This window comes from Azorhizobium oxalatiphilum (genome assembly GCF_014635325.1).
Lineage (GTDB): Bacteria > Pseudomonadota > Alphaproteobacteria > Rhizobiales > Xanthobacteraceae > Azorhizobium > Azorhizobium oxalatiphilum.
Genome location: NZ_BMCT01000005.1, coordinates 286,041 through 341,535 on the forward strand (window position 1 = coordinate 286,041; position 55,495 = coordinate 341,535).

The window sequence follows — 55,495 nt, forward strand, 5'->3', positions numbered from 1 at the left end:
GGTAGGGGTTCGCCGCGCCGTCGGCGAGGCGGAACTCGAACCGGCCCGCGTCCGGAATGCGGATCATGTGGGTGCGGTTGTTGCCGGTGTAGGTCACGGTGTTCGGGGCCCAGGTAGCGCCGGAGACGGTGCGCGGGGCGTTGATGCGCTTGTAGGAGTTCACCGTGGGATTGGTGAGGGCGCACAGCGCGTCCGCATTGTGGATCAGGCCGCCGATGAAGTGGTAGCCGAGCTGGGAGACGCCCAGATCGCCCTTCGGATCGGCGAAGGCGTTGCCGTTCTTGCCCCACATGGACACATGCACGTGGCAGCCCGAGCCAGTGAGGTTGATGAAGGGCTTCGGCATGAAGGTGGCGCGCATGCCGTGCTTCTCGGCCAGCGTCTTCACCATGTATTTGAAGAACACGTGCCGGTCGGCAGTGATGAGGGCATTGCCGTAGTTCCAGTTCATCTCGAACTGGCCGTTGGCGTCCTCATGGTCGTTCTGGTAGGCGCCCCAGCCCAGCGACAGCATGCTGTCGCAGATCTCCTTGATGACCGCATACTGGCGCATCAAAGCCGACTGGTCGTAGCAGGGCTTCACCGCCGTGTCGGCACCATCGAAGATGGCCGAGCCGTCGGGATTGGTGAGGAAGTATTCGCACTCCACGCCGCTCTTCATCTCGTAGCCGAGGGCGGCCGCCTTCGCGAGCTGCTCCTTCAGCACCTGACGGGGCGCCTGCGCCACCGGCTTGCCGCCCATGACGAGGTCGGAGGCGAGCCAGGCCACTTCCGGGTTCCAGGGCAGTTGGATCAGCGAGGACGGATCCGGCACCGCGAACAGGTCCGGGTCGGCCGGCGACATGTCGAGCCACGTGGCGAAGCCGGCGAAGCCCGCGCCGTTCTTCTGCATCTCGGCAATGCCGGCGGTGGGCACCAGCTTGGCACGCAGGCCGCCGAACAGGTCCACGTAGGAGATCAGGAAATACTTGATGCCGCGCTCCTGCGCGACCGCCTCAAGGTCAATGGCGGCGGCGGTGCTGGCCGCCTCCTTCTTGGGCAACCGGGCCATGTATATGTTCCCTCATTATGGATCTGGAAGAGGTCTTGAAGTTTTCAGACACGCCGCCCCGGCGAAGGGGCGGCGTGGTTGGGTTGAGCGATCAGTAGCCGCCCTTGCCCGGAATCCACTCGGTGCCTGCAAGCGGCACGCCAGCCATGGCGGACGCCTCGATGGTGAGGGCCACGAGGTCCTCCGGCTCGAGATTGTGCAGGTGGCTCTTGCCGCAGGCGCGGGCGATGGTCTGCGCCTCCAGCGTCATCACCGCCAGATAGTTGGCGAGCCGGCGGCCGGCCTTCACCGGGTCGAGCCGCGCGGAGAGGAGGGGATCCTGCGTGGTGATACCCGCCGGATCCTTGCCCTCGTGCCAGTCGTCATAGGCACCGGCGGTGGTGCCGAGCTTCTGATATTCTTCCTCGTAGGACGGATCGTTGTCGCCCAGCGCCACGAGGGCGGCGGTGCCGATGGCCACCGCGTCGGCACCGAGTGCAAGCGCCTTCGCCACGTCGGCGCCGCTGCGGATGCCGCCGGAGACGATGAGCTGCACCTTGCGATGCATGCCCAGATCCTTCAGCGCCTGCACGGCGGGGCGGATGGCGGCGAGGATGGGCAGGCCCACGTGCTCGATGAACACGTCCTGCGTCGCCGCCGTGCCGCCCTGCATGCCGTCCAGCACCACCACGTCCGCGCCGGACTTCACGGCCAGCGAGATGTCGTAATAGGGGCGGGAGGCGCCGACCTTCACATAGATGGGCTTTTCCCAGTCGGTCAGCTCGCGCAGCTCCTCGATCTTGATCTCAAGATCATCGGGGCCGGTCCAGTCGGGATGGCGGCAGGCCGAGCGCTGGTCGATGCCGGCGGGCAGTGTGCGCATGCCGGCCACGCGCTCGGTGATCTTCTGGCCGAGCAGCATGCCGCCGCCGCCGGGCTTGGCGCCCTGGCCGATCACCACCTCGATGGCGTCCGCCTTGCGCAGATCGTCCGGGTTCATGCCGTAGCGCGAGGGCAGATACTGATAGACCAGCGTCTTGGAGGAGCCGCGCTCCTCCGGCGTCATGCCGCCGTCGCCGGTGGTCGTGGAGGTGCCCATGGCCGAGGCGCCGCGGCCCAGCGCGTCCTTGGCGTTGGCGGAGAGTGAGCCGAAGCTCATTCCGGCGATCGTCACCGGGGTCTTCAGGTGGATGGGCTTCTTGGCGAAGCGTGTGCCGAGCACCACGTCGGTGCCGCACTTCTCGCGATAGCCTTCCAGCGGGTAGCGCGAGATGGAGGCGCCGAGGAACAGCAGGTCGTCGAAGTGGGGCAGCTTGCGCTTGGTGCCGGCGCCACGGATGTCGTAGATGCCGGTCGCGGCGGCGCGGCGGATCTCCGACAGCGTGTGCGGATCAAACGTGTTGGAGAAGCGGGGCAGGGTGCGGGGCACGTTGTTGTGCGCGGACATGATGCTGTCAGTCCTCAGTACGCATCGACATTGTCGATGTGGAAGTTGTAGAGGCGACGGGCCGAGCCGTAGCGCTTGAACTCGGAGATATCGATGCTGCCTTCAAGGCCGGCGGCCTTGAGCTTCTCGGCGAGATGCGCCTTGTGCTCGTCCCGCATCTCCTTCTCGATGCAGTCGGCGCCGAGGCTCTTCACCGTGCCGCGCACGAAGAGCTTGGCCTCATAGAGGCTGTCGCCCAAAGCATCGCCCGCATCGCCGAACACGATCAGGCTGCCGGCCTGACCCATGAAGGCGCTCATGTGGCCGATGGAGCCCTTCACGATGATGTCGACGCCCTTCATGGAGATGCCGCAGCGGGCACCCGCATTGCCGTCGATCAGCAGCATGCCGCCGTGCGCGGTGGCGCCGGCCGCCTGGCTGGCGTCGCCCTTCACATGCACGAAGCCGCTCATCATGTTCTCGGCGACGCCGACACCGGCATTGCCCTCGATGATGACGCGGGCCTGCTGGTTCATGCCGGCGCAGTAATAGCCCACGTGCCCGGCGATGGTGACGTCCAGCGGGGCGTTGATGCCGCACGCGACGGCATGGCGGCCGTTGGGATTGGCCACCAGCCAGCGGCGGGCGTTGGTCTCGACACCGGCCTTGTGCAGGGCGCCGTTCAGCTCGCGCAGCGGGTTGGCGCCGAGGTCGAAGGTCTCGTCCGGCGCGGCCTTGAGATTGGTTTGGGCGTTCATGCTGCGCGGTCCCAGAAATAGACGGTGGCGGGTTCGGGCTCGAACACCTTGGCATTCTCGATGCCGGGCAGATCGACGAGGGCGCGGTATTCGGAACCGAACGCCACATACTGGTCGGTCTCGGCCATCACGGCGGGCTTGCAGGCGATGGGATCGCGCAGCACGCCGAAGCCGCTCTCGGTGCCCACCACGAAGGTGAAGAAGCCGTCGAGATCATCGAGGCCGGCCTTCAGGGCCTCGCCGAGCGAGGCGCCCTGCTGCATGCGCCACGTCAGATAGGCGGCAGCCACTTCGCTGTCGTTCTGGGTGGCGAAGGTCAGGCCCTCGCGGGTGAGATTGCGGCGCAGGTCGTTATGGTTCGACAGCGAGCCATTGTGCACCAAGCACTGGTCCACGCCGGTGGAGAAGGGGTGGGCGCCGGCGGTGGTCACAGCGCTCTCGGTGGCCATGCGGGTGTGGCCGATGCCGTGGGTGCCGCTCATCTTGGCGAGGTCGAAGCGCGCCGCCACATTCTTCGGCAGGCCCACTTCCTTGAAGATCTCCATGCGGCTGCCGGCGCCGACGACGGCGACGTCCGGATACTGCGCGGCGAGCGCCGCGCGGACATCCGCTTCCTTGGCGGCGGGCACTTCGATCACGGCGTGGGTGGAGCGCACCGAAAGGGCGGGCTTGCCGCCGGCAGTGGTGGAGAGGCCGTCGGCCAGAGCTGCGAAATCATAGCCTTCGACGGCGCGCAGCGAGAGCTTCACATGATCGGCCTTGCCGTTGCCATAGACCGCGAAGCCCGCGCTGTCCGGGCCGCGGTCGGTCATGACGCACAGCATGGAAGCCAACATCTGCCCGAGCTGGGGCTCCAGCTTGGGGTCCTTCAAGAAGATTCCGACAATGCCGCACATGGCACACCTCCCACGCCCCGAAGGGCCATGGGCAAGTGCTACGACGCCGCAGGAGGGTCGTCAATCAGGAGAATAAAATTTTCTCTCTAGGAAAATTCTCATTCAGCTGTTGGTGCGCGGATAGACGATGATGGAGAGGTAGGTCATCGGCCGCTGGATCAGTGTTTCCGGCCCATGGGCGGCGGCGCTGTCGAACATCAGGGAATCGCCCGGCCGCAGGTGGTAGGAGCGGTCGCCGTGGCGATAGACCACCTCGCCGGAGAGCATGTAGATGAACTCCACCCCGCCATGGCGGAAGCCGGTGTAGGGCACGGCTTCCTCGGTGAGGGTGATGAGATAGGGTTCCACCGCCACATCGCCGCCGAGCCCGTGGCCCAGCAGCTCATACTGATGGCCCACCTTGGTGCCGCGCCGCTCGATGACCACGCCCTGGCCGGCGCGCACATAGGAGCAGTCGCGCCGCTCCTCGAAGGCTGAGAACAGGGCGGTGATCGGCACGTTCAGCGCCCGCGCCACCGCCTGCAGGGTGCTGAGGGACGGGGAGATCTGCCCGTTCTCGATCTTGGAGAGCATGCCCACCGAGATGCCTGCGGCGCTGGCGAGGTCCGAGACCGTCAGGTCCAGCTCGCGCCGCACGGCGCGGACCTGGATGCCGAGGGCCTGTTCAAGGCTGGTGGCTCCGGCCTCGGGCGCGCCCGAGCCGGTGGTCAGGGATGCAGCCTCGCCCTCTTCGGTCGCCTTGATCTTCCGCTCCGCCACGCTGTCCCCCTCCAGAGCCTGGCCACTGAATCAGCCTCCATCATTGTGATGGAGCACGTTCCGCGACGGGCGCCCTCGTCCGGCGCAAGAAGACACCTATGCGTGCAGGAGTGCAAACGGCGGCACGGGCGGGCAGATCCGCAAGACGCTCTTGCGTCATCGGGGCATGCTTTACGCTATGCTCTCCAAGTCTTGCGGTGTCGCATTTGTGTAGTCATCCAGTGCCTATTCTGTGTCGGAATGGGGCAATGGATGCCGATTCGGTGCGATCCACGCGAAAGCTTCGGAGCGCAAAGTGATCGTGGCGCGGGTACGGTCTGGAACCGATAATCCCGATCCGCGTTCAGCCTCTGCCTGAAGGAGCAACGCGGATGTACATGGACCATGGCGAAGTCGCCGACTCTTTTGCTTCCACGCCTCTGGCGTCCGCACCCGTGGGGTTCATCGAAGCCGGGGACGATGGGCATGAGATCGCCTATTTCGCCAAGGCGGCCGGTATCTCCCGCGAACAGGCCCGGCTTCTGATCCGCCAGCACGGCCCCCACCGCTCCACCCTCATGGCCGCCGCGCGCCGCCTGAAGCGCGGCTGAGACAGCGCGCCGGGCGTAGGGGAGGGGGCCTCCGGCAGGGCTCTATCCACAGGCTGTGCCTTGTCGGTTTGCCCCCTATGGACAGGCCGGATCGGACCTTCTATACAGCCGATCCCATCTGGTCACTGACCGGATGCGGCGCCCGGGTAGCTCAGTTGGTAGAGCATGCGACTGAAAATCGCAGTGTCGGCGGTTCGACTCCGTCCCCGGGCACCATTCGCTTTCTAAGCGACTGAAATCCCACATTTTCTGGATTTTTGCCCCACACCTTCGGCAAGGTGAGGGCGTGCTTCGTGCCGTTTTCCCTCTGCCGGTGATCTCGCCTCTGTTTCAGGAGCGATCCCGCTCCGCCGGCCCATGGCAGGGCGTGTCATTCTTCGCCTCAAGACAGAACGGTGCCTCGACGGCGTTTCCCGCAATTCGGTTTTAAGCTACCGTTCTTGCGCCGTCTGATAGCGAAGTGGGGATTATCATGACCGAAGGAACCGAGCCGAAGGACGCCGTAGCGCCGGCCGCCGAGTCGCCCGAGACCCCGGCGAAGGCCGAGACCGCGCAGCCGCTCTCCGAAGAGCAGCTCGACAAGGTCGCCGGTGGCCTGCTCATGCCTTACGAGCCGAAGCCCGAGCAATTCTGATCCCGCGTTCGCCAACGTGCGGGCCGTGAGGCCCGCGCCGTCCTCCGCCGTCCTCCGCCGTCCCGCCCCTGACTTGCGCCCACCGGATGGCGGGCTCATATCCGGCGGCAGGATACGGCAGCAGCGAAAGGTCGGCACATGAACGCCATTTCTCCGGGCAATGTCGCGGTGGTTACGGGAGCTGCCGGCGGCATCGGCCTTGCGGCCGCGAAGAAGTTCGCCGCCGCCGGCATGCAGGTCTGCCTTGTTGATCGCTCGGACAGTGTGCGGGTGGCCGCAGGCAGTCTTGGCGGCAAGGCGGCGCCCTTCATCGTCGATGTTGCCGACCGATCGGCCATGGAGCGGCTGGCGGAAGAAATCCGTGCACGCTTCGGTGCTGTGTCGGTGCTCATGAACAATGCCGCCATCGGCGATGGCGGCGATGTGCTGGCAAGCCCGGAGAATTGGGAGCGCCTGCTGGGCGTGAACCTGTTCGGTGTGCTGCACGGCGTGCAGGCCTTCCTGCCGGCCATGGTGGCGGGCGACAGGCCGGGTATCGTCATCAACACCGGCTCCAAGCAGGGCATCACCCAGCCGCCCGGTGACACCGCCTATAACGTCAGCAAGTCGGCCGTGAAGGCGCTGACCGAGGGCCTTGCACATACCCTGCGCCAGCAGGTCGGCGAGCGCATCACCGCGCACCTGCTCATTCCCGGCTACACCTTCACCGGCCTCACCAAGGCCGCCGAGAAGCCGGCCGGCGCCTGGACGGCCGAGCAGGTGGTGGACTTCATGTTCGAGCGCATGGCGGAGGGCGACTTCTACATCCTCTGCCCCGACAACGATGTGACCCGTGAGATGGACGAGAAGCGCATGGCCTGGGCCATGGGCGACGTGATCGGGAACCGCCCCGCACTCTCGCGCTGGCATCCGGACTGGCAGGATGCGTTCGCCGATTACATGAAGAGCTGAGTACCCGCGCGGGCAGGCCATCGGCCCGCCCGCGTCACCGCGCCCGCCACCACGTCTCCGGCAGCGTGCCATAGAGCGAGGGGCGCGCCGGATGGGCGATGCGGATCCAGCGTGCCAGCCACTGGCCCGGCGCGTGGAACAGTGGCACCCCGTAGGCGCCGGAGATGAGCGCCCGGTCAAGAGCGCGCGCGGCGGCGGTCACGTCGTCCTCGCTGCGCGCGGCCATCAGTGCGGCGATGGCCGCATCCACGGCAGGTGACTTGGCGCCCATATAGTTGCGGGTGCCCGGCATGTCGGCGGCGGCGGAGCCGAAATAGAAGGCCTGCTCATTGCCCGGCGAGAGGGACTGCGTCCAGGTGAAGGGCACCATGTCGAAGTCATAGGCATTGCGCCGGGCATCGAACTGCACCGCGTCCACCACCCGCACATCCACCCGCATGCCCGCCCGCTGCATCTGCGAGGCGAAGCCCAGTGCGAGGCGTTCCTGCTCGCGGCTCGTCACCATGATCTCGAAGCCGAACGTCTCGTCCGAGCCGACGCGGCGCAGCTTGCCGTCCTTCAGCTGCCAGCCCGCCTGCGCGAACAAGGCGAGGGCTGCCTTCAGCTGCTTGCGGTCGCGGCCGGAGCCGTCTGCGGCGGGCGGCCGGTAGGTGCCGTCCATCACGTCCGGCCGCAGCTCCCCGTGATGCGGACCCAGCAAGGCGAGTTCCGCGGCATTGGCCTTGCGGCCGAGGCTGGAGAGGTCGGAGCCGTCGAAGAAGCCGGCCGTGCGATTGTAGAGATTGTAGTAGAAGTTGCGGTCCAGCCATTCGAAGTCGAACAGCTCGATGATCGCCCGGCGCACCCGCACGTCCGCGAACACCGGCCGGCGGGTGTTGAACACCAGCGCATAATGCGGCTTCGGCAGACCGTTGGGGATGCTCTCCTTCACCACCTGCCCGTTGCGCACGGCGGGAAAGTCGTAGCCGGTCTGCCAGCGGCCGGGATCGGTCTCGAAGCGGGCATCGATGAGGCCGCGCCGGAAGGCCTCGAATTCGGTGTTGGCATCGCGGAAGTAGGTGAAGCGCAGCTCGTCGAAATTGAACAGGCCGCGCGTCACCGGCAGGTCTTTCGCCCAATAGTCGGGGTTGCGCTTCAGCGTCACCGCGCTGCCCGCCTCCACCTGCGCCACCGTGTAGGGGCCGGAGCCGACAGGGGGCGTCAGGCTGGTCTGGTCGAAGGTGGCGGCGTCCACGGCGTGGCGGGGCAGCACCGGCATCAGGCCCATGATGAGCGGCAGCTCGCGATCCGGTTCCGTGAAGGTGAAGCGCACACGGCTGCCGTCCGCCGTCGCGCTGGCCACCTTGCCGTAATAGAGGCGCATGTTCGGCCGCCCCTTGTCGCGCAGCAGGCCGAAGGAGAAGAGCACGTCGTCCGCCGTCACCGGCGTGCCGTCGGAGAAGCGCGCGCGCGGGTCGATCTCGAACTCCACGAAGCTGCGTTCGTCGTCGGTTTTCACCGTGCGCGCGAGAAGGCCGTAGAGCGTGAAGGGCTCGTCATAGCTGCGCACCAGCAGGCTCTCGAACACATAGGCGCGCACGAAGGGCGTGGCCGAACCGCGCACCACGAAGGGGTTGAGGCTGTCGAACGTGCCCAGTGCCGACAGCGACAGGCGGCCGCCCTTCGGCGCATCGGGGTTCACATAGTCGAAATGGGTGAAGTCCGCCGCCATGTCGGGCGTGCCCTGCATGGCGAGCGCGTGCTGTTGAGCAGAGGCGGGGACCACTGCGCCAGAGGCCAATGCCACCAGCAGCGCCAACAGCCGTAGAACAGGCTGGAGGGCTTCCAAATATTGCCGGGGGCGCGGCGGCAATAACGACGCTGCGGCACGGGCGGAATTGGCATTGCGGGGTCGATCAGTTTCTGCCATTCACCCGCCTGCACCTTTTCTGCCACGCTGTCTCGGCTAGGCCGCATTCTTGGGCAAGGTAGCACGTCAGGCACCACATGCGTGCCGGGCGCGTTGCAGCGGCCTCGGTCTTGCCTCAATTGACACCGAACAGAGCGGCGTTACGAGGTGAAATCGCGCGCCTCTGCGTTGAGTCGCGCGCCTGGGATCAGGCATTCACGGGGAAGATTTGGGAATGACAACAGCCACCACTCTGCGTCGCGCGAGCGCGCTTGCCGTTGCCGCGATCACGCTCGGTGTCGCTGGCGGAGCCTGGGCACAGAATGCGGCTCCGGCCAAGCCCGCGCCGGCCAAGCCGGCTCAGGCGCAGCCCGCTCCCGCACAGCCGCAGGCGCAGCAGGCCGGTCCTCAGTCCGTCGCCGTGCCGGGCATCAACACGCCCTGGACCAAGGTGTGCGGCACCGATCAGGCCTCGAAAAAAGAAATCTGCATGACCACGCAGGATTTCACGGCTGAAACCGGCCAGCCGCTGGCCTCCGCCGCGATCCGCGAGATGAAGGACGATCCGAACAAGAAGTTCATCGTCTCCGTCCCCGTTGGCATGCTGCTGCAGCCCGGCACCCGCGTCGTCATCGACAAGGAACAGCCGATGTCGCTGAAGTACGAAATCTGCTTCCCCAACGGCTGCTTCGCCAGCCTGGACGTGAATGCGGACTTCGTGAACAAGCTCAAGAAGTCGCAGAACATCACCATCCAGGCGCTGCAGATGGGCGGTCGCACGCTCAACTTCGTGATCCCGGGCAAGGACTTCGCCAAGGCCTATGACGGCCCGCCGTCCGACCCGAACGTGGTCGCCGCCGAGCGCCAGAAGCTGGCCGAAGAGCTGCAGAAGCGCGCCCAGAAGATGATGGAAGAGCGCGCTGCCGCTCAGGGCAACGGTCAGGCCGCTCCGGCTGCTGGCGCTGCGCCCGCCGCTCCGGCTGCGCCCGCCAAGCCCTGATCCTTCCGTATCAGGTTCGAACACGGAAACGGCCCGCCTCCCGGCGGGCCGTTTTCGTTTGGGCGGGCCGGAGAGACAGCGGGCAACCCGGCGGCTCTTCCGCCGGGGCACACCATCCGGCTCCTTAGCCGCTGTAACGACAAAAGGGGCGATCTTGCCGATCGCCCCTTTTGTATTGTGTTGGGTGCTGGAAGAGCCGGGCGGCTGAAGCCGATCAGTTCAGCAGGTCGCGCCGCACGCGCCAGCCGCCGGTTCCGTCCTCGGCCAGCGCTTCGGCAACGCGCGGATGGCGCACCGGCTCGTTGGACGTGTCGAGCTCCAGATTCTGCTCCGACACATAGGCCACATACTCATTGTCCGCATTCTCGGCCAGCAGGTGGTAGAACGGCTGGTCCTTGCGCGGACGGATCTCCTCGGGGATGGACTGGTACCATTCCTCGGTATTGTCGAAGACCGGGTCCACATCGAACACCACGCCCCGGAACGGGAAGTGGCGATGGCGCACCACTTCCCCGATGCGGAACTTGGCAAGGCGGGTGCGGTTCTCGGTTTCGTGGTGGGATTCGTGCGCGGCCGCCAGCGCCACGGGCAGGGACCGACGCGCCGCCCGGGCCTTGGTGCCCGACCGATCCGTCTGCGCCTGTTCCTTCACCGTCCGCGCCATCCGCTCAATCCCTCGTCATTCTCAACCGTCACTGCTTCGCCCGTCACATATCGCAATGTGACCGTTTTCACCACCTATTTACCATGATGGTGCCTGCGCGGGCCGTGCGGGATTCACAGCCCATAGACGGCGGCGAGATCCTTGTCCTTGTCGGCCACGATACGCGCGAGGTCCACAATCACCTTGGCCTGCTTCCAGGTGGCGTCGTCCTGCATCTTGCCGTCGATCATCACCGCGCCCGCACCATCGGGCATGGCATCCAGAATCTTTACCGCGAAGGCGACTTCACCGGGATCGGGGCTGAACACGCGCTTGGCGATGTCGATCTGGCTGGGGTGGAGCGACCAGGCCCCGACGCAGCCCTGCAGGAAGGCGTTGCGGAACTGGCTCTCGCAGGCGGCGCCATCGGAGAAGTCGCCGAACGGGCCGTAGAAGGGCTTGATGCCGCTGGCGGCGCAGGCATCCACCATCTTGCCGACCGTGTAGTGCCAGAGATCCTGCTGGTAGCCCACGCGCGGCGCATCGCCATCGGGGTCGGCCAGCACCTTGTAGTCGGGATGCCCGCCGCCGACGCGGGTGGTCTTCATGGCACGGGAGGCGGCGAGATCCGCGGGGCCGAGGCTCATGCCGTGCATGCGCGGAGAGGCGGCGGCGATCGCCTCCACATTCTTCACGCCCTCGGCGGTCTCTAGGATGGCGTGGATGAGAATGGGCTTGGAGACGCTGTGCTTCGCTTCCAGCTGGGCCAGCAACTGGTCGAGATAATGGATGTCCCACGGCCCATCCACCTTGGGCAGCATGATCACGTCCAGCTTGTCACCCACCGCGCCCACGATCTCGCGGATGTCGTCCAGTGCCCACGGGCTGTTGAGGGCATTGATGCGGGTCCACAGACCCGTGGTGCCGAAGTTCACCGCCTTGGCCAGCTCGATGAAGCCGCTGCGCGCCGCCTCCTTGGCGTCGATGGGGATGGCGTCCTCCAGATTGCCGAGGACCACGTCCACCTGGCCTGCGAGGTCCGGCACCTTGGCGCGGATCTTCTCCAGATGCGGCGGCACGAAATGAATCATGCGCTCCAGCCGCACGGGCAGTTCGCGGTAGGGCGCAGGCGCGCCGATGGCGAGCGGCTTGAAGAAGTTGCGCGGCAGCTTCATGTGGTGTCCTCCCCTTGTTGTGATCGCAGCATGGACAGGCGGCGCGTGCCCGGCAAGCGTCGGGTTGCCACGCAACGCGATGTTTCGCAGCGCGGTGTCCGCCTTGACCCGGTGGCCGCAGGGCGTAGCGTGCCGGCCTCGGACAGGGAGATCGAGTTTTGCTTTCAAGACGGGACGTGCTGGCGGGGCTGGTGGCGGCGGGAGCGGGGGCTGCAGGGATGCGGGCCGCATCCGCGCAGACCGGACGGGCGCCGGAGAAGCCGACCGAATTCCTGCTCGGCTACGGCAGCCTGATCGATACCGCATCGCGCGAGGGCACGGCCGGCACCAAGCTCGATGCGGTGCCGGTGCGTGTGTCCGCGGCGTTTGGCTATCGGCGGGTCTGGAATGTGCGGGGGCGGGGCTGGACGGCGCTCGGTCTCGCGAAGGGCGAGGATCTGCGCCCTGCCGCGCCCATCAACTGCGTGCTGTTCCCCGTGGATGCGGACACGCTGCCGCGCTTCGACCGGCGCGAGTCCGGCTATGACCGGGTGGCGGTACCGAACGCCATGGTCGAGTCGCTTTCCTGGCTGCGCCTGCCGGAGCAGGGGACCCTCTGGATCTATGTGCCCAAGGCCGGCGAGAAGGCCCCCGAGCCCGATGCCGCCCATCCCATCGTGCAGTCCTATGTGGACCTCGTGCTGGGCGGGGCGCTCGGCTATGGCGAGGCGTTCGCACGCGAGGTGATCGAGACCACCTTCGGCTGGAGCGCCTTCTGGCTGGATGACCGGGTGACGGCACGCCGCCCGTGGGTCGCCAACCCCGCAGCCGGAGCCATCGACCGCCTGCTGGCGCGCACGCCGCAGTCGGAGGCGGCCTTCCGGGAGCGGCTCTATAGCGAGGAGTACGCCGTCCGACGCCTGATGCGACCCGGGGACGGACTAGCACCCGCGCCAAAGCCGGAAACGGCCCGGCCCTGATCTCTACCGCAGTGCACACTGCATAGCTTGCCGGCGCGTTCTGCGTCGGCAGTGTCTTGCGGCGGCGCAGCGAACGTCGTTGTTTCTGCGGCGACATGACGGACCTGTTCGGCCTCGCCTTTCCCTTCTTTGGCCTGATCTTCCTCGGCTTCGCGTGCGGGCACTTCGTGCGGCTGCCGGAAGAGGGGCTCGCCTGGCTGTCCTTCTTCATCATCTACGTGGCGCTGCCGGCGCTATTCTATCGCATCGTCTCGCAGACGCCGTTCCACGAACTGGCCAACGCGCGCTTCATCCTCGCGGCGGTGACATCCACCGCCATCACGGCGGCGCTGGCGCTGGCGGTGTCGCTGTGGCTGCGGCGGGGGAATGCGGCAGAGGCGGGTGTCGCCACCACCGTCGGTGCCTATGCCAATGTGGGCTATATGGCACCGGGGCTGGCGCTGGCGGCCATCGGGCCTGATGCGGCGACGCCGGTGGCCATCGTCTTCACCTGCGATGCCCTGCTGTTCTTCACCCTGGTGCCGATGCTGGTGGCCATCCAGAGGCGCGAGGGGCATTTCGGCACCGTGCTGCTCACGGTGCTGAAGCGGGTTCTCACCCATCCATTCAACATCGCCACCTTCCTCGGCGTGCTGTCGGCGGCCTTCGACGTGCATCCGCCCGCCGCCCTCGACCGCATGCTGGATTTCCTGCGCAATGCCGCCGCCCCCTGCGCCCTGTTCACGCTGGGCGTCACGGTGGCCCTGCGGCCGCTCAAGCGGGTGCCGGTCGAACTGCCGCCGCTGCTGGCGCTGAAGCTGCTTGTGCAGCCCATGATCGCGCTGACCGTCTACGGCGCCTTCGGCCCGTTCGCTGATCGCTGGGTGGAGACGGTGGTGCTGATGGCGGCCCTGCCGCCGGCGCTGAACTGCTTCATCCTCGCCAAGCAGTACGGCACCTATGTGGAGGAAGCCTCGGCCGGCGTGCTGGTGGGCACTGTGCTGTCCGTGGCCACCGTTACGGGCCTGCTCTACCTCATCCAGCAGCACATGCTGCCGCTGCATCTCTTCCACTGACGCAGAGCGGCACCCGCTCGGGAGAGAGGGCGCCGATGCCAGCGTCTCTCAGCCGGCATTTCGTGCCGGGACCAGCAGGTCCGCAAGGCCGACCCGGTGCAGCATCTCCGCGCGCAGTCGATCCGTGACCGCGAAGCCGATATTGGCGCCGTCCTCGCTGGGATCGATGTGCACACGGAACGGCCGCTTGCCGAAGGGCGCATCCAGCACCGTCACGATGGCATCGGCCACCTTTGAGACATCTGCGTCCGGCGGCACGATCTCGGCGAAGGCCTTCTGCACTTCGTCACCGAAGCCGGCATAGGGGCCGGCCTCATAGGCCGCCGCCACCGACGCATCCGCCGGATGGCCGGCATGGGCGAAATGGTTGGTACCCGAGGTGAAGGCGCCGGGCACGATGATCGAGGTCTCGATGCCGAAGCGCGACAGCTCGCGGGCATACTGGATGGCGATGGCGTCCATGGCCGCCTTGGCGCCGAAATAGGGCGCGAGATAGGGCGGTGTGCCGCCGGTGACGCTGCTCGACGACACCCACACCAGCAGGCCCGAGCGCGCCGTACGCATGTGCGGGAGAACGGCGCGGTTCACGCGCTGGGTGCTCAGCACGTTGACGTCGTAGAGCTGCGCATATTGTTCCGGCGTGAAGGCTTCCGCCGGGCCGAACACCATGTGCCCGGCATTGTGTACGAGCACGTCGATGCGCCCGCTCTGCGCGATCACATCGGCCACCGCACTGTCCACGGAGGGCTGGGACTGCACGTCCAGTTCCACAGTGCGCAGGTCGATGCCGGTCTCTTGGGTCAGCTTGGCCATGGCCTCCGCATTGGCGGCGTTGCGCCCGGCGATGTCGCGCATGGAGGCGTAGACGGTGTGGCCGGCGCGGGCGAGAGCCTCAGCGGTGAGGCGGCCGAAACCGCTGGATGCGCCGGTGACGAGAACGATCTGTTTCATGATGTGTCTCCTGAAAATCGGAATGAAAAATTGGCGCGCACTCAGATGGTGCCGCCATTGGCGCGCAGCACCTGCCCGTTGATCCAGCCGCCGTCCGGGCCGGCGAGGAAGGAGACGGTGTTGGCGACGTCCTCGGGCGTTCCGAGGCGTTCCAGCGGCGCGAGCTTGGCGAACTGGTCCACCAGCGCCTGCGACTTGCCTTCGAAGAACAGCGCGGTGGCGGTGGGGCCGGGGGCGACCGCATTGACGGTGATGCTGCGACCGCGCAGCTCCTTCGCCAGGACATGGGTGAGGGCTTCCACGCCGGCCTTGGTGGCGGCGTAGATGGCATAGGTGGGCTGGTAGAGGCCGACCACGCTGGAGGACAGGTTGATGATGCGCCCACCCGTGCGCAGCCGCCGGGAAGCCTCGCGCAGGGTGTTCATGACGCCCTTGAGGTTGATGGCGATCTGGCTGTCGATGAGGGCGTCGTCCGCCTCGGCGAGGGCGGCGAGCTTCATGATGCCGGCATTGTTCACCAGCACGTCGATGCCGCCGAAAGCCGCTTCAGCCGCGTCGAACATGCGCCGGACCGCGTCCGCGTCGCTGACGTCCGCCTGCGCGGTGAGCGCCCGGCCGCCGGCCTGCTCGATCTTCGCTGCCAGCGCCTCGGCCTCCGCGGCCTTGCCGGCATAATTGATGACCACCGTGAAGCCGTCGGCGGCAAGGCGTTCGGCGATGGCTGCGCCGATGCCGCGCGAGGCGCCGGTAACAAGGGCAACCCTGGGGGGTGGGGTATTGGTCATGGGAAGTCTCCGTGCTGCGGAGCCGCATTGGCGCGACGTCCATGAGCAGCAGGATGGTTATTCCCCTGTCCCGATCTTTTATAATCACCCACTATCCGGCTTCACTATCCGGATTGAACGAACAGTTAGATGGATCGCTTCGACGCCATGCGGGTGTTTTCCCGCGTTGTGGAACGCCGCAGCTTCACGGCGGCGGCCTCCGATCTCGGCCTGCCGCGCTCGACCGTCACCGATGCGGTGAAGCAGGTGGAGGCGCGTCTCGGGGTGCGGCTGCTCCAGCGCACCACGCGCCATGTGAGCCCGACGCTGGACGGCGAGGCCTATTACCAGCGCTGCCTTGCCATTCTCGCGGACGTGGAGGATGCGGAGGGGGCATTTGCCGGTGCCAAGCCCAAGGGCTTGCTGCGGGTGGACGTGCACGGCACGCTGGCCCGGCATTTCCTGATGCCGGGGCTGCCGGCCTTCCTCGCGACCTATCCCGACATCGCCTTTTTCATGGGCGAGGCCGATCGCTTCGTGGACCCTGTGCGCGAGGGGTTCGACTGCGTGCTGCGGGTTGGCGTCCCGCAGCTGAGCGACATGATCGCCCGTCGCGTGGCGCTGCTGGACGAGGTCACGCTTGCGGCGCCCTCCTATCTTGAGGCCCACGGCGTTCCGGAGCATCCCGATGAACTGCTGGACGGGCATCGGATGGTGGGCTTCCTCTCCACCGCCACGGGAAGCCTGCTGCCGCTGGAATTCACCATCGGGGACATGGTGCGGGAGATCATCCTGCCGGTCACGGTTTCGCTAAACGCGGCGGAAAGCCTGCTCGCGGCAGCGAAGCTGGGATTCGGGCTCATGCAGATGCCGCGCTACCATGCCGAGGCGGCGCTTGGAGCAGGCGAACTGGTGGAAGTGCTGGCGGATTTTCCACCGACACCGACACCCGTTTCTCTGCTCTATCCCCGCAGCCGCCAGCTCTCGCCGCGCGTGCGGGTGTTCATCGACTGGCTGGTCCGGGAGTTCGCCCGCGCCAGCCGCGCCTGAGGTTCAGGCCGCCCGGTTGCCGAGGCCGAGCTTCATCACAGTCCGCCGCAGGGGTGTGATGCGGTCCAGCAGATAGAGGCCGAAGCCGCGCACGCCCTGCACCGGCACGAGGTCGGAGAGCAACGAGCGGTTGAGCAGGTCCACCGCCGTCATGCGGCCATGGATGTCCTTGTCGCGGGCGCTGGCATATCGCTTCAGCATGGCCTCGCCGCCGATCTCGCCGCCGGCCTCGTTGGCCAGATCGATCAGGGTCGCCGCGTCGCGCAGGCCGAGGTTGAGGCCCTGCGCGCCGATGGGCGGCATGATGTGGGCGGCCTCCGCCATGAGTGCCACGCGGGGGGCGGTGATGCTGCGGGCGGTCTCGGCCACCAGCGGGAAGGCGGCGCGGCCTTCCTCCACCTCGAACGAGCCGAGGACCGACTGCGCCCGGCGCTCCATGGCCCCGGCGAGCGCGGCCGGCTCCAGTCCGAGCAGGCGCACGGCCTCCCGGTCATCCACCACGCAGACGATGCTGGAGCGGTCGCCGCGCAGCGGCACCAGCGTGAAGGGGCCGGTTTCGGTGTGGAACTCGATGGACGTGTCCCAGTGGGGCTGGGTGTGGCGCACGATGGCGGTGACGGCCACCTGCGGATACTCGCGCCGCTTCATGCCGATGCCACAGGCCTCGCGGACCCGCGACTGGCGGCCATCGGCGGCCACGACGAGCCTGGTGGCGACGCTGTTGCCATCGTCGAGCGCGAGGTGGGCCAGCGTGCCTTCCACCTTCAGGTCGGTGAGCGAGGCTTTCACGAGGGTGAGGTTGGGCGCTTCCGCTGCGGCATCCGCCAGCGTGCGCCGCAGCGGGTCGTTCTCGATATTGTAGCCGAAGGCCTCAAGCCCGATCTCGCTGGACTTGAAGGTGACTTCCGGGGCGCGGATCAGCCGGCGGGTGCCGTCGATGATGCGCATGTCGCGCAGCGGCGCGGTGTGGGGCAGCAGGCGCTCCCACACGCCGAAGCGCTCCAGAATCGGGATCGAGGTGCCGAGCAGTGCGGTCGTGCGATGATCGACGCCGCGCTCGGGGCCGGTGACGAGCACCGTCTGCCAGCCCGCCTTCGCGAATCCGATGGCTGCCGCAAGGCCAGCGGGGCCCGCGCCGACAACAGCGACTTCCGCCTCGATGATCTGCGACATGCTCAGTCTCCGTCCTCTTGCGGCGCCGGCGGCACTGGGGACCACCTTCCGACGTCGCGCATTCTAGCGCCTCGGCGAACGGCAGTCGCCGCGCGCATCGTCCCTATGACACAACGCCTCAGCATCGTGGCAAACGAATGTGGGGAATTAGGCATTCGCTTGTGCAAAGCAGCATGCGGCGTGGCTTGCCGCTCGCGCCTCAAGACCTATGATCCCAACCGCTTTTGCTGAGGGAGGGCGCGATGGTTGCGGCGGTTCGGGTGCATAAGGTGGGTGGGCCCGACGTTCTCACCCTGGAGCAGGTGGATCTGCCGCCCCCCGGTCCCGGCGAGGTGCGCCTGCGCCACACCGCCATCGGCCTCAATTTCGTGGACACCTATTTCCGTTCCGGCCTCTACAAGGCGCCGGCCCTTCCCTTCGTCCCCGGCAGCGAGGGCGCAGGCGAGGTGGAAGCGGTGGGTCCGCATGTGGAGGGCTTCCACGTGGGCGACCGGGTGGCCTACGCCACCGCCATGGGCGCCTATGCGGAAGCGCGAAACATCCCCGCCAGCGCCCTCATTCACCTGCCTGATGCCATCGACGACCGCACCGCCGCCGCCATGATGCTGAAGGGCATGACGGCGCAATATCTGGTCAAGCACACCCATCCGGTGAAGCCCGGTGACGTGGTGCTGATCCAGGCCGCCGCCGGCGGGGTGGGCCTCATCCTCGCCCAGTGGGCCAATGCGCTGGGGGCCACCGTTATCGGCACCGTGGGCTCCAAGGCCAAGGCGGAACTGGCGCTGGCCAGCGGAACCGATCACGCCATCCTCTATCGCGAGGAGGATTTCGTGCATCGGGTGAAGGAGATCACCAACGGCAAGATGTGCGACGTGGTCTATGACGGCGTGGGGCAGGCGACCTATCCCAAGTCGCTGGACTGCCTGAAGCCGTTCGGCCTGTGGGTGAGCTTCGGCAATGCCTCCGGCGCCATCCGCGACTTCGATTTGCTCACCCTCTCGCAGAAGGGCTCGCTCTACGCCACCCGGCCGACGCTCGGCACCCATGTGGCCACGCGTGCCGCGCTGGTGGCCACCGCCAACGATCTGTTCGAGGCGGTGCTGACCGGGGCGGTCAAGGTGCCTGTGCACCAGACCTATGCCCTGAAGGACGTACAGAAGGCCCATCGCGATCTGGAAAGCCGCGCCACCACGGGCTCGACGCTGCTGCTGCCCTGATGCGCGGAGGAGGGCACGGGTTCCGGCATTGCCGGAGCCTTAACCAGATCGGCAGCGACGGCGCAAAATTGTGCGGCGCAGCTTGCGTCGCGGCCCGCGCTTCATGATATGCACCATGGAATATATTGACACGGCGGCCCTCCCGGCACGTCCGTGCAGCGACGGACCGTTCCGGCCATGATGCGCCAATACGAGCTCGTCGATCGCGTTCGACGGTACAACCCCCAGACCGACGAAGCGCTTCTCGACCGCGCTTATGTCTACGCCATGAAGGCGCACGGCACGCAGGTGCGCGCCTCGGGTGATCCGTACTTCTCGCACCCGCTCGAAGTGGCCGCGATCCTCACCGATCTGAAGCTGGACGACGCCACCATCGTGGCGGCGCTGCTGCACGACACCATCGAGGACACCGACGCCACCAAGGCCGAGATCGAGCGCCTGTTCGGCGCACAGATCGCGCAGCTGGTGGAGGGGCTCACCAAGATCAAGAAGCTGGACCTCGTGTCCAAGCAGGCCAAACAGGCAGAGAATCTCCGCAAGCTGCTGCTCGCCATCGCCGATGATGTGCGCGTGTTGCTGGTGAAGCTGGCCGACCGCCTGCACAACATGCGCACGCTCCAGTACGTGCCGACGGAGAAGCGGGACCGGGTCGCGCAGGAGACGCTGGACATCTATGCGCCGCTCGCCGCGCGCATGGGTATGCAGGAGATGCGCGAGGAGCTGGAAGACCTCGCCTTCCGCCAGCTCATGCCGGAAGCCTACCAGTCCATCACCGAGCGCGTGGAGGAACTGCGCGAGCGCAACGGGCCGCTGGTACAGGAGATCGAGCAGGAGCTGGAGGCGGAACTCCAGCGCCGCGACATGCAGGCCGAAGTGAAGGGACGCGAGAAGCGGCCGCATTCCATCTGGGGCAAGATGGAGCGCAAGGCCATTTCGTTCGAGCAGCTCTCGGACCTCTACGGCTTCCGCATCATCGTGGAGAGCGTGGAAGATTGTTATCGCGCGCTCGGCCTCGTCCACACCAAGTGGGCCATCGTGCCGGGGCGTTTCAAGGACTACATCTCCACCCCGAAGCCCAACGACTACCGCTCGCTGCACACCACGGTGATCGGCCCGCGCCGGCAGCGCGTGGAACTGCAGATCCGCACCCACGACATGGACGAGATCGCCGAATACGGCATCGCGGCCCACGCGCTCTACAAGGACGATTCAGGCGCCCCCGGCGTGATGCTCTCCAACGAGAGCCGCGCCTACGCCTGGCTGCGCAAGACCATCGAGAACCTGGCGCAGGGCCTCTCCCCGGAAGAGTTTCTGGAGCACACCAAGCTCGAGCTGTTCCACGATCAGGTGTTCTGCTTCACCCCAAAGGGCCGCCTCATCGCGCTGCCCCGCAAGGCGACGCCCATCGATTTTGCCTATGCGGTGCACACCGACGTCGGCAACACGGCGGTGGGCTGCAAGATCAACGGCAACATCGCTCCCCTCGTCTCCGAGCTGAAGAATGGCGACGAGGTGGAGATCATCACCTCCAAGGCCCAGACCCCGCCCGGCGCGTGGGAGACCATCGCCGTCACCGGCAAGGCGCGCGCCGCCGTGCGCCGCGCCACCCGCGCGGCGGTGCGGGCGCAATATGCCGGCCTTGGCCGCAAGATCTCCGAGCGCGCCTTCTCGCGGGCGGGAAAACCCTTCTCCGACGAGGCGGTGGCCAAGGGCATGTCGCGCCTTGCCCGCACGGCGGTGGAGGATGTGTTCGCGGCGGTGGGGCGAGGCGAGATCAAGACCGACGATCTCATCCGCGCCGTCCATCCCGACTGGACGGCCCAGCGCCCCGAAGAGCGCGTGGCGGGCAGCCGCGCCCATGGCGAGGGCTGGTTCGAGCTGAAGAAGGGCCACAACCTCAAGTTCAAGATCCCGGAAGGCGCCGAGGAGGCGGAGACGCTCGCCGCGATCCCGATCCGGGGCAACAATGCCAACCTGCCGGTGCGCTTCGCGCCCGATGGCGGCGCGGTGCCTGGAGATCGCATCGTCGGCATTCTGGCGCCGGGGGAGGGGATCACCATCTATCCCATCCAGTCCAGCGCGTTGCAGGATTTCGAAGATACGCCGGAACGCTGGCTCGACGTGCGCTGGGACGTGGATGAGCTGTCCGATGGCCGTTTCCCGGCCCGCATCCGCGTGACCGCGCTGAACGAGCCGGGCACGCTCGGGCAGGTGGCGAGCGTCATCGGCGAGCGCAACGGCAACATTCAGGGGCTGGAGATGCGCTCGCGCTCGCCGGACTTCACCGAGCTTCTGATCGATCTCGAAGTGTTCGACCTGCGCCATCTGAATGGCATCCTGACCGACCTGCGCGGCCGGCCCGTGGTATCCAGCGCCGAGCGCGTGAACGGCTGAGTCCACTGGCAACACGCTGCGCCGAAGGAGAGTGATGAGATGAGTTCCGCCGCCCCCATCCGCCTCGGCCTGAACATTGACCACGTGGCCACCGTGCGGAACGCGCGCGGCGGGGCCTTGCCCGATCCGGTGCGGGCGGCCTTGCTCGCCGCCTCCTGCGGGGTGGACGGCATCACCGCCCATCTGCGCGAGGACCGTCGCCACATCCGCGATGCCGATATCGCCCGCATCCGTGCCGAGGTGGCGCTGCCGCTGAATTTCGAGATGGCCGCCACCGACGAGATGGTGGAGATCGCCCTGCGCACCAAGCCCCACGCCTGCTGCCTCGTGCCGGAGCGCCGCGAAGAGCGCACCACCGAGGGCGGGCTGGACGCGGCGGGCCTGGCCGCGGACCTCAAGCCGAAGATCGCGGCGCTGAATGCCGCCGGCATCCGCGTTTCGCTGTTCATCGCCGCCGATCCGGTGCAGATCGCGGCGGCCCGCGCGCTGAATGCGGCGGTGATCGAGCTGCACACCGGCAGCTGGTGCGAGGCGGTGGCCGCGGGCCACGTGGCGGAAGCGGAGGCCGAGTTCGCGCGCCTTGCCGCCGGTGCCCGTGAGGCGGCGGCGCTGGGGCTGGAGGTCCATGCCGGCCACGGCCTCGATTACGAGACCGCCGAGACGATCGCCGCCTTGCCGGAGATCGCAGAACTGAACATCGGGCATTTCATGATCGGCGAGGCCATCTTCGAGGGCCTGCCGGGGGTCGTGCAGCTGATGCGCGAAGCCATGGAGCGGGGGCGTTCTCAGGGAGGACTTGCCGCATGATTCTCGGCATCGGTTCGGATTTCTCCGACGCACGGCGCATCGAAAAGTCGCTGGAGCGCTTCGGCCCCCGTTTCGTGGAACGCGTGTTCACGCCGCTTGAGCGGGCCAAGGCCGAGCGCCGGGCGCGCCCATGGGAGACCTATGCCAAGCGATTCGCCGCCAAGGAAGCCTGCGCCAAGGCACTGGGCACCGGCATCGCGCGCGGCGTGTTCTGGCGCGACATCGGCGTGGTCAATCTTCCGTCCGGCCAGCCCACGATCAAGCTCACCGGCGGCGCAGCGGCGCGGCTGGCCGAGATGGTGCCCGAGGGCTACGAGCCACGCATCAACCTGTCGCTGACCGACGAGGGGCCGCTGTCCGCCGCCTATGTGATCATCAGCGCGGAGCCCATCGGCACGCCGGGTTGACGCAACGTAGGGTTTGCGGGTTGCCGATTTGCACGCGATGTCGTGATGCAAAGGCCGGGCACGGCCCCTGTGCGGCGGGCTGTGCGCGTTGCCGCAGGCCTTTGAAACGTCTATAGCAGCACCACCCGCACCGTGAGTCCTGATGCCGTAGCGAGAAGGGTTTTCGGACCTGTTTTCGGCACAGTTTTCTGCACACTGCGCGGACCTTGTTGCACCGGACACTCTATGACCGCGACCAGTGACTCCAAAAAGGACGGCGGATTTCTCGAAACCGTCCGCGTTATCGTCCATGCGCTGCTGATCGCATTGGTGATCCGTACGCTGCTGTTCCAGCCCTTCAACATTCCTTCGGGATCCATGAAGGACACGCTGCTGATCGGCGATTATCTGTTCGTGTCGAAATACAGCTACGGTTATTCGCGCTTCTCGATTCCGTTCTCGCCGCCGCTGTTCCAGGGCCGCATCTGGAGCAAGGAACCCACGCGCGGCGACGTGGTGGTGTTCAAGCTGCCGAAGGACAACGAGACCGACTACATCAAGCGTGTGGTCGGCCTGCCCGGCGACAGCATCCAGATGATCGACGGCGTGCTGAACATCAACGGCGTGCCGGTGAAGCGCGAGCGCCTGACCGACGTGGTCGAGGATGACGGCTCTGGCCGCAAGGTTCCGATCAAGCGCTGGCGCGAGACCCTGCCGAACGGCGTCTCCTACGAGACGCTCGATATCGTGGACAACGGTTTCTACGACAACACGCAGGTCTATCAGGTGCCGGTTGGCCATTATTTCATGATGGGCGACAACCGCGACAATTCCGCCGACAGCCGCGTGCTCAGCCAGGTGGGCTATGTGCCGTTCGACAATCTGGTCGGCAAGGCGCAGATGATCTTCTTCTCCATCGATGAACATGCATCCCCGTGGCAGGTCTGGACCTGGCCCTGGACGGTGCGGTGGTCGCGCATCTTCAGCATGGTGCGATGAGCGAGCCCGCCCCAGATCTCAAGCAGCTTGAAGCCCGCATCGGGCATGTCTTCGCCGATTCCGAACTGCTGGTACTCGCGCTGACCCATATCAGCGTGGTGAAGGGGAGCGCGCCGCGCGTGCGCTCCTACCAGCGTCTGGAATTCCTCGGCGACCACGTGCTCGGCAGCGTGGTTTCGCATATGCTGTACTCAACCTTCCCGCAGGCGGAGGAGGGCGAGCTTTCCCGCCGCCTCGCCGAGCTGGTGCGCGAGGAAGCCTGCGCCGAGGTGGCGCAGGACATGGGCCTTGGCCCCCATCTGAGGCTTGGGCCGGGCGAGACCCAGTCCGGCGCCCGCCAGCGCCGGGCGATCCTCGCCGACGTGGCCGAGGCGGTGGTGGCGGCGGTCTATCTGGACGGCGGCTATCCGGCCGCCACCGCCCTTGTGGAACGCTTCTGGCGCTCCCGGCTGGAGGCGCCCCGGCGTCCGCTGCGGGATCCGAAGACGGTGCTGCAGGAATGGGCGCAGGGACGCGGCCTTCCGCCCCCCGCCTATCGGGACATCGGCCGCTCGGGCCCGGATCACGCGCCAAGCTTCCGCGTGGCGGTGGACCTGCCGGGCCTGAAATCCGCCGAGGCCGACGGCGGATCCAAGCAGACGGCGCAGAAGGCGGCCGCAGCAGCTTTTCTCGCCCGCGAGGGCGTGGTGACGGAGAATTCTGAATGAGCGAATTGGTTGCGGCGGAAGCGGAGGGCATGGAGCCGACGCGGTGCGGCTTCGTGGCCCTGCTGGGCGCCCCCAATGCCGGCAAGTCCACGCTCACGAACCAGTTGGTCGGCACCAAGGTCTCCATCGTCTCGCACAAGGTGCAGACCACCCGCGCGGTGGTGAAGGGCATTGCGCTTGATGGCGCGGCCCAGATCATCCTCGTGGATACCCCCGGCATCTTCGCGCCCAAGCGGCGGCTCGAGCGGGCGATGGTCAACACCGCCTGGACGTCGGCTTCCGACGCCGACGTGGTGGCTCTGCTGGTGGATGCCAATCGTGGCATCGACGAGAACGTGGAATCCATCCTCAAGCCGCTGGCCGAGGTGAAGCGGCCGCGCGCCCTGATCCTCAACAAGATCGACCTGATCCGCCGCGACACCCTGCTGGCGCTGGCCCAGACGCTGACCGAGCGGCTGCCGTTCGAAGAGGTCTTCATGGTTTCGGCCATGAATGGCGATGGCGTGGATGCGGTGCGCAAATGGTTCGCGGGCAAGGTGCCGTTCAGCCCGTGGCTCTATCCGGAAGACCAGATCTCGGACGCCCCCATGCGCATGCTGGCGGCTGAGATCACCCGCGAAAAGCTGTTCCTGCGCCTGCATGATGAGCTGCCCTACCGCTCCACGGTCGAGACCGAGAGCTGGAAGGAGCTGAAGGACAAGTCCGTCCGCATCGAACAGACCATCTTCGTGGAGCGCGAGAGCCAGCGGAAGATCGTGCTGGGCAAGGGCGGGGCGGCCATCAAGGCCATCTCCACCGAGGCCCGCGCCGAGATCGCCGAGGTCATCGAGCAGAAGGTGCACCTGTTCCTGTTCGTGAAGGTGCGCGAGAACTGGGCGGATGATCCGGAGCGCTATCGCGAGATGGGGCTCGAATTCCCGCACGGGGACTGACACCACCGTGGAATGGACCGACGAAGGCATCGTTCTCGGCGCCCGGCGCCATGGGGAGAGCGGTGCCGTCGTCGATCTGATGACGCGCACGCGCGGGCGGCATGCCGGTCTCGTGCGCGGTGGCGGGACGAGCCGCCTTGCGGCTCTGCTCCAGCCGGGCAACACGCTGCATGCGGTGTGGCGGGCGCGGCTGGAGAGCCAGCTCGGCCTGATGAGCGTGGAGCCGCTGACCCTGCGCTCCGATGCGCTGATGCGCACGGCCCATGGCAGTTTCGGCGTGACCTATCTGGCGGCGCTCATGCGCCTGCTGCCGGAGCGCGATCCCCATCCCGGCCTGTTCGCCACCCTCAATGCCATTCTCGACGCCTTCGAGACGCCGGAGGGGGCGGGCGAGCTTCTGGCCCGGTTCGAGGTGGCTCTGCTGGGAGAATTGGGATTCGGACTGGATCTGACCCGCTGCGCCGCCACCGGCGGCAACAACGATCTGGCCTATGTGTCCCCGAAGAGCGGGCGGGCGGTCTCGCGCAGTGCGGGCGATCCCTATGCGGACAAGCTGTTCGTGCTGCCGACCTTCCTGATCGGCGGAATCCTGCCGCCGAGCCTCGGCGATCTGGAGGCGGGGCTCAGGATCAGCGGCTATTTTCTGGAAAGCCGTGTCATGGCGCCGCGCGGGCTCCAGATGCCTGAAGCCCGCGCGGGATTTCTGAGTGCCGTCAGGCGGGCGATGGCCGCCACTGCGGTGCCCGGTCAGTAATAGCCGGGGCCGCCGCGATAATAGCCGCCGCCGAAGCGGGGCGGGGGCGGGCCGTAGCCACGGTCATAACGGGGGCCGCCGCCGTAATAGCGCGGGCCACCCCGGTGGCCGACCCACACGCGCTCGCACTTGTTGACCATCACGCGGTGGCCATAGGCCCAGCGCGGAACGGGGCGGCAGATACGGCGCCAGGCCACATTTTCGACCGGAAGCTGCACGCTTTCGCCAGAATTATTAATGCTCCCACCAGCATTCGACAGGGAGCCTGCCGACGCACCCGTCGAAACGGCCGACAATCCAAGAATTGCTGCGCCACAAACCGAAAGAAGAATGCGGTTCATGATGGCTTCTCCTTTGAACGACTTCGTGCATCACTGCACTGACGTAACTGTGAGAAGTCGGAATGTCGCTATTATGTTCCAAGGGGTAACGCCGTGTGAATTTATGTTAGTAAAAATGGTGTCCGGATACGCCTGAGCTAAATGGGTGTTCATATACCTAAACAACAGCGACGCTTTCGTTCATCCATCGGACAAGCCCAAGGCCGAGCGGCGTCAAAGCTGTGCTGCGTGCCGTGCCGCTTGTCTGGCGCCAGCGGGCGCGCTACTCGGGGGCCATGGCCACAAAGACTCTTCCACCCGGCGGCGGCGCGATCGAGCCGGTTGATCTGAAGGCGGCGCTCGAGGAGCGCTACCTCGCCTATGCCCTGTCCACCATCATGCACCGGGCGCTGCCCGATGCGCGGGACGGGCTGAAGCCCGTGCACCGCCGCATCCTGCACGCCATGCGGCAGCTCAAGCTCGATCCGGGGCAGGGGTTCAAGAAGTGCGCGCGCGTCGTGGGCGACGTGATCGGTAAGTATCACCCCCACGGCGACCAGTCGGTTTATGACGCGCTGGTGCGCCTCGCGCAGGAATTCGCCCAGCGCTACCCGCTGGTGGACGGGCAGGGCAACTTCGGCAACGTGGACGGCGATAACGCGGCGGCTATGCGTTACACCGAAGCGCGCATGACCGAGACCGCCCGCCTGCTGCTGGACGGCCTTGAAGACGACGCGGTGGACTTCCGTCCCACCTATGACGGCTCGGAAGAAGAGCCGGTGGTGCTGCCGGCGGCCTTCCCGAACCTGCTGGCCAACGGCTCGCAGGGCATCGCGGTGGGCATGGCCACCTCCATCCCGCCGCACAATGCCTCCGAACTGCTGGATGCGGCGCTCTATCTGATCGACAAGCCGAACGCCCCGGCCTCCGATCTGCTCCAGTTTGTGCCCGGCCCCGATTTCCCCACCGGCGGCATTCTGGTGGAAGACCCCATCGGCACGGCGGAAGCCTATGCCACCGGGCGCGGCGCCTTCCGGGTGCGGGCGCGCTGGGAGCGCGAGGACACCGGACGCGGCACCTATGTGGTCGTCGTCACCGAGATCCCCTATGGCGTGCCCAAATCGCGCCTCGTGGAGAAGATCGCGGAACTGCTCACCGACAAGAAGCTGCCGCTTCTCGCCGACGTGCGCGACGAGAGCGCCGAGGACATCCGCCTCGTGCTGGAGCCGCGCAACGGCAAGGTGGATCCGGACGTGCTCATGGAGAGCCTGTTCAAGCTCACCGAGCTCGAATCGCGCGTCTCGCTCAACATGAACGTGCTGGTGCGCGGGCAGGTGCCGAAGGTGCTGTCGCTGGCCGACGCCTTGCGCGAGTGGCTGGACCATCGCCGCGACGTGCTGCTGCGCCGCTCCCGCCACCGGCTGGGCGAGATCGCCCACCGGCTCGAGGTGCTCGGCGGCTATCTCGTCGCGTACCTGAACCTCGACGAGGTGATCCGCATCATCCGCGAGGAGGACGAGCCCAAGGCCGAGTTGATGCGGACCTTCGAGCTGACCGACCTTCAGGCCGAGTCGATCCTCAACATGCGCCTGCGGTCCTTGCGGCGCCTGGAGGAGATGGAGCTGCGCAAGGAGCACGACAAGCTGAGCAAGGAGCAGGACCAGCTCAACAAGCTGGTGGCCTCCGAGAGCGCCCAGTGGAAGGCCATCGGCAAGGAAATCCGCGAGACCCAGAAGCTCTACGGCCCCGACACCGCCATCGGCCGCCGCCGCACCAGCTTCGCGGTGCCGCCGGAAGTGCATGAGAGCGCCTTCACCGAGGCGCTGGTGGAGCGCGAGCCCGTCACCATCGTGGTGTCCGCCAAGGGCTGGATCCGCGCGCTGAAGGGCCATGTGGCCGATGTCACCGGCGTGCAGTTCAAGGGCGACGACACGCTCGCCCATGCCTTCTTCGCCGAGACCACCTCCAAGGTGATGGTGTTCGCCTCCAACGGCCGCTTCTTCACGCTGGAGGCCTCCAAGCTGCCTGGCGGGCGCGGCCATGGCGAGCCCATGCGCCTCATGTTCGAGCTGGAGCAGGAGGCGGAGATCGTCTCCGTCTTCGCCCACCAGCCGGGCCGCAAGATGATCGTCGCCTCCAAGGAGGGACGCGGCTTCGTGGTGGCCGAGGATGACTGCATCGCCAACACCCGCAAGGGCAAGCAGGTGCTGGGCGTCGATCTGCCGGATGTGGCCGTGCTGGCGACGCCTGCGGATGGCGACACCGTTGCGGTGATCGGCGACAACCGCAAGCTGCTGCTGTTCCCGCTCAATCAGGTGCCGGAGATGACCCGCGGCCGCGGCGTGCGCCTCCAGCGCTACAAGGAGGGCGGGCTGTCCGACCTGAAGGTGTTCGTCCGCGACGAGGGCCTGACCTGGGAGGATTCCTCCGGCCGCACCTGGACCGTCACCGAACTGCTGGACTGGCAGGGCGAGCGGGCCTCTTCCGGCCGCCTGCCGCCCAAGGGTTTCCCGCGCAACAACAAGTTCGCCTGACGCCATGGCGGCACCCGGCGATGTGAACCCGCCGGATGCCGCGCGCGGCCTCGCCGCCCGCCTCCGGGCGCTGGTGCGGGCGCGCGAAGTCGGCCTTGTCGGTCTGGCAGTTGTCGTCGGCGTGCTTGCCGGCATCGGCGTCACCGCCATCAGCCGGGGTGCCGAGCTGCTGCACCACCTGCTCTATGGCGCGCCGCGCATCAGCTCGCTGCCCGCCGTGCCCACCCATCTGCTGCTGTGGCCGGCGGTGGGCGGGCTCATCATGGGCGGCGTCATTCTCGCCCTGAAGCGCTGGCGTCCGCATTCCATCGTCGATCCCATCGAGGCCAATGCGCTGCATGGCGGGCGCATGTCCCTCACCGACAGCGTCATCCTGTCCGCCCAGACCATGCTGGCCAACGGCTTCGGCGCTTCCGTGGGCATGGAGGCGGGCTATACGCAGACAGGCTCCGGCATTGCCTCCAAGCTCGGCCAGTGGCTGCGCCTGCGGCGCATGGACATGCGGGTGCTGGTGGGTTGCGGCGCTGCGGGCGGCATCGCGGCGGCTTTCCAGGCGCCGCTCACCGGGGCCTTCTACGGCTTCGAGCTGATCATTGGCGTCTATGCCATCCCCGCCGCCGCGCCGGTCATGGCCTCGGCGCTGGTGGCCTATCTCACCGCCAGCCAACTGGGCGCCATCTCCACTCCCATTACGGTTCCGCCCACGGGCGCGCTGGATCCTTCGTCCTATCTGCCCTTCCTGCTGCTGGGGCTGATCGCCGGTGTCGTATCCATCGGCATCATGCGCCTCGTCACGCTGGTGGAGCAGGGCTTTGTGAAGAGCGGCCTGCCCGCATGGCTGCGGCCGGCAGTGGGTGGGCTCGGGGTCGGGGTGCTGGCCTATTTCTCGCCGCAGGTGTTGTCCAGCGGGGAGGGGGCGCTTCACATCAACATCGGCACCGGTGTCACCAGCGTGGTGCTGCTGGTGCTGGTGCTGAAGGTCTGCGCCTCGGCCCTGTCGCTGGGCTCGGGCTTCCGGGGCGGCCTGTTCTTCTCCTCGCTGTTCATGGGGTCCATGCTTGGCAAGCTCTATGCCGGGGGGGTGGAATGGCTGGTGCCGGGGCTCGGGCTCGATCCGGTCATCGCCGCCGTGGTGGGCATGGGCGCGCTGGCGGTGGGCGTGGTGGGTGGCCCCTTCACCATGACCTTCCTGACGCTGGAGATCACCGGCGACCTGCACATCGCCGGCATCGTGCTGACCGCCTCCATTGCCTGTTCGCTGCTGGTGCGCGAGACCTTCGGCTATTCCTTCTCCACCTGGCGCATGCATCTGCGCGGCGAGACCATCCGCAGCGCGCTCGACATCGGCTGGCTGCGCGCGCTCACCGTGGAGCGGATGATGCGGCCCGACGTGGCCGTTTTCGGCGCGGACGCCGACCTCATAGCCTTCCGCGCCGCCTTCCCGCTGGGCGCGGCCAAGACCGTGGTGCTGCATGACGCGGAGGGGCGCTATGCGGGCCTCGTCACCGTGGCGGAAGCCTATTATGGCGACCTGCCGCCCGAGACGCGCATGGGCACGCTGGCGCACCTGACGGGCGAGGTGCTGCTGCCGGACATGAATGTGAAGGAGGCCGCCGCCGCTTTCCACCGCACCCAGAGCGAGACGCTGGCGGTGGTGGACAATCCCGTGTCGCGCCACGTGGTGGGGCTGCTGGGGGAGGCCTTCGTCCTCAGGCGCTACGCCGAGGAGCTGGACAAGGCCCGCCGCGACGTGGCGGGGGATCGCTAGAGCGTTTCAGAGACAGGTGCGGCCCGGAGGCCGCACCCGATTGGCGTCAGTGGTGGACGAGCTTGGCTTTGCGGCCGGCGCCGTTGCGGGACGCGGCTTCCATCCAGGTGCCGAATCCGAGGCCGATCACCGCCCAGAACACCGCCTGAATGCCCAGCGTGGCGACGCGGAACTGCCACAGCAGATCGGCGGGGAAGCCCTCGGGCACTTCGTTGAAGGTGGGCAAAGCGAGGCTGAGCACGGTCAGCACCACCAGATAGGCGATGGTCGCCAGAAGCGCGCCGTTCCAGGCGCCGTGACGGGCGGCAAGGCCGCGCGCCAGCACCACCGCGCCGGTCATGGCGACCACGGACGCCGCGATCATCATGAAGAACAGCGCGGTGCGCATGCCGATGGTGGAGCCGTCGCCCACCGCCGGCGGATTGGCCGGATACTTGAGGCCCGGCACCAGCACGAGGGCGATGAAGGCAGCGAGTCCGAGCAGCGCCGCCGTGGCGCGCGGCGAGAGCGCGCCGACCCGGCCGTTCACGAAGGCGAAGACGAGGGCGAACAGTCCGCCCATGGCCGCGCCATAGACCACGAGCGCCACCAGCAGGCCGGGGCCGGACTGCGTGGAGCGGCTGAACAGCTCTTCCTCGCCGTCGCCATGGCTGTGGCCGCCGGCGGCCTCCGGCGCAGGCGTGGCAGCGTGGCTGTGAGGTGCCGCATCGGCGGCGTGCGTATGGGGCGCGGCGTCGGCGCCGTGCGCGTGCGGTGCCGGAGCTGCGGCTTCCGGTGCGTGGCTATGACCGCCGAACTGGCCCTCGAGGCCGATGGCGCGCTCGACCGCCGGCTCGCCGAATACGCGCGCGAAGCCGAACGCAAGCAAGCCCGCGAGGATGCCGACCAGCATCCCGCGCAGCAGAATGGACCCAACCATGATGGTATTCCCCTGAAAACCAGAAATGTTGGAGGCGGATTCACGGCCCAGATTTTCAATCTGCACCGATCCGGCTCCCGAGCACGCTCAGGCCGGGACGAGGCCCGGCGGCATCAGGCTCAGTGCACGTCTGAGACTGATTCACCGATCGGGTTTTTCAACCGGACCGGATCAGGCTCAGTGGCAGGGGAAGCCGAGCAGGTGGCGGCCGTCATGCACGAACTCGTGCACGGCCGAGCCGGAGAACAGAGCGGTCGCGCCCTGTTCGGCGCCGACGAAATAGAGCGCCAGCAGCAGGATGAGGCCGCCGAACGCCGCCCAGGGGAGGATCTCGCTCACCGGAATGGGGCGGACCGCGCCGAGCACGGGGGCGTTGGGGGACAGGGTGAGCGTATCTTGGGCCATCAAATCTCTCCGGGGATGTCGCGTCCCATCGCGAGCGTCGTGTCGTGCTGCACGGATGCAGTGATTGGCTGCACGGGTGCAGTATTTTGTCGCTGCACCGGGTGCAGGTTCATCGCGGGTCAGGTCTGGCTTCGGCGGACGCATGAGGATGCGGGCCGATCACAGTGGCGCGACCGCGCCGGACTCTCACCGGCTTCCAACGCGCAATGAAGGCTCGACTATTGTGTGCTGCGGCAACGACTGTCAAGGAACCGGGCCGGCATTCGCGACCGGCGGGCGAAGGAGCAGTGAACAAGATGCGGCGGCTGACCCTGATCTGTCACGGTGCAACCCTTGCTACGCGCACGGCTGCCTTTCCAGCCGAGGAGGCGTTGGAAACCGCCGCTGTAACGCGGGCGCAGGCGATGGCGGGCAAGGTGCAGCGGGCCGATCTCAGGCTGGCGAGCCCGGCGCTCCGGGCGCGCGAAACGGCGTTGGCGCTGGGCCAGTCGGTGCAGGTGGACGAGGGGCTGGCCGACTGGGACTGCGGCGACTGGCGCGGGCGCAGCTTCGCCGAGCTGCATGAGCGCGAGCCGGAGGCGCTGGCCGCATGGCGGCATGATCCCGCCGCCGCCCCCCACGGCGGGGAAACGCTCCACGCGCTGCTCGCGCGGGTGGCGGACTGGCTCGGCAACATGACGGAGGCGCCCGATCGGGTGCTCGCCATCACCCATTCCGCGGTGATCCGCGCGGCGGTGGTGGCGGTGCTGGAAGCGCCGGTCGAAGCCTTCTGGCGCATCGATGTGGCGCCGCTCAGCGTCACCGAACTGCGTGGCGACGGCCGACGCTGGACCCTGCGGGCGCTCGGCGCCACGCCGCTGGCGGACGAGACGGACTGAAAACGGCGCTCAGCCGTGGGGTAGTCCGGTGATGAGTTCGCGGATGCCCAGCCACATGATCTGCATGCCGATGCACAGCAGGATGAAGGCGAACAGGCGCATCACCACGTTGGTGCCGTTGCGGCCCAGCAGGCGCTCGATGTCACCGGCATAACGATAGGCGAAATAGACGCTCAGCGAGACGGCCGCGAGGCCGCAGATGGTGCCGATGAGCTCGATCATCAGCACGGTGGAGTTGAACGCGTGCTCGAACGAGCTTTGGGAGCCGAGCGCCACGGCGGTGGCGATGGAGCCGGGCCCCACCGTGAGCGGCATGGTGAGCGGATAGAAGGCCTGCGCCTCCACGCTGTGGATGTCCACGTCGCTTACCGCCTCGGCGGAGGGGCTTTCGGCGCTGGCATCGCCCTGATGCAGGATGCTCCAGCCGACATATGTCACCACCAGGCCGCCCGCCACCCGCAGCACCGGCAGGCTGATGCCGAAGAAGGTGAGGATGCGGGTTCCCGCCAGCATGGAGACGATCAGGATGATGAAGCCGTTGATCGCCACCTTCCGGGCCAGCTTGGCGCGGATGAGAGGCGAGCAGACGCGCGTCATCTGCACGAAGATCGGCGCGCCGCCGAGCGGGTTGACCACGGGGAACAGTGCCGCGAACACCGCCACGAAGATGTTGATGAACTGACTCACCCGCCCAGCCCCTCGATGCCGGCGGATGTTCCGCCGGTCCAGCGCCATTGCTGCAAGGCCCAATATCGCAAGGCCGGGCGGATTGCCAAGGCGGGTGACGCGGCTGCCCGCAACGAAGGCGCGCGAAACGGACAGGCGTGAGGGGCGGAACGAGCGTCGTTCAGTCGGTCTCCACCCGCTCCCAGCCGTGCGGGGAGAGGCGCTCCTGCGGGGTGAAGCGGCGCTTGTAGTCCATCTTGCGGGAGCCGTTCACCCAATAGCCGAGATAGACATAGGGAAGTCCCATCTCCTTCGCCTTGGCGATGTGGTCCAGGATCAGGAAAGTACCCAACGAGCGCTCCTGCACGTTGGGATTGTAAAAAGAGTAGACCATGGACAGCCCGTCGCCGAGCACGTCGGTGAGGGCGACGGCGATCAGGTCGCCGGTGCCGCGCCCATTGATGCGGGTGTCGGGACCGCGCTTGCGATACTCCACCAGCCGGGTCTGGACGTGGGTGTCCTCCACCATCATGGCGTAGTCGAGCACGCTCATGTCGGCCATGCCGCCGGAGCCGTGACGGGCGGTGACGTAGGAGCGGAACAGGCCGTATTGTTCGGAGGTGGGGCTCGGCTGGCGCAGGGTGCCGATCAGGTCCTCATTGTCCTTGAGCGTGCGGCGGAAACTGCGCGTGGGCTCGAACTCGTCCACGATGATGCGCACCGAGATGCAGGCCCGGCAGCCCTCGCAGGCGGGACGATAGGCGATGGACTGGCTGCGACGGAAGCCACCTTGCGTCAGCACGTCGTTGAGCGTCGCCGCGCGCTCACCCACCAGATGGGTGAACACCTTCCGCTCCTCCTTGCCCGGCAGGTAGGGGCAGGGGGAGGGGGCAGTCAGATAGAATTGCGGCGTGTCACGCGAATGTTCGGTCACGGCTCTCAAGCCTCGGGTGGGTCAGCATCGCACCCTGAGAAAGAGTCGGTCAAAGGTTTATCGTGCCGGATTGCAACCAAATCAGCGGTAAGGGCGGAGCGAAGCGGCCCGCGCCTCGGTATTGATGACCACGGTTCCCAGCAGGAAATCATGCGCCAGACGCCGCCGGGCGTTGAACAGGCCGACCAGCAGGACGAACGGCGTGAAGATGCTCACCGACAGCCAGAAGCACACCGCATGCACTGCGCCGAGCACCGAATAGGCCGGCGCGCCGTACCAGGTGCGCATCTGGATATCCATCAGCCGCATGCCCAAGGTCGCCGAGGACGGGCTGCCCAGCGTCAGCGCGTTGTAGCAGATGGCCCAGATGATGAAGGCCGGGCTCAGCAGCGGGAACAGCATCCAGCCCAGACTCAGCGTCACGATGCCGAACAGGAAGATGAAGATGGCCAGCAGCACGATGGGGCCGGTGATCATCACCGCATCGATCATGAAGGCCACGAGCCGACGGGACAGCACGCCCCGGAAATATTCCGGATGGGCCACCGGATCATAGGAATGGGGCCGATAGCCCGCATAAGGCGCGGACTGGCCGTTTCCCGGTGACGTGTAGCTCATGGTGGTCCTCCTGCCTTCGACACGTGGTGTGCGCCGGGGCTGCGCGCAAGACGCGAGGTGACGAAGGGGAAATCTACCACTCCGCTCCACCGGCGCCGAGCCGCTGCACCTGAAACCCTTCGGCCGTCAGCGCGGCTTCGATCTCCTGCGCGTGGGTCTGGTCGCGGGTCTCCATGGTGAGGTCGAGGCGCGTGCCCTTGGCTGGCACGTCGAGGAAGGTGCGGCGGTGATGCACCTCCAGAATGTTGGCGCCCATCCGGCCGAGCAGGGTGGTGATGCGCCCCAGCGTGCCGGGCCGGTCCACCAGCGTCAGGCGGAAGGACACCACGCGTTGATCCCGCTCCAGCTCGCGCATGAGGATGGCGGCGAGCACGCGCGGGTCGATGCTGCCGCCGGAGAGCACCAGCCCCACCTTGCGGCCCCGGAAACGCTCCGGTTCCGTGAGCAGGGCTGCGAGCCCGGCGGCGCCGGCCCCTTCGGCCAGCGTCTTCTGCAGGGTGAGCAGTGCATTCACCGCCCGCTCCAGCGCGGATTCCTCCACCAGCATCACGTCGGAGACGAGGGCGCGGATGATGGGCAGAGTGAGGGCGCCGGTGTCGCGCACGGCAATGCCCTCGGCCAGTGTCGGCCCGCCGCTTGGGCGGGCCGTGCCCGTGAGCGCCGACCAGACCGCCGGATAGAGCGCCGCCTCCACGCCGATCACTTGCGTCTCCGGCGAACGGGCCTTGAACGCGAGCGCCATGCCGGAGATGAGCCCACCGCCGCCCACCGGCACCAGCACGCAGTCCAGCAGCGGGGCATCCTCGATCATCTCCAGCGCGAGGCTGCCCTGTCCGGCGATGACGAACGGATCGTCATAGGGATGCACGAACACCCGGCGCTCGGCCCCGGCGATCTCCCGCGCCTTCAGCCCAGCCTCGGCGACGCCCTCGCCATGCAGCAGCACGTGGGCGCCATAGGCTTCGGTGGCCAGCACCTTCACCTGCGGTGTGGTCTCCGGCATGACGATGGTGGTGGAGATGCCGAGCCGCGTGCCGTGATAGGCCAGCGCCTGCGCATGATTGCCGGCGGACATGGCGATGACGCCGCGCCGTGCCTCGTCCGGCGTCAGCTGCACCAGCCGCGCCACCGCCCCGCGCTCCTTGAAGCTGGCGGTGGTCTGCACATTCTCATACTTCACATAGACGTCGGCACCCGTGAGCTGCGAGAGGCGCGGCGCCCGCAGCACCGGCGTGCGCACCACGGCGGCGGACACCAGCGGGCGGGCCGCCTCCACATCGGCGAAGGTCACGGGAAGGCGGGACGCATCGAGGGTGGCAGATGGCCGGTCCATTGCGTGCGATCCCTCAGGCGTAAAAGACATCAGACCTCCCGCCGCCGCGGGCCGGTGAGGCCATTGGGGCGCAGCAGCAAGGCGAGGCCCAACAGGGCATACATCACCACATCGCGGTAAGCGATGTCGAAGGCCGAGGACCAGAGCCCTTCCAGCAGCCCGATGGCGAGGCCGCCCAGCGCCGCGCCCATCACCGAGCCGACACCGCCGAGGATGGCGGCGGCGAGGCTCTTCAGGGTGAGCGGCAGGCCGAAGGCGGCATCCACGCTGCCGAACACCAGCACCAGCATGGCCCCGCTCAAGCCGGCCAGCGCGCCGGATATGAGGCAGGTCTGGCTGATGAGCCGTTCCGGCGCGATGCCGCACAGCGCCGCCATGCGTGGATCGTCCGCCATAGCGCGCCAGTTGCGCCCGAAGGCGCTTGCGCGCATGGCCATGACGACAAAGCCCACCGCACCGCCTGTGGCGGTGATCGCCACCAGGGCGGCGGGGGTGATGGTGGCCGCGAAGGCGGGCGAGCCGGCAAGCGGGATGGAGGCGTGGAGCAGAGGCGGCAGCCAGCCGGCGGTGACGCTCCGTTGCAGGGTGAGGGCCTCGCGCAGTGCGAGCGCGAGGCCGATACTGGCGATCAGCACGCCCTGGCCGCCATTCTGCCGGTCCCGGAAGCGCCGGAGCATGAAGTGCCCGATCAGCAGCGCCCACGCCGCCGAGGTGGCCATGGCGGCCAGCACGCCGATGACCAGATGCCAGAGCGCGAGCGGGCCGAACAGCTCGGCCGCGCCGGTCATCACCAGCATGGCCGCCCCTCCCGTGACCGCCACCTCGCCGATGGCGAGCACGATGCGGCCGGTGAGCCCGTGGAGAAGCGTGAAAGCCGTGGCGAGCGCCGCATACAGCGCCATGGGCGCCAGCGCATTCAGCCCCTGCTGGAGCCCATAGGCAGCTTCCGGCCCGAGCAGGAAGAAGGGCGCGGACGGCACGCTGAGCGGGCTGGCCTCCGTGTCCAGCCACCAGCGCTTGAGGATCATCAGCCGCACCGGGCTCAGCTCGCCATCGGCGGTGCGCAGGCCGGTCAGCTCCAGCCGCTCCGGCCCGTTGGCGGCGGCGAAGCGGCAGGTGATGGAGGCGGTGAAGGGATGGGCGCGGCCAGGTTCGCGCGCCTGATAGGACAGGCGCACGCCGATGGCCTTGCCGCGCGCGGGGGCTGCCGCGCTGCGGACGATGGCGGTGCCGTCGGGATGAAGGGCCGGTGCGGCGCGCGCACAGATGTCGGCCTGGTCCGCATCCACCACCCGCCCGCACCCCGCCAGACAGAGCAGGGCGGCGAGGAGCAGGCCGATACGGCGCCCGGTCACGCCCCTGCGGAGAGGCGCTCGGCCACGCGCGGCGCGAAATAGGTGAGGATGCCGTCGGCGCCAGCACGCTTGAAGGCCATCAGTCCTTCCTCCACCACGCGGCTGCCGTCGAGCCAGCCATTGCGGATGGCGCCCTCGATCATCGCATACTCACCGGACACCTGATAGGCATAGGTGGGCAGGCCGAAGGCTTCCTTCAGGCGATAGACCACGTCCAGATAGGGCAGGCCGGGCTTCACCATCAGCATGTCCGCGCCTTCCTCCACGTCGAGAGCGGCCTCGCGGATGGCCTCGGCGCCGTTGGCCGGGTCCATCTGATAGGTGCGCTTGTCGCCGATCAGGGTCTTGGAGGTGCCGATGGCATCGCGGAACGGGCCGTAGAAAGCGGACGCATACTTCGCCGCATAGGACATGATCTGCACGTCGGTGAGGCCGGCGGCGTCGAGGCCGATGCGGATGGCGCCGATGCGGCCGTCCATCATGTCGGAGGGCGCGATCACGTCGGCGCCGCACTGGGCCTGCACCACGGACTGGTGCACCAGCAGGTTCACCGTCTCGTCATTGAGGATGCGCTCACCGTCCATCACGCCGTCATGGCCGTGGCTGGTGTAGGGGTCGAGCGCCACGTCGGTGATGAGGCCGACCTCCGGCACCCGCGCCTTGATGGCGCGCAGCGCGCGGCAGACCAGATTGTTCTCGTTCAGCGCCTCGCTGCCGGTCTCGTCCCGCAGGCCCGGCTGGGTGTAGGGGAACAGCGCCAGCGCCGGAATGCGCAGCTTCGCCGCCTGCTCGGCCGCGCGCACCGCCTCGTCCACGGTCAGGCGCTCCACGCCGGGCATGGAGGGGACGGCCTCGCGGGTCTTCTCGCCTTCCATCACGAAGATCGGCCAGATCAGGTCGTCGACGGTGAGGGTGTTCTCGCGCACCAGCCGGCGCGACCAGTCGCTCTTGCGGTTGCGGCGCAGGCGCGTGGCGAGATCGAGCGGCTGTCCACCGCCGGGCGCCGCTGCGGGATCCACGGGGCGGAGGCGTGCGGGGGAAAGGCTCATGGTCTCGTCTCGCTGCTGCGGGCCGGCCGAAACGGGGCCGGGGGCAAGTGTCATCGCCGTCTGGACGCCGGAGGCCATCCGAAAAGGAACGGCGCTTCCGCTCGGTAAGTCTTGCGGCGTGCGCCTTTATAACCTCTCAAGGGTGGAAGCGCGAGATGCGCCCTGAGCGCGGCTGCGTTGACGCTGGCGCGTGCGGCGTCTAACCCTGCCGCCACGCCAAGCGGTCGGTTTCTCCACCGCATCGTCACCGTATCATCCCGATCGGCACCAGAACCGAGGAGCGAACGTGACCACCGAGCCTGAAGTTCTGTTCGAGCGCCGGGGTGAAGCCGGCATCATCACCCTCAACCGGCCGAAGGCGCTGAACGCGCTCACCCAGGGCATGGTGCGGGTTATTGATCCGCAGTTGCGGGCATGGGCCACGGACGGCGCGGTGACGCGGATCATCCTCAAGGCGGTGGGTGAAAAGGCCTTCTGCGCCGGCGGCGACGTGCGCCAGCTCTACGATCTGGGCCTTGCCGGGCGGCAGGCGGAGTCGCTTGCTTTCTGGCGTGAGGAATATGTCCTCAATCACCTTATCGGCACCTATCCCAAGCCGTTCGTCTCGCTGATCGACGGCATCTGCATGGGCGGCGGTTTCGGTCTTTCCGCCCACGGTACCTATCGGGTGGGCGGCGACCGCTATCTGTTCGCCATGCCGGAAGTGAACATCGGCCTGTTTCCGGACGTGGGCGGCACCCATGTGCTGCCGCGCCTGCCGAATGCCGCCGGCGTGTATCTCGCCTTCAGCGGCAACCGCATCCGCACCGCCGACGGCCTTCATGTGGGCCTTTTGACGCATGCGGTTCCCTCAAGCGGCATGGCCGCGCTGGAGGAGGCTCTGTGCGCGGGGGGCGATGTGGCCGCCACGCTGGCCACCCATGCGGCCGATCCCGGCCCGGCGCCCCTGAAGGCACGCGCGGCATTCATCGCCGAGGTGTTTGTCGGCGCGGATGTGGCAACCGTGCTCGCCCGCCTCGACGCCAAGGCGGCGCAGGAAGGGGCGGACGGCGATTTCGCCCGCGAGCTGCGCACCGCCCTCAACGCCAAATCGCCCACCAGCCTTCATATCGCCGCCGAACAGATGAAGCGCGGCCCCGCGCTGGACCTTGCCGGCGCGCTCAAGGCCGAGTTCCGCGCCGTGACACGGGTTGCGCACGGTCGCGATTTCTACGAAGGCGTACGCGCGCAGCTGGTGGACAAGGACAACGCACCCCGCTGGACGCCCGCGGCGCTGAACGACATCGACCCCGCCGTCATTGCGGCGCATTTCGATCCCATCCCTGATGAACTGGAATTTCCGGCCCCGCCCGCATGAGCCAATACGATCCCATCGATGCCAGTGCCCGCGCCCATATGGAGCGCCTCACCCCTTGGCGCCGCCGCCTCGTCTTCTTCCTGCGCGCGGTGGCCTTCTTCCTCATTCTGGAAGGCATCTACCACTGGGCGGTGATCTGCGGCATCGGCGAGGCCAATGAGGCGCGGTTCGAGAACCTGCCCACGGCCTCGCAGGGGATCGTGATCTGGTCGGCCATCGTCGCGCCCATCGCCGGCGTCGGCCTGTGGCTGGGCGCGGGCTGGGCGGTGGTGTTGTGGCTGTTCGCCACCGCCACGCAGGTGGTGTTCGGCGTGTGGGCGCCGGACGGCATCGGCCGCCTGCTGGTGCTGACCCTGTTCGAGGCGGCGCTCGTGGTGGCCTACGCCATTATCTCCATCCGAGCCGCCCGCGAGAGCGATCAGGACTGACGCGGGCTCAAGGGTTTCTGCCGTCACGGCAGCGTTGCGGAACCAGCTTCGGACCGGAATGGTTTTCACTGCGGCACCTAGGAGGCCGCAATGAAGACCTTTCTCAACGCCAACGCGCGTGCCGCTCCCGCGTTCATCTTTGCGGCGATCCTGTCCTTCGCCGTGACGTTCGCCATGTTGTGGAGCCCGCCCACCGCCACGGCCCAGCTCACCGGCACCCTGTCCGGCCCGCGCTTCGTGGAGACGGCGGGCGTGGCGGGCCTGTTCGAGATCGAATCGAGCAAGCTGGCGCTGGAGCGCAGCAAGAGCCCCGAAATCCAGAAATTCGCGCAGGAGATGGTGGACGATCACACCAAGATCGCCGCCGATCTGAAGCGCGCCGCCACGTCCGCCAATGGCGACGTGCCCGTGCCGTCCGCCCTCGATGCCGAGCATGAGGCGATGATCCGCAAGCTCAAGGCCGCCACCGGAACCGACTTCGATACGCTTTATGTGGCGATGCAGACCACCGCCCATGAGGAGGCCGTCGGCCTGTTCGGCGCCTTCGCCAAGGATGGCGACCAGACCGCGCTGAAGAGCTTCGCCGCCGACACGCTGCCTATCCTCCAGAAGCATCTGGAGCATGTGCGGATGATCCAGCTGAAGACCTGACGCACCAGCGTCAGGCCTTCCCGCCGGAGATCAGAGCGTCACCGTCCGCAGCTCGGTGTCGCGGATGTCCTCGTCGTCCGGGCCGCCATCGCGCCACATGATGAGCGCGAAGCCGACGCCCGGCGTCATGCAGGTCAAGGGATAATGCCAGGCGCCCGCTGCCAGCGTGATGCCCTGATGGGGGGAGGGCAGGAAGGCGCGCAGGCCGTCCATGTCCGCCGCGCCATCCTTGTCCGGCGCCACGATCACCAGCCAGTCAGCCGGCGCCATGGCGATGAAGCTCTGCGAGGAGAAGACGTGCCGCTCCATGAGGCGCACCTCCAGCGGCAGCCGCGTCAGCGGCGGCAGCGCGATGGAGATGCTGGGCGCGGCGTGGGGGCGCAGGTTCAACAGCTGCCCGTCGAAATAATCCCGCTGGCCGGGCTCGGCGGGTGCCTCGATCACACCGCCGAAAGGCGCGAACGCCTCGGGGGTAAGCTTCTCTGCCTTGATGATCATGCCGCCTTCGCCACCCCGGCCAGAGCCAGCACCGTGTGCAGCAGCACATTGGCGCCCGCCGCGCAGTCGGCCTGCGTGGCATCCTCCAGTTCGTTATGGCTGACGCCGTCCTTGCAGGGCACGAAGATCATGGCCGCCGGCATGATCTGGTTGAGGTTGCAGGCATCGTGCCCGGCCCCCGAGACCATGGGCCGGTTGCTGTAGCCGAGCGCTTCGGTGGCCTCGCGCACGGCGCTGATGATCTTTGGATCAAAATGCGTCGGCTCCTTGCGCCAGACGATCTCCAGATCGATCTCCACGCGCGGGCGGTGGCTGCCGATGTCCTTCACGGCGGCGGCGAAGGTCTCGCCCAGTGCCTTCAGCGTATCGCTGTCGGAGGAGCGGAACTCGCAGGTGAAGCTGACCTCGCCGGGGATCACGTTGCGCGAGGGATTGGCGATGGTCACTTCGCCCACCGTACCCACTGCATTCGGCCCCAGCTCGCGGGCGATCCGCTCCACGGCGAGCACGATCTCGGAGAAGGTGGCGAGCGCATCGCGGCGCAGCGGCATGGGGGTGGTGCCCGCATGGCTTTCGAAGCCGGTGATGCGGCCATCATACCAGATGATGCCCTGACCATGCTCCACTACGCCGATGGTCTTCGCCTCGGCTTCGAGGAGCGGCCCCTGCTCGATGTGCAGTTCCACGAAGGCCCCGAACTTCTGGGTGCCAACGGCATCCGGCCCGTCATAGCCGATGGTCTTGAGCGCCTCGCCCACGGTGATGCCCTCGCCATCCCTGCGGGCGAGGATGTTCTCCACGGTGAAGTCGCCGGCATAGGCGGCCGAGCCCATCATGGCCGGGGCATAGCGGGAGCCTTCCTCATTGGTCCAGTTGGCGACGCACAGCGGGGCGTCGGTCTCGATGCCGGCATCATTGAGCGTGCGCAGCACTTCCAGCGCGGCCAGCGTACCCAAAATGCCGTCGAACTTGCCGCCGGTGGGCTGGGTGTCGAGATGCGAGCCGAGGCCGATGGCCGCCTTGGAGGGATCGCGGCCCGGCCGCAGCGCGAACATGTTGCCCAGCGCATCCACGGTCACGGTGCAGCCGGCGTCCTCGCAGGCCTTGCGGAACCAGTCGCGGACGATGCGGTCTTCCTCGCTCAGCGTCAGCCGGCGCACGCCGCCCTTGGGCGTGCCGCCGATCTCAGCGGTTTCGAGGATGGCACCCCAGAGACGGTCGCTCTGGATCTGGAGATTGGACGGCGTATCGGTCATCAGCTCACCGGAACGGTTTCTTCTGCGAGAACGCACCTTACGACCCTGTTGGGTCCAAGTTCCACTGCCGGCGGCAATTGTGTGCGGCATATGGGCCGGACGTGCGAACAGCGGGGTGCGAAGGAACAGGAGGCGGGCGCCTCCGACAGCGAGGGCGGCGTGCCCGGAATGGTTTCCAGCCGCTGGCCGCGCTTGGCGCCGTGCACGGTGGAAGCCAGAAGACCACGCGGATAGGGATGGCGGGCATCGCGCACGATGTCGCGCAAGGACCCGGTCTCCACGATCTGGCCGGCATACATGACCGCCACCCGGTCGCAGATCTCGATGGCGACGCCGATATCGTGGGTGACGAAGATGACCGACATGCCCATCTCCTTCTGCAGCTCGCGCAGCAGCAGCAGGATCTGGATCTGCACGGTGGCATCGAGCGCGGTGGTGGGCTCGTCCGCAAGCAGCACCTGCGGGCGGCAGGCCAGCGCCAGCGCGATCATGGCGCGCTGCCGCATGCCGCCGGACATTTCGTGCGGATAGGCATCCAGCCGGCGCTTGGCGGAGGGGATGCGGACCAGCTCCAGCATCTCCAGCGCCCGCGCGCGGCCGGTGGCATGGCTCGCGCCCTCATGGCGCACCACGGATTCCGTGATCTGGTCGCCGATGGTGTAGACCGGATCGAGCGCCAGCGCCGGCTCCTGGAAGATCATGGAGACGGTGCGCCCGCGAAAGGCGGAGAGCGTGGCGTCGTCCATGGCGAGCACGTCCTGCCCGGCCACCTTGATGCCGCCGGTGATCTGCGTGCGCTTCTTCGGCAGCAGGCGCATGAGCGCGCGGAGCGTCACGCTCTTGCCGGAGCCGGACTCGCCGAGCAGGCCCAGCACCTGGCCCTCGGGGATGGAGAGCGAGACGCCGTTGACCGCATGCACCGTGCGCTCGCCGGTGAAGCGGATGGTCAGATTGTCGATCTCGATGAGCGGCGGCTTATTGGCCTCAGTCATGCGGGCAGCTCCGGCGCGGCGAGATGGAAATCGGTGTTGCGCTGGAAGTCGGCACCGATGCGCAGCAGCACGTCTTCCGCGAACGGGCGGCCGATGAATTGCATGCCGATGGGCAGGCCGCTTGCCGTGCGCCCGGTGGGCACCACCAGCGAGGGCAGGCCGAGATAGTTCACGGGACGCGTGAAGCGGGTGATCACCTGAATGGCGGCCTCCGCGTCCGGCGCGCCGCCCACGTCCGTGTCCGCCAGCGTCGGGGCTGGCGTCGGGCAGACGGGGGCGAGGATGGCATCCACGCCGGCAACGGCCGCGAGGTGCGCCTGAAGCGCCGGGCCACGCCAGCGCAGCGCCTGCTCATAGGTCACGCCGGAATAGGCGAGGCCGTTCTCCAGCCGCGCGCGCACCAGCGAGGAATAATCGTCCGGGCGGTCCTTCAGCCACGGCAGATGGATGGCGGCGGCCTCCACCGCCAGCAGCGTCTGCGAGGCGGCGGAGAGCTGCATCTGGTCGGGCAGGGTGATGGTGATCACCTTGGCCCCGACGCGGGTGAGGGTGGCGATGGTGGCGTCCAGCGCCTGCGCCGTCTCGCCGTCTATGTCCTCCACATAGAAGGCGGACGGGATGCCGATGGTGAGGCCGGCCAGCGTGCCCCGCGTGGCCGCCATATAGTCCGGCACCGGGCCACCGAGCGTGGTCGGATCGGCGTCATCCGCGCCTGCCGTGAGGGCGAGCAGCAGGGCTGCGTCCTCGGCGGTGCGAGTGAGGAAGCCGATGGTGTCCAGCGAGTGGGAGAGCGGCATGGCGCCGGCCCGGCTCACCCGGCCCACCGTGGTCTTCAGGCCCGTGGTGCCGCAGAAATGCGCGGGCATGCGCACCGAGCCGCCGGTGTCCGAGCCCAGCGCCGCGAAGGTGAGGCGCGCCGCCACCGCCGCTCCCGAGCCGGACGAGGAGCCACCCGGCACATGGGCGACGTTCCACGGATTGTGGCAGTCGCCGAAATGCGCGTTATGGCCGGTGGGGCCATAGGCGAACTCCACCATGTGCAGCGTGCCGAGCCGTACCGTGCCCGCCGTCTTGATGCGGGCGAGCGCTGTAGAGGTGGTGTCGGGAGCGAAATCGCGGCGGATCTTCGAACCGCAGGTGGAGATGTGGCCGGCGTCGTAAAACATGTCCTTGTGGGCCAGCGGCACGCCGTGCAGCGGGCCAAAGTTTTGGCCACTCGCCAGCGCGGCGTCCGCCGCATCCGCCCCCGCCAGCGCCGTCTCGGGCTCGATGGCGATGAAAGCATTCAGATGCGGTTGCCACGCCCCGATGCGCGCGAGACAAGCCTCGGTTGCCTCGCGGGAGGAGATGCGCTTGCCAGCGATGGCGTCTGCGATGCCGGTGAGCGTCAGGTCGGTGATGGCGCTCACTTGCCCGCCTCCTTGGGCTTCTGGACGGCGAGGAAGGTCGCCGGTTCCAGATCGAAGGGCAAAGCCTGCGCGATGGGCGCGAACGTGGTGAGCGCGGGCGTGATGGCGCGCGCCATGCGCGCGGCGGTTTCGGGCGGGACAGTGATGCCGGCGGTGCGGGTGCTGGCGGCGGCATCCTCGGCGGTCGGAACATAAGTCATGCGGACATCTCGAAGGAGGCGGGGGCGCGGGTGTGGCCGGAGCCGGGGATCACCATGTGACAGGCGGCCTGATGACCATCCGGCGTCACCTGCGAGAGGCGCGGCACGGTGGAGATGCAGACGTCCTCACAGAAGCCGCAGCGGGTGTGAAAGCGGCAGCCGGAGGGCGGGTCGATGGGGTTCGGCGGATCGCCCGTGATGGGCGCCGTTTCGGTGCGCAGGTCCGGGTCGCTGGCCGGCATGGCGGCGAGCAGGGCGCGCGTATAGGGATGGGCCGGGCTGTCCCAGACCGAGTCCACCGGCCCCAGTTCCACCACCTGCCCGAGATACATCACCAGCACGCGGTCGGAGATGTAGCGCACCACGTTCAGATCATGGCTGATGAACAGATAGGTAAGGCCGAACTCGCGCTTGAGGTCCATGAGCAGGTTGAGCACCTGCGCTTCAACGGACTTGTCCAGCGCCGAGACGCTCTCGTCCAGAATGACGAGGCGCGGGGACAAGGCGAGCGCGCGGGCGATGTTCACGCGCTGGCGCTGGCCGCCGGAGACCTCATGCGGATAGCGGTTGGCGAAGGTCTCGGGCTTCAGGCCCACCTTGCCGAGCAGATCGCGCGCCAGCGTGCGGGCCTCATTGTCCGCCATGCCGTGGACCCTGGGGCCGAAGGCGATGCTCTCCTCGATGGTGAGGCGCGGATTGAGCGAGGCGTAGCTGTCCTGGAACACCATCTGCATGGCGCGCCGCAGCTCGCGCAGGCTCATGGCCTCGCCCACCAGCTGGCCGTCGAAGATGATCTCGCCGGCATTGCGCGGCATCAGCTGCATGAGCAGGCGCGCGGTGGTGGACTTGCCGCATCCGCTCTCGCCGACGATGCCCACCGTCTCGCCCTTGGCGACGGCGAAGGACACGTCGTCCACCGCCTGCACCACCTTCTTCTTGGCGAACAGGCCGCCGCCGACAGGAAAATGCTTGGTGAGGCTTTTGACCTCCAGCAGGGGCTGGGCGATGCCGCCGACGTCTTCGAGTTGCTCGAGCATGTCAGTTCCTGATGTCCATGGCGCTGCGCAGTCCGTCGCTCAACAGGTTGAAGCAGATGGACACGGCGAAGATCATCACGCCCGGCATGGCGGCCACCCATGGGTTCACATAGATGGCGGTGCGCAGCGTGTTGAGCATGAGCCCCCATTCGGGCTCCGGCGGCTTGGTGCCGAGGCCGAGGAAGGAGAGGCCGGCGGCAAGGATCATGGAGACGGAGATGAGGCCGGTGGCATAGACGAAGATAGGCCCCAGCACGTTGCCCAGCATGTGCACGCGCATGATGGTCATGGCCCCCGCGCCGGACGCCCGCGCGGCATCCACGAAATCGAGGTTGCGCACGCTTGTCGTCACGCTCTCCGCCACGCGGGTGATCTGCGGCACGAAGACGATGGTGAGCGAGACGATGGAATTGACCACGCCCGCGCCCAGCACGCCGGAAATGGCGATGGCGAGCAGCACCGATGGGAAGGCGTAGAACACATCCACCGTACGCATGATGGCGGTGTTGGCCCAGCCGCCGGCATAGCCGGCGATGAGGCCGAGGCCGGTGCCGATGATGAAGGCCAGCACCACGGGGAGGATGCCGATGAGGAGCGACAGCCGCCCGCCGTAGATCAGGCGGGCGATCATGTCGCGGCCGAGCTCGTCGGTGCCCAGCGGATAGCCCGGCGTGCCGATGTGGCGCAGCCGGCGCACCATGGAGCCCTGATAGGGATCGGCCAGATGCAGATAGGGCGCGAAGATCGCGGCCAGCAGGATGGCGAGCAGCACGAAGGCGCAGAACATGCTCACCTTGTCGCGCACGAGGCGGCGCCCGACGGTGGCCCAATAGCCGCGCGCGTTCTGCACGGGGGCGGCCTGAAGCGTGGTGTCCACGGCGCTCATGTCAGGCCCGCTTGATACGTGGGTCGATGGACGCCTGGGCGATATCGACCACGAGGTTGAGGAAGACGAAGAACAGCGCCAGAATCAGGATCGTGCCTTGCAGCAGCGGCAGGTCGCGCTGGAAGATGGCCGAGTTGAGCAGGAAGCCCGTGCCCGGCCAGGAGAACACCGTCTCGATGAGGATGGAGCCGCCGAGCAGGTAGCCGAGCTGGAGGCCCATCACCGCGACGGCGGTGGGGGCGGCATTCTTCACCACATGGCGGAACACGCGGGTTTCCTTCAGCCCCTTGGAGCGCAGCGCTTCCACGAAATCCTGAGAGAGGATGTCGCCGGTGAGCGCACGGATGGTGCGCGTCACGATGCCCATGGGGATCACCGACATGGTGATGGCGGGCAGGACGAGGAACTGGATGTGCGCCCAGTCCCATTTCCAGTCGGCCGAGCCGCCGGGGCCGGCGCCCACCGCCGGCAGCCAGCCGAGGGTTACTGAGAAGATGATCACCATCACCATGCCGAGCCAGTAATGGGGCACGGAGACGCCGGCGACCGCGATGGAGGTGGCCAGCTTGTCCAGCCAGGTGTCGCGGAAATAACCGGCGACGAGGCCGAAGAAGACGCCGAGCGTGAAGCCGATCACGGAAGCCGCGCAGGCCAGCATGAAGGTGTTCTTCACCGCATTCATCACCTCGGTGAAGACCGGCCGGCCGGTGGCGATGGAATTGCCGAGATCCAGATGCACGGCCTTCCAGAGCCAGAGCCCGAACTGCACCGGCAGCGGCCGGTCGAAGCCATAGGCGGCGCGCAACTGGGCGGCCAGTTCCTGCGAGGCATCGGCGGGCAGGATCGCCACCAGCGGGTCGCCGGGGGTGATGTGGACGAGGAGGAAGCACACCAGCGCGACGCTGATGACGATGGGGATCACATAGACGATGCGTCTGGCGATGTAGGCGAGCAACGGACCACCCTTGGTGGGGAGAACGGGAATTTCCGCGGAACGGGAAACCCTCTCCCGCTTGCGGGGGAGGGCAGGGAGGGGGCACGGCGGGCCCTCTCGGGTTTTGCAGCGCGTGGGGTTAGGAGGAAGGAGGGCCAGCGCCCGGTCTTCCCCCTCCCCAACCCTCCCCCGCAAGCGGGGGAGGGCTCTTGAAAGGTTCTCCCCCGCAAGCGGGAGAGGGGGCTGGCTGCACCCGGCCGAAGCGTCTCTATTCAGCAGTCGCTCAGGGCGCGACCACCACGGGCGAGAAATCCACGAACCAGCTCTTGGGCTGCACGAGGCCGGAGACCTTCGGGCTCAGCGCCCGCGGGCCGACGTCGTGGGCCACATAGAGGAAGGCGGCATCGTCCACGGAGGCGGCGTGCAGTTCCGCAAGAGCTGCGTCACGTCCGGCCGGATCGAAGGTGGAGCGCGCCTTCTTCACCAGTTCGTCGAACTTGGGGTTGTTGTTGAAGCCCCAGTTGTTCGAGGTGGGCGGAGCCATGCCGGATTGCAGGAAGCGCACCATGGCGAAGAAGGGGTCCATGGCCGCATAGGTCACGTTGATGGCGTTGGACCCGTTGGCAGTGGGGTCTTTCGCGCCGCGCCGCCAGTTGGTGAACAGCGTGTTCCACTCGATGACGTCCAGCTGCACGTCGAAATAGCATTCCGCCAGCGCCTGCTGGAGATACTCGTTCATGGGCAGCGGCAGCATCTGGCCGGAGCCGGAGGCCGAGGTCTGGGTCTTCACGGTGAGCTTCTTGGAGGGGCCGTAGCCGGCCTCCTTCATCAGCTTCTGGCCCTCGGCGAGATCGTACTTGATCTGGAAGGTGGGCTTGCCGCGCCACGGATGGCCGGGCTCCACCGTGCCGGTGGCGGGCACCATGAGGCCGGCCAGCAGGCCGTCCTTCATGCCGTCGCGGTCGATGCACAGGTTCGCGGCCTTGCGCACGCGGATGTCGTTCCACGGCGAGCCCTCGACGCGCGAGAACTGCCACGGCCAGACGTGCGGCTGCTCATTGGCCTCGATCTTCATGCCGCGTGCCTTCAGCTGCGGCAGAGCGTCGGGGGCGGGGGCCTCGATCCAGTCCACCTGGCCGGCCAGCAGGGCTGCGGTGCGGGCGTTGGCCTCCGGCATGGGCAGGAGCACCATCTTGTCGGTCTTGGGAACGCGGGCCTTGTCCCAATAGGCGTCGTTCTTCGCCAGCTCGAGGCGCTCGCGCGGCACGAAGCGGGTCATCTTCCACGGGCCGGTGCCCGAGGCATTGGCCGCAAACGCCGTCCAGGCGGCCTGCGACTTGGCCTTGGCGTCGGCACCCTGCGCGGCGTCGAACAGCTTCTGCCACTGGGCGGGGCTGGCCATGAACAGGTTGGTGAGATTGTAGGGCAGGAAGCTGTCCGGCTCCTTCGTCACCAGCTCGACGGTGAGATCGTCGATCTTCTTCGCGGAGGCCAGCGTCGGCATGCGCGAGGCGGTGACGCCGACCTGAGAGGCGTCATATTGCGGGGCGCTCTGGTTGAGCACCTTGTCCACGTTCCAGACCACCGCATCGGCATTGAAGGGCGAGCCGTCGTGGAAGGTCACGCCGGGGCGCAGCTTGAAGGTCCATTTGGTCTTGTCGGCGTCGTCCACCTTCCATTCGGTGGCAAGGCCCGGGATGAGCACGGACGGCTTGGTGGCCGAGGAGAGATCCCAGTTGACCAGCGGGTCATACATGGTGAGGCCGGTGAAGCGATTGCCTTCGAACCCCTGATCGGGCTGGCCGAGGGTGCGCGGAATATCCGCCGCCGTCATGCCGATGCGCAATGTGGTCTCGGCAGAGGCGGCCCCGGACAGGAGGCAGCAGCCGGCCAGCAGAGCTGCGGCAACATGCAGGGATGAACGACGAACGGTGGTGTTGGAAACGGCGAGCCTCTTGGGAATGGTCAGCATGTGGCAATGTCCCCTCTGGTTCGAGCCATTCCAAAGCAACCCTCGTGCCAGTCCGGTGGACGTTACGTCAGGTGGCGCCGGAGCGGACAATCCCTCGACAAACCGTCGATAAATTGAATTTGTGCCCAATTATTAGGCGAGCCTGCGCGGCAGGCGGCATGGATTGCATGCATGTGGCGCGAGCCGGTTGCAGCGGCGGCGTTTTTCCCGTCGAGGGGGCGTCGGGAGGCTGCGGTAGCGGGCGAATGGTCATGGGGCTTCCGGTCGCATCCGGAGCCCGCCTGCCGAAGGTGTTGACCTTGTGATGAGCTGTCCCGGATTGCCGCGTCATAGCCGGCTTGTCCGGCTCAGCCCTTCCGCTATCCTGCCGGAAGAGCAGCGGTGTGTTTCGTGACCGCTGGTTCAAGAACTGGCGCCGGATCAACGGTGTCGAGGGGAATGTGTTCAGGGATCGTCGCGCCGGACAAACCGGCGCGCCAGCAGCGGAAGGATGCGTAATGGGTGGGTCAGCGAAACTGCCGGGTCAGGCAGAAGGCCAGTTGATCGAGGCCCTCGGCGTCATCGAGACCACCGAGACGGACCATGTGGTGCGGTGGGATGGCACGATGCTCTATGTGGAGCATGACGTCTTTCACAATGGACAGCTCGTCCATTCCAAATACAAGCGCCGCGTCTCGCGCGAGGTGGCGCGGGCGCTTTCGGACATGCTGCGCGAGCATCATTAGAACGCGTTCCGATCAGCCTGCCATGCAGGCTGATCGGAAAAGCCTTCTCCATCAAAGCTTCAGGGCCTGATCCGGCGCGGCGGTGCCGTGCCGGATCGCCTCCCGTCTCCGATCCGGACCCCGCCATGCCCCCCGATCTGAAACCCCATCCCCGCCGGAGGCTCGCCCATGGTTGAGGCGCGCGACGCGGCAGGGGACGCGGCAGGGGCGGCATCGGCCGTGGGCCGCCTGCGATTGGGCGTCATCCTGCCGCCGGGCGAGGTTCCTGTCTGGGTGCTGCGCCTGCTGGATGACATCGCCGCCGGGCAGGTGGCGCAGGTGGTGGCGCTCACCCGCTCGCCCGCGACCTCTCCCGTCCTGCCGGCGCTCGCGCAATATGTGGCGGAGGATCAGGCGCGCACGGCCGAGGCGCCGGACCCGTTGGCGCTTCAGCCTCTCGCCCTCGCCGCGCCCCTGTCGCGCGATCTGGAAAGCGTCGGCCCGCTGGATCTGGTGCTCGATTTCGGCACCGGGGCGGGCACGGAGCTGCTGTCGCCGCCGCTCGGCGTCTGGTCGCTGCGCTTCGGCGGCGAGCGTCCCGTGCCGGGTGGGCAGGCATTGTTCCGCGAGGTGGCGCAGGGCGCGCTCCATTGCGATCTCGTGCTGCTGATGCAACCGCGCACCGGCAAGCCGGTGGTGCTCTCGCGCTCAACGACCCATGTGAACGACCGCTCGCTCTGGCGCACCGCCGCGCCCGTGGCGTGGAAGGCGCGCGCGCTGGTGCGCCGCGCGCTGGAGCGTCTGCACAGCCTCGGCCGCGATGCTTTCCTCGCCGACGTGCGGGCCAGTGTGGACCAGACCCTGCCGCCGGAACCCAAGCCGGTCACATCGGCCGAGTTCACTTTGTTCCGCGCCCGTTATCTGTTCCGCCGCTTCCTGGTGCCCTATGTGCTGGTGCGCGATCAGTGGCGCATCGGCATCCGCCGCAAGGCGGCGGGCGATCCGCCGTGGGGCAGTGCCGCATGGGCGAAGGGGTTCCGCTTCATCGAGGCCCCGCCCGGCCGCTTCTATGCCGATCCCTTCCTGTTCGAGACCGGCGGAAAGACCTTCCTGTTCTTCGAGGACTGGGACTGGGCGCAGCATTATGCCGTCATCTCGGTGGCCGAGGTGGCGCAGGACGGCACCATCGGCCCGGCCCGCCTTGCGCTGGATACCGGCACCCATCTCTCCAATCCGCTGGTCTTTGCCCATGAGGGCGAGATCTACATGATCCCCGAGACGCTGGCCCGGCGCCGGGTGGAGGTCTATCGCGCGGCCGAATTCCCCACCCAGTGGGATCTCTATTGCCTGCCCATGGAGGACACGGACATCGTGGACCCCTGCGTCATGCGCGAGACCCGTGCCGATGGCAGCGAGGGTTGGCTGATGTTCGCCGCCGCGCTGGATTTCGGCGGCTCGGGCTGGGATGAGCTGCACATCTTCCGGGCCGACGAACTCTGCGGCCCCTGGCAGCCGGTCGGCCCGCAGCCCGCGCTCTCCGACGTACGCTGCGCGCGGCCGGGCGGGCGCATGTGGATGAAGGACGGCGTGCTGCATCGCCTCACCCAGAATTGCGCCGGCGGCTATGGCGCGGGCCTCGGCCTCTATGCGGTGGAGAGACTGGACGAGACCGGCTATCGCCAGCGCCCCGTGGCCGAGGTGAATGCCTTCGACTTCGGCATGAACGGCGTCCATGCCTATGATGCCACGGACAAATTCGAGGTGGTGGACGGGCGCCACTATCAGGCGGTGCGCGGCGGGCGCAACTGGTACTGGCCCTTCCCCCGCTGGTTCGGCAAGCATTGAGCGTCAGGACGCATCGAGACCATGGCCACTTCCATCCTCTGGCAGCCCGAACTCGCCGACCTTCGTCATCTGCCGGGCATCCGCGATCTTTATGAGATCACCTGGGGCGTGAAGGTCTCCGAGGATTTCCTGCGCTGGAAGCTGTTCGACGGCCCCTATGGCCCGCTCGCCTCCGTGGCGCTGGTGGGCGAACAGGTGGTGGGCCTCTATGCGGTGATCCCGACCCCCATGCTGCTGGACGGCGAGCCGATCATGGGCGCCCAGTCCGTGGACACCATGACCCATTCCGATCACCGGCGGCAGAACATGTCGGTGACGCTGGCGCGCCATTGCTATGCGGAAGGCGCGCGGCGCGGCTATGGGCTGGTCTATGGCCTGCCCAACGAGAATTCCTACCCCATGTTCATGACCAAGCTGGACTGGCGGCATCTGGACGAGATGGCCCGCATGGTCCGGCCGCTGGCGGTGCCGAAGCGCATTCCCGCTCTTGTTGCGCCGCTGCTCGACAAGGTCATCGCCCTGCAGGTTCGGATGGCCGGAACGGCGGGCGAATGCGTGGTGGAGAAGGTGACGCCGCAGACCCCGTTTCCGACGCCCCGGCCCGTGCCCTCTCAGGCCCGCTGCCGGGTGAACCACACGCCGGACTGGTTGCGCTGGCGCTATGGCGCCGAACCGGGCGGCTCCTACGAGCGGCTCGTTCTGGGCGCGCCCGATGCGCCGGATGCGATCGCCGTCTTCGACCTGCCGTCCGACGACAACGACCCCGGCGGCCGCCCCCTGCTGCGCATCAACGCCTTGCTGGGCTCGGACGAGGCCCGGCTTGCTGCGATCCACGAGTTGCTGCGCATTGGCATCGCGCGGCGCGCGCGCTCGGCCTTCTTCTTCACCAGCGATCCGCAGACGCAGACACTGCTTCGCCGCGCCGGCTTCGTGTCACGCTCCACCATGCCGCTGTGTTTCGGCGCCTTGGCCCGGCCCATGGACGGCCTGCCGGTGGCGAAGGGCGAGATGGCGATCGAGGGCGGGGACCGGGATTGAGGCGCGCGCCTGCGGAACGGTGCAGGGGCGCGGGGCATTTCTGAAGGTCAGCGCAAAACGCAAAAAAGACGGAAGGAAGCGCCATGCCAACCCCCAAGAACACGATCTGCATCTGGTACGATAAGGACGCCGAGGCCGCCGCCCGCTTCTATGCGGAGATTTTTCCCGACAGCTCCGTGGATGCCGTCCATCGCGCCCCGAGCGACTATCCCTCCGGCAAGGCGGGGGATGTGCTGACAGTGCTGTTCACCGTGGCCGGCGTGCCGTGCCTTGGGCTCAATGGTGGGCCGGCGTTCAAGCATACGGAGGCCTTCTCCTTCCAGATCGCCACCGATGATCAGGCCGAGACCGATCTCTATTGGGATGCCATCATCGCCAATGGCGGGCAGGCGAGCGCCTGCGGCTGGTGCAAGGACAGATGGGGCATTTCCTGGCAGATCACGCCGCGCGTGCTCACCGAGGCGCTGGCCGTCGGTGGCGAGGAAGCCAAACGGGCGTTCGAGGCGATGATGGATATGACCAAGATTGACGTCGCCGCCATCGAGCGGGCGCGGCGCGGATGATTTTTCCGCGTTTCCTCCTTGCCGTTCTGCTGGTGGCACTGACCGCGCAGGCCCCCGCCCGCGCGGCGGATGCCGCTTTCACGGCCTTCATCGCCTCGCTCTGGCCGGAGGCGCAGGCGGCGGGCGTGTCGCGCGCCACGTTCGAGCGCGAGACGCGCGGCCTTGAGCCCGATTACAAGCTGCCCGACCTCGTTCTGGGCGGTCGCCCGGCCACGGGCGCGCGGGCGCAGCCGGAATTCGTGCAGGTGCCGGCGGACTATGTGAAGGAAGCCACCATCGCCCGCCTCGCCAACGAGGGGCGGCGGCTCATGCAGCAGCATCGCGCGGCGCTGGAGGAGATCGAGCGCCGCTTCGGCGTGCCGGCCTCCGTGGTGCTGGCCATCTGGGGGCGGGAGACCGATTTCGGCCGCTACACCTCGCCTTATGATGCTCTGCGCGTGACGGCGACGCAGGCCTATGTGGGCCGCCGCAAGGAGCAGTATCGCACCGAATTCATCCTCGCCCTGAAGATCCTCGACGAGGGCGTGGTGAGCCGCAAGGCGTTTCGCGCCTCATGGGCGGGGGCAACAGGCCTGACCCAGTTCCTGCCCTCGGACTATTATGCCCATCGCGTCGATCTCGATGGCGACGGGCGGGCGGACATCTGGGGCTCCGTGCCCGATGCGCTAGCCTCCGCCGCCAGCCAACTGGTGGGCAAGGGCTGGCAAGGCGGCGTGCGCTGGGCCTATGAGGTGCGCCCGCCGGCCAATGCGGATTGCACGCTGGCGGTGCCCGAGGTGCAGGCCAGCCTTGGCGAGTGGCTGAGAGCGGGGTTCGTGCCGGTGCGCGGGCAGAAGCTCTCGGCGGCCGAGCAGGCGCAGCCGGCCTCGCTGCTCCAGCCGGAGGGGCTCTATGGCCCGTCCTTCCTTGTCACGAAGAATTACTTCGTGATCAAGGAGTACAATTTCTCCGACCTCTATGTGCTGTTCGTGGGCCATCTCGCCGACCGCATGAGCGACCCAAAACCCTTCGCCACCCCATGGTCCGCCTCGCGCCAGCTGCACACGTC

At 67.5% G+C, this 55,495-nt stretch carries 55 protein-coding genes and 1 tRNA gene (2 of these 56 only partly in view); 27 read left to right on the forward strand and 29 right to left on the reverse strand.

What is annotated here, in order from left to right; all coding sequences use genetic code 11:
- From glnT to IEW24_RS17960, 5 genes are all read right to left on the reverse strand, one after another.
- A protein-coding gene (glnT, locus tag IEW24_RS17940; RefSeq protein WP_188581131.1) for a type III glutamate--ammonia ligase crosses the window boundary here: on the reverse strand, nucleotides 1–1,051 show its 5' portion. 290 nt of this gene lie to the left of the window's left edge; only the first 1,051 of its 1,341 coding nucleotides appear in the window; the start codon lies at nucleotides 1,049–1,051; its stop codon lies off the left edge, out of view.
- Between the two features lie 91 nt (nucleotides 1,052–1,142).
- Nucleotides 1,143–2,477, reverse strand: coding sequence for an FMN-binding glutamate synthase family protein (locus IEW24_RS17945; protein ID WP_188581133.1), 1,335 nt, complete (start codon nucleotides 2,475–2,477; stop codon nucleotides 1,143–1,145).
- A gap of 14 nt (nucleotides 2,478–2,491) precedes the next feature.
- Nucleotides 2,492–3,214, reverse strand: coding sequence for a protein glxC (locus tag IEW24_RS17950; protein ID WP_188581135.1), 723 nt, complete (start codon nucleotides 3,212–3,214; stop codon nucleotides 2,492–2,494).
- Entirely contained in the window at nucleotides 3,211–4,110 is a 900-nt protein-coding gene (locus IEW24_RS17955) for a class II glutamine amidotransferase (protein WP_188581137.1), read from the reverse strand. Before IEW24_RS17955 ends, IEW24_RS17950 begins: the two co-directional genes overlap by 4 nt.
- 102 nt (nucleotides 4,111–4,212) lie before the next feature.
- On the reverse strand, nucleotides 4,213–4,869 hold the full coding sequence (locus IEW24_RS17960; RefSeq protein ID WP_188581138.1) for a helix-turn-helix domain-containing protein: 657 nt from the start codon (nucleotides 4,867–4,869) through the stop codon (nucleotides 4,213–4,215).
- A 371-nt stretch (nucleotides 4,870–5,240) separates the two neighbouring features.
- Between IEW24_RS17960 and IEW24_RS17965 the strand changes: the two genes are divergently transcribed.
- The 4 genes from IEW24_RS17965 to IEW24_RS17980 all read left to right on the forward strand — a co-directional run bounded on the left by IEW24_RS17965 (nucleotide 5,241) and on the right by IEW24_RS17980 (nucleotide 7,044).
- Nucleotides 5,241–5,459, forward strand: a complete 219-nt coding sequence (locus IEW24_RS17965; RefSeq protein ID WP_210324245.1) for a DUF3606 domain-containing protein — start codon at nucleotides 5,241–5,243, stop codon at nucleotides 5,457–5,459.
- Between the two features lie 140 nt (nucleotides 5,460–5,599).
- A tRNA-Phe gene (locus tag IEW24_RS17970) sits at nucleotides 5,600–5,675 on the forward strand.
- Between the two features lie 256 nt (nucleotides 5,676–5,931).
- Entirely contained in the window at nucleotides 5,932–6,093 is a 162-nt protein-coding gene (locus tag IEW24_RS17975) for a hypothetical protein (protein WP_188581140.1), read from the forward strand.
- A gap of 138 nt (nucleotides 6,094–6,231) precedes the next feature.
- Entirely contained in the window at nucleotides 6,232–7,044 is an 813-nt protein-coding gene (locus tag IEW24_RS17980; protein WP_188581142.1) for an SDR family NAD(P)-dependent oxidoreductase, read from the forward strand.
- A 34-nt stretch (nucleotides 7,045–7,078) separates the two neighbouring features.
- Here the strand turns inward: IEW24_RS17980 and IEW24_RS17985 are convergent, their stop codons facing one another.
- The gene (locus IEW24_RS17985; RefSeq protein WP_373870086.1) at nucleotides 7,079–8,830 is read right to left on the reverse strand and encodes an extracellular solute-binding protein; all 1,752 of its coding nucleotides are present in this window, start codon (nucleotides 8,828–8,830) and stop codon (nucleotides 7,079–7,081) included.
- 337 nt (nucleotides 8,831–9,167) lie between these two features.
- On the opposite strand from IEW24_RS17985, the gene IEW24_RS17990 reads away from it, so the two are divergent.
- Complete coding sequence (locus tag IEW24_RS17990; protein ID WP_188581146.1) at nucleotides 9,168–9,932, forward strand: invasion associated locus B family protein; 765 nt, start codon at nucleotides 9,168–9,170, stop codon at nucleotides 9,930–9,932.
- A gap of 214 nt (nucleotides 9,933–10,146) precedes the next feature.
- Here the strand turns inward: IEW24_RS17990 and hspQ are convergent, their stop codons facing one another.
- Together hspQ and IEW24_RS18000 are read right to left on the reverse strand one after the other, a co-directional pair.
- Entirely contained in the window at nucleotides 10,147–10,512 is a 366-nt protein-coding gene (gene hspQ / locus IEW24_RS17995; protein ID WP_244644537.1) for a heat shock protein HspQ, read from the reverse strand.
- Between the two features lie 197 nt (nucleotides 10,513–10,709).
- Entirely contained in the window at nucleotides 10,710–11,750 is a 1,041-nt protein-coding gene (locus IEW24_RS18000) for an HpcH/HpaI aldolase/citrate lyase family protein (protein ID WP_188581150.1), read from the reverse strand.
- Nucleotides 11,751–11,908: 158 nt separating this feature from the next.
- On the opposite strand from IEW24_RS18000, the gene IEW24_RS18005 reads away from it, so the two are divergent.
- Together IEW24_RS18005 and IEW24_RS18010 are read left to right on the forward strand one after the other, a co-directional pair.
- Nucleotides 11,909–12,709, forward strand: coding sequence for a gamma-glutamylcyclotransferase family protein (locus IEW24_RS18005; protein WP_244644521.1), 801 nt, complete (start codon nucleotides 11,909–11,911; stop codon nucleotides 12,707–12,709).
- 95 nt (nucleotides 12,710–12,804) lie between these two features.
- Entirely contained in the window at nucleotides 12,805–13,764 is a 960-nt protein-coding gene (locus tag IEW24_RS18010) for an AEC family transporter (RefSeq protein ID WP_188581152.1), read from the forward strand.
- 48 nt (nucleotides 13,765–13,812) lie between these two features.
- Here IEW24_RS18010 and IEW24_RS18015 read toward each other — a convergent pair whose 3' ends face one another.
- Together IEW24_RS18015 and IEW24_RS18020 are read right to left on the reverse strand one after the other, a co-directional pair.
- Nucleotides 13,813–14,718, reverse strand: coding sequence for an SDR family oxidoreductase (locus tag IEW24_RS18015; protein ID WP_210324249.1), 906 nt, complete (start codon nucleotides 14,716–14,718; stop codon nucleotides 13,813–13,815).
- Between the two features lie 38 nt (nucleotides 14,719–14,756).
- On the reverse strand, nucleotides 14,757–15,500 hold the full coding sequence (locus IEW24_RS18020; RefSeq protein WP_188581156.1) for an SDR family oxidoreductase: 744 nt from the start codon (nucleotides 15,498–15,500) through the stop codon (nucleotides 14,757–14,759).
- Nucleotides 15,501–15,629: 129 nt separating this feature from the next.
- Here IEW24_RS18020 and IEW24_RS18025 point away from each other — a divergent pair, with 129 nt between their 5' ends.
- Nucleotides 15,630–16,529, forward strand: a complete 900-nt coding sequence (locus tag IEW24_RS18025; RefSeq protein ID WP_188581158.1) for a LysR family transcriptional regulator — start codon at nucleotides 15,630–15,632, stop codon at nucleotides 16,527–16,529.
- 3 nt (nucleotides 16,530–16,532) lie between these two features.
- On the opposite strand, the gene IEW24_RS18030 is transcribed toward IEW24_RS18025, so the two are convergent.
- The gene (locus IEW24_RS18030; protein ID WP_188581160.1) at nucleotides 16,533–17,702 is read right to left on the reverse strand and encodes a UbiH/UbiF family hydroxylase; all 1,170 of its coding nucleotides are present in this window, start codon (nucleotides 17,700–17,702) and stop codon (nucleotides 16,533–16,535) included.
- Nucleotides 17,703–17,944: 242 nt separating this feature from the next.
- Here IEW24_RS18030 and IEW24_RS18035 point away from each other — a divergent pair, with 242 nt between their 5' ends.
- From IEW24_RS18035 to recO, 8 genes are all read left to right on the forward strand, one after another.
- On the forward strand, nucleotides 17,945–18,919 hold the full coding sequence (locus tag IEW24_RS18035) for a quinone oxidoreductase family protein (RefSeq protein WP_188581162.1): 975 nt from the start codon (nucleotides 17,945–17,947) through the stop codon (nucleotides 18,917–18,919).
- Between the two features lie 177 nt (nucleotides 18,920–19,096).
- Nucleotides 19,097–21,313 carry a RelA/SpoT family protein gene (locus IEW24_RS18040; protein WP_188581164.1) on the forward strand — a complete coding sequence of 739 codons (2,217 nt, stop codon included), beginning with the start codon at nucleotides 19,097–19,099 and terminating at the stop codon, nucleotides 21,311–21,313.
- A gap of 39 nt (nucleotides 21,314–21,352) precedes the next feature.
- Complete coding sequence (locus IEW24_RS18045; protein ID WP_188581166.1) at nucleotides 21,353–22,120, forward strand: pyridoxine 5'-phosphate synthase; 768 nt, start codon at nucleotides 21,353–21,355, stop codon at nucleotides 22,118–22,120.
- Nucleotides 22,117–22,527 (forward strand): holo-ACP synthase, encoded by a 411-nt coding sequence (acpS, locus tag IEW24_RS18050; protein WP_188581170.1) that lies wholly within the window; start codon nucleotides 22,117–22,119, stop codon nucleotides 22,525–22,527. The genes IEW24_RS18045 and acpS overlap by 4 nt, the downstream gene beginning before the upstream one ends.
- A 225-nt stretch (nucleotides 22,528–22,752) precedes the next feature.
- Nucleotides 22,753–23,505 (forward strand): signal peptidase I, encoded by a 753-nt coding sequence (gene lepB, locus IEW24_RS18055; RefSeq protein WP_188581172.1) that lies wholly within the window; start codon nucleotides 22,753–22,755, stop codon nucleotides 23,503–23,505.
- Nucleotides 23,502–24,212, forward strand: coding sequence for a ribonuclease III (gene rnc, locus IEW24_RS18060; RefSeq protein ID WP_188581174.1), 711 nt, complete (start codon nucleotides 23,502–23,504; stop codon nucleotides 24,210–24,212). Before lepB ends, rnc begins: the two co-directional genes overlap by 4 nt.
- Nucleotides 24,209–25,144, forward strand: coding sequence for a GTPase Era (gene era, locus IEW24_RS18065; protein WP_188581175.1), 936 nt, complete (start codon nucleotides 24,209–24,211; stop codon nucleotides 25,142–25,144). Before rnc ends, era begins: the two co-directional genes overlap by 4 nt.
- Before the next feature lie 7 nt (nucleotides 25,145–25,151).
- Nucleotides 25,152–25,898 carry a DNA repair protein RecO gene (recO, locus tag IEW24_RS18070; RefSeq protein ID WP_188581177.1) on the forward strand — a complete coding sequence of 249 codons (747 nt, stop codon included), beginning with the start codon at nucleotides 25,152–25,154 and terminating at the stop codon, nucleotides 25,896–25,898.
- On the opposite strand, the gene IEW24_RS18075 is transcribed toward recO, so the two are convergent.
- Complete coding sequence (locus IEW24_RS18075; protein WP_188581179.1) at nucleotides 25,892–26,116, reverse strand: hypothetical protein; 225 nt, start codon at nucleotides 26,114–26,116, stop codon at nucleotides 25,892–25,894. The two genes, recO and IEW24_RS18075, sit on opposite strands and share 7 nt — an antisense overlap.
- Nucleotides 26,117–26,514: 398 nt before the next feature.
- Between IEW24_RS18075 and parC the strand changes: the two genes are divergently transcribed.
- The gene (parC, locus tag IEW24_RS18080) at nucleotides 26,515–28,752 is read left to right on the forward strand and encodes a DNA topoisomerase IV subunit A (RefSeq protein WP_188581181.1); all 2,238 of its coding nucleotides are present in this window, start codon (nucleotides 26,515–26,517) and stop codon (nucleotides 28,750–28,752) included.
- A gap of 4 nt (nucleotides 28,753–28,756) precedes the next feature.
- On the forward strand, nucleotides 28,757–30,520 hold the full coding sequence (locus IEW24_RS18085) for a chloride channel protein (protein ID WP_188581183.1): 1,764 nt from the start codon (nucleotides 28,757–28,759) through the stop codon (nucleotides 30,518–30,520).
- A 46-nt stretch (nucleotides 30,521–30,566) separates the two neighbouring features.
- On the opposite strand, the gene IEW24_RS18090 is transcribed toward IEW24_RS18085, so the two are convergent.
- A complete protein-coding gene (locus IEW24_RS18090; RefSeq protein ID WP_188581185.1) occupies nucleotides 30,567–31,439 on the reverse strand; it encodes a CbtA family protein in 873 nt (290 codons plus the stop codon).
- A 177-nt stretch (nucleotides 31,440–31,616) separates the two neighbouring features.
- Nucleotides 31,617–31,844 (reverse strand): CbtB domain-containing protein, encoded by a 228-nt coding sequence (locus IEW24_RS18095; RefSeq protein ID WP_188581187.1) that lies wholly within the window; start codon nucleotides 31,842–31,844, stop codon nucleotides 31,617–31,619.
- 296 nt (nucleotides 31,845–32,140) lie between these two features.
- On the opposite strand from IEW24_RS18095, the gene IEW24_RS18100 reads away from it, so the two are divergent.
- A complete protein-coding gene (locus tag IEW24_RS18100) occupies nucleotides 32,141–32,722 on the forward strand; it encodes a histidine phosphatase family protein (protein ID WP_188581190.1) in 582 nt (193 codons plus the stop codon).
- A gap of 9 nt (nucleotides 32,723–32,731) precedes the next feature.
- On the opposite strand, the gene IEW24_RS18105 is transcribed toward IEW24_RS18100, so the two are convergent.
- The 6 genes from IEW24_RS18105 to hemB all read right to left on the reverse strand — a co-directional run bounded on the left by IEW24_RS18105 (nucleotide 32,732) and on the right by hemB (nucleotide 38,677).
- Complete coding sequence (locus tag IEW24_RS18105) at nucleotides 32,732–33,409, reverse strand: MarC family protein (protein WP_244644522.1); 678 nt, start codon at nucleotides 33,407–33,409, stop codon at nucleotides 32,732–32,734.
- Between the two features lie 160 nt (nucleotides 33,410–33,569).
- Complete coding sequence (locus IEW24_RS18110) at nucleotides 33,570–34,322, reverse strand: arginyltransferase (protein WP_188581192.1); 753 nt, start codon at nucleotides 34,320–34,322, stop codon at nucleotides 33,570–33,572.
- Between the two features lie 81 nt (nucleotides 34,323–34,403).
- Nucleotides 34,404–34,940: an RDD family protein gene (locus IEW24_RS18115; protein ID WP_188581194.1), complete on the reverse strand. Its 537-nt coding sequence runs from the start codon at nucleotides 34,938–34,940 to the stop codon at nucleotides 34,404–34,406.
- A 73-nt stretch (nucleotides 34,941–35,013) separates the two neighbouring features.
- On the reverse strand, nucleotides 35,014–36,273 hold the full coding sequence (locus IEW24_RS18120; protein WP_188581196.1) for a threonine ammonia-lyase: 1,260 nt from the start codon (nucleotides 36,271–36,273) through the stop codon (nucleotides 35,014–35,016).
- Between the two features lie 29 nt (nucleotides 36,274–36,302).
- Nucleotides 36,303–37,628, reverse strand: a complete 1,326-nt coding sequence (locus tag IEW24_RS18125; protein WP_188581198.1) for a branched-chain amino acid ABC transporter permease — start codon at nucleotides 37,626–37,628, stop codon at nucleotides 36,303–36,305.
- Entirely contained in the window at nucleotides 37,625–38,677 is a 1,053-nt protein-coding gene (gene hemB, locus IEW24_RS18130) for a porphobilinogen synthase (RefSeq protein ID WP_188581199.1), read from the reverse strand. The genes IEW24_RS18125 and hemB overlap by 4 nt, the downstream gene beginning before the upstream one ends.
- A gap of 286 nt (nucleotides 38,678–38,963) precedes the next feature.
- Between hemB and IEW24_RS18135 the strand changes: the two genes are divergently transcribed.
- From IEW24_RS18135 to IEW24_RS18145, 3 genes are all read left to right on the forward strand, one after another.
- Nucleotides 38,964–40,034 carry an enoyl-CoA hydratase/isomerase family protein gene (locus IEW24_RS18135; RefSeq protein ID WP_188581201.1) on the forward strand — a complete coding sequence of 357 codons (1,071 nt, stop codon included), beginning with the start codon at nucleotides 38,964–38,966 and terminating at the stop codon, nucleotides 40,032–40,034.
- Nucleotides 40,031–40,462 carry a DUF6163 family protein gene (locus IEW24_RS18140; protein ID WP_188581203.1) on the forward strand — a complete coding sequence of 144 codons (432 nt, stop codon included), beginning with the start codon at nucleotides 40,031–40,033 and terminating at the stop codon, nucleotides 40,460–40,462. The genes IEW24_RS18135 and IEW24_RS18140 overlap by 4 nt, the downstream gene beginning before the upstream one ends.
- Nucleotides 40,463–40,552: 90 nt before the next feature.
- On the forward strand, nucleotides 40,553–41,113 hold the full coding sequence (locus tag IEW24_RS18145; protein ID WP_188581205.1) for a DUF4142 domain-containing protein: 561 nt from the start codon (nucleotides 40,553–40,555) through the stop codon (nucleotides 41,111–41,113).
- Nucleotides 41,114–41,143: 30 nt separating this feature from the next.
- Here the strand turns inward: IEW24_RS18145 and IEW24_RS18150 are convergent, their stop codons facing one another.
- The 9 genes from IEW24_RS18150 to IEW24_RS18190 all read right to left on the reverse strand — a co-directional run bounded on the left by IEW24_RS18150 (nucleotide 41,144) and on the right by IEW24_RS18190 (nucleotide 50,297).
- On the reverse strand, nucleotides 41,144–41,611 hold the full coding sequence (locus IEW24_RS18150) for an ureidoglycolate lyase (protein WP_188581207.1): 468 nt from the start codon (nucleotides 41,609–41,611) through the stop codon (nucleotides 41,144–41,146).
- Nucleotides 41,608–42,867, reverse strand: a complete 1,260-nt coding sequence (locus tag IEW24_RS18155; protein ID WP_188581209.1) for a Zn-dependent hydrolase — start codon at nucleotides 42,865–42,867, stop codon at nucleotides 41,608–41,610. Before IEW24_RS18155 ends, IEW24_RS18150 begins: the two co-directional genes overlap by 4 nt.
- Nucleotides 42,867–43,859 carry an ABC transporter ATP-binding protein gene (locus IEW24_RS18160; RefSeq protein WP_188581211.1) on the reverse strand — a complete coding sequence of 331 codons (993 nt, stop codon included), beginning with the start codon at nucleotides 43,857–43,859 and terminating at the stop codon, nucleotides 42,867–42,869. Before IEW24_RS18160 ends, IEW24_RS18155 begins: the two co-directional genes overlap by 1 nt.
- The gene (locus IEW24_RS18165; protein WP_188581213.1) at nucleotides 43,856–45,268 is read right to left on the reverse strand and encodes an amidase; all 1,413 of its coding nucleotides are present in this window, start codon (nucleotides 45,266–45,268) and stop codon (nucleotides 43,856–43,858) included. Before IEW24_RS18165 ends, IEW24_RS18160 begins: the two co-directional genes overlap by 4 nt.
- Nucleotides 45,265–45,468: a hypothetical protein gene (locus IEW24_RS18170; protein ID WP_188581215.1), complete on the reverse strand. Its 204-nt coding sequence runs from the start codon at nucleotides 45,466–45,468 to the stop codon at nucleotides 45,265–45,267. Before IEW24_RS18170 ends, IEW24_RS18165 begins: the two co-directional genes overlap by 4 nt.
- Nucleotides 45,465–46,505: an ABC transporter ATP-binding protein gene (locus IEW24_RS18175; protein ID WP_188581217.1), complete on the reverse strand. Its 1,041-nt coding sequence runs from the start codon at nucleotides 46,503–46,505 to the stop codon at nucleotides 45,465–45,467. Before IEW24_RS18175 ends, IEW24_RS18170 begins: the two co-directional genes overlap by 4 nt.
- 1 nt (nucleotide 46,506) lies before the next feature.
- The gene (locus tag IEW24_RS18180; protein ID WP_188581219.1) at nucleotides 46,507–47,391 is read right to left on the reverse strand and encodes an ABC transporter permease; all 885 of its coding nucleotides are present in this window, start codon (nucleotides 47,389–47,391) and stop codon (nucleotides 46,507–46,509) included.
- A gap of 1 nt (nucleotide 47,392) precedes the next feature.
- Complete coding sequence (locus IEW24_RS18185; RefSeq protein WP_188581221.1) at nucleotides 47,393–48,346, reverse strand: ABC transporter permease; 954 nt, start codon at nucleotides 48,344–48,346, stop codon at nucleotides 47,393–47,395.
- 262 nt (nucleotides 48,347–48,608) lie between these two features.
- Nucleotides 48,609–50,297 (reverse strand): ABC transporter substrate-binding protein, encoded by a 1,689-nt coding sequence (locus IEW24_RS18190; RefSeq protein WP_188581223.1) that lies wholly within the window; start codon nucleotides 50,295–50,297, stop codon nucleotides 48,609–48,611.
- Nucleotides 50,298–50,794: 497 nt separating this feature from the next.
- Here IEW24_RS18190 and IEW24_RS18195 point away from each other — a divergent pair, with 497 nt between their 5' ends.
- The 5 genes from IEW24_RS18195 to IEW24_RS18215 all read left to right on the forward strand — a co-directional run.
- Nucleotides 50,795–51,022, forward strand: coding sequence for a hypothetical protein (locus IEW24_RS18195; RefSeq protein ID WP_188581225.1), 228 nt, complete (start codon nucleotides 50,795–50,797; stop codon nucleotides 51,020–51,022).
- Nucleotides 51,023–51,190: 168 nt separating this feature from the next.
- Nucleotides 51,191–52,846: a glucosamine inositolphosphorylceramide transferase family protein gene (locus IEW24_RS18200; RefSeq protein ID WP_188581227.1), complete on the forward strand. Its 1,656-nt coding sequence runs from the start codon at nucleotides 51,191–51,193 to the stop codon at nucleotides 52,844–52,846.
- Nucleotides 52,847–52,867: 21 nt separating this feature from the next.
- The gene (locus tag IEW24_RS18205) at nucleotides 52,868–53,884 is read left to right on the forward strand and encodes a GNAT family N-acetyltransferase (protein ID WP_188581230.1); all 1,017 of its coding nucleotides are present in this window, start codon (nucleotides 52,868–52,870) and stop codon (nucleotides 53,882–53,884) included.
- Nucleotides 53,885–53,967: 83 nt separating this feature from the next.
- Complete coding sequence (locus IEW24_RS18210) at nucleotides 53,968–54,447, forward strand: VOC family protein (RefSeq protein ID WP_188581232.1); 480 nt, start codon at nucleotides 53,968–53,970, stop codon at nucleotides 54,445–54,447.
- Nucleotides 54,444–55,495, forward strand: the 5' portion of a protein-coding gene (locus IEW24_RS18215) for a lytic murein transglycosylase (protein WP_188581233.1). 178 nt of this gene lie beyond the right edge of the window; the window shows 1,052 of its 1,230 coding nt (coding positions 1–1,052); its start codon is at nucleotides 54,444–54,446; its stop codon lies beyond the right edge, outside the window. The genes IEW24_RS18210 and IEW24_RS18215 overlap by 4 nt, the downstream gene beginning before the upstream one ends.

Coding starts and splice junctions, on each gene's coding strand:
- IEW24_RS18045 (WP_188581166.1), top strand. CDS start 21,353: ATGAGTTCCGCCGCCCCCATCCGCCTCGGCCTGAACATTGACCACGTG.
- IEW24_RS18140 (WP_188581203.1), top strand. CDS start 40,031: ATGAGCCAATACGATCCCATCGATGCCAGTGCCCGCGCCCATATGGAG.
- lepB (WP_188581172.1), top strand. CDS start 22,753: ATGACCGCGACCAGTGACTCCAAAAAGGACGGCGGATTTCTCGAAACC.
- IEW24_RS18030 (WP_188581160.1), bottom strand. CDS start 17,702: ATGTCGCAGATCATCGAGGCGGAAGTCGCTGTTGTCGGCGCGGGCCCC.
- IEW24_RS18115 (WP_188581194.1), bottom strand. CDS start 34,940: ATGAGCTACACGTCACCGGGAAACGGCCAGTCCGCGCCTTATGCGGGC.
- IEW24_RS18200 (WP_188581227.1), top strand. CDS start 51,191: ATGGTTGAGGCGCGCGACGCGGCAGGGGACGCGGCAGGGGCGGCATCG.
- IEW24_RS17955 (WP_188581137.1), bottom strand. CDS start 4,110: ATGTGCGGCATTGTCGGAATCTTCTTGAAGGACCCCAAGCTGGAGCCC.
- IEW24_RS18010 (WP_188581152.1), top strand. CDS start 12,805: ATGACGGACCTGTTCGGCCTCGCCTTTCCCTTCTTTGGCCTGATCTTC.
- IEW24_RS17980 (WP_188581142.1), top strand. CDS start 6,232: ATGAACGCCATTTCTCCGGGCAATGTCGCGGTGGTTACGGGAGCTGCC.
- IEW24_RS18155 (WP_188581209.1), bottom strand. CDS start 42,867: ATGACCGATACGCCGTCCAATCTCCAGATCCAGAGCGACCGTCTCTGG.
- IEW24_RS18160 (WP_188581211.1), bottom strand. CDS start 43,859: ATGACTGAGGCCAATAAGCCGCCGCTCATCGAGATCGACAATCTGACC.
- IEW24_RS18205 (WP_188581230.1), top strand. CDS start 52,868: ATGGCCACTTCCATCCTCTGGCAGCCCGAACTCGCCGACCTTCGTCAT.
- IEW24_RS17965 (WP_210324245.1), top strand. CDS start 5,241: ATGTACATGGACCATGGCGAAGTCGCCGACTCTTTTGCTTCCACGCCT.
- IEW24_RS17950 (WP_188581135.1), bottom strand. CDS start 3,214: ATGAACGCCCAAACCAATCTCAAGGCCGCGCCGGACGAGACCTTCGAC.
- IEW24_RS17975 (WP_188581140.1), top strand. CDS start 5,932: ATGACCGAAGGAACCGAGCCGAAGGACGCCGTAGCGCCGGCCGCCGAG.
- hemB (WP_188581199.1), bottom strand. CDS start 38,677: ATGAGCCTTTCCCCCGCACGCCTCCGCCCCGTGGATCCCGCAGCGGCG.
- era (WP_188581175.1), top strand. CDS start 24,209: ATGAGCGAATTGGTTGCGGCGGAAGCGGAGGGCATGGAGCCGACGCGG.
- IEW24_RS18195 (WP_188581225.1), top strand. CDS start 50,795: ATGGGTGGGTCAGCGAAACTGCCGGGTCAGGCAGAAGGCCAGTTGATC.
- IEW24_RS18090 (WP_188581185.1), bottom strand. CDS start 31,439: ATGGTTGGGTCCATTCTGCTGCGCGGGATGCTGGTCGGCATCCTCGCG.
- IEW24_RS18000 (WP_188581150.1), bottom strand. CDS start 11,750: ATGAAGCTGCCGCGCAACTTCTTCAAGCCGCTCGCCATCGGCGCGCCT.
- IEW24_RS18025 (WP_188581158.1), top strand. CDS start 15,630: ATGGATCGCTTCGACGCCATGCGGGTGTTTTCCCGCGTTGTGGAACGC.
- IEW24_RS18210 (WP_188581232.1), top strand. CDS start 53,968: ATGCCAACCCCCAAGAACACGATCTGCATCTGGTACGATAAGGACGCC.
- IEW24_RS17990 (WP_188581146.1), top strand. CDS start 9,168: ATGACAACAGCCACCACTCTGCGTCGCGCGAGCGCGCTTGCCGTTGCC.
- IEW24_RS17945 (WP_188581133.1), bottom strand. CDS start 2,477: ATGTCCGCGCACAACAACGTGCCCCGCACCCTGCCCCGCTTCTCCAAC.
- IEW24_RS18100 (WP_188581190.1), top strand. CDS start 32,141: ATGCGGCGGCTGACCCTGATCTGTCACGGTGCAACCCTTGCTACGCGC.
- rnc (WP_188581174.1), top strand. CDS start 23,502: ATGAGCGAGCCCGCCCCAGATCTCAAGCAGCTTGAAGCCCGCATCGGG.
- IEW24_RS18085 (WP_188581183.1), top strand. CDS start 28,757: ATGGCGGCACCCGGCGATGTGAACCCGCCGGATGCCGCGCGCGGCCTC.
- IEW24_RS18035 (WP_188581162.1), top strand. CDS start 17,945: ATGGTTGCGGCGGTTCGGGTGCATAAGGTGGGTGGGCCCGACGTTCTC.
- IEW24_RS18175 (WP_188581217.1), bottom strand. CDS start 46,505: ATGCTCGAGCAACTCGAAGACGTCGGCGGCATCGCCCAGCCCCTGCTG.
- IEW24_RS18150 (WP_188581207.1), bottom strand. CDS start 41,611: ATGATCATCAAGGCAGAGAAGCTTACCCCCGAGGCGTTCGCGCCTTTC.
- acpS (WP_188581170.1), top strand. CDS start 22,117: ATGATTCTCGGCATCGGTTCGGATTTCTCCGACGCACGGCGCATCGAA.
- IEW24_RS18170 (WP_188581215.1), bottom strand. CDS start 45,468: ATGACTTATGTTCCGACCGCCGAGGATGCCGCCGCCAGCACCCGCACC.
- IEW24_RS18120 (WP_188581196.1), bottom strand. CDS start 36,273: ATGGACCGGCCATCTGCCACCCTCGATGCGTCCCGCCTTCCCGTGACC.
- IEW24_RS18180 (WP_188581219.1), bottom strand. CDS start 47,391: ATGAGCGCCGTGGACACCACGCTTCAGGCCGCCCCCGTGCAGAACGCG.
- parC (WP_188581181.1), top strand. CDS start 26,515: ATGGCCACAAAGACTCTTCCACCCGGCGGCGGCGCGATCGAGCCGGTT.
- IEW24_RS18145 (WP_188581205.1), top strand. CDS start 40,553: ATGAAGACCTTTCTCAACGCCAACGCGCGTGCCGCTCCCGCGTTCATC.
- IEW24_RS18190 (WP_188581223.1), bottom strand. CDS start 50,297: ATGCTGACCATTCCCAAGAGGCTCGCCGTTTCCAACACCACCGTTCGT.
- IEW24_RS18095 (WP_188581187.1), bottom strand. CDS start 31,844: ATGGCCCAAGATACGCTCACCCTGTCCCCCAACGCCCCCGTGCTCGGC.
- IEW24_RS18020 (WP_188581156.1), bottom strand. CDS start 15,500: ATGACCAATACCCCACCCCCCAGGGTTGCCCTTGTTACCGGCGCCTCG.
- IEW24_RS18040 (WP_188581164.1), top strand. CDS start 19,097: ATGATGCGCCAATACGAGCTCGTCGATCGCGTTCGACGGTACAACCCC.